Here is a 49781-nt window from a genome sequence, read left to right as displayed (position 1 = left end):
TTGGCGGAGCGGTTCCTCGACAGCTCCACTCCACAACCGGAGGCCTTCGTCATCTCACAGAATCAGGCCGTGTCGCCGCACAGATTCGACCAACCAGCCTGGGCAGTACACGTACAGGTGCCGTCGTCGTCGGTCCGAGGCAGCCGCACGCCCTTGCAGGGGTTGCGGTCCCGCAGCGGCGGGTCGGCCTCCACGGCCTCCTGGAGGATGCTCGACATCAGCCCGTGCAGATTCTTGATCGTCTTCGGCGACATCAGCTTCTTCTTGGAACCGCGCCGGACTTCCGTCATCTCCAGCTGGTTCACCCACGCCTGGATGGTCCGCTTCGAGAAGTGCTCCGAGGACCGGATGTCGCAGTTGCCGAACGTCGGGTTGATGTACCGCGCCAGCTCGCCATGGCAGGCATCGCGGTAGCGGTCCTCCACGCCGGTGCGGTGGTTGACCGACTCGGCCGCGTACTGGCTGAACCAGTACTCCGAGTCGTCGACGGCTTCGGGGACAATCATCCCCTTGCCTTTCACCCAGCCGGGGGGCCACTGCTGCTGGTGCTCGTTGACGGCCTCGCAGAACAGCTCGGCCGCCGCCAGTCCCTCCTCGGTGGGATCGAACCGCTCGGCCTGCGTGGCCCCTGTCCGGGAGCCCCACCTTTTCACCAGGTCAGGCGCCGTAGGCATTGAAGTGCCCGGAGCCGGACTTGAACCGGCACGCCCGCGAAGGGGCAGCGAGGTTTAAGCTCGCCGTGTCTGCATTCCACCATCCGGGCAGGCCATGGGCCCCGCATCGAGGTTCCGAGCCTATCGGGAGACATCCCGTCAACATCGGGCGCGCAACCCGATGTTGTCTTATTTTATTGATGTCTGAGGGTGCATCAGTACTCGAACGGGCCATCCACACTTGCCAGTAGCGCTACGCGCAACCCCTCGCGGCACATGCGGAATGACGGAATCTCACCGTCCGAACGAGGGGGCTCCACCTGTTCTTGACGTGCCTGCCCCAGCCTCCCTCAGGGACCGCCGTCATCCCCAGGTATGACACAGCGGCCTCCGGTCCGTCCCGAGTCTGCCGTCGGAACCGGAACAGCGACTGACTACACCGGCGTGATCGACGACCACGATGGGACACGTCCACTCGCTGTCGTCCCGTCAGGAGCACCTTCCCGTGACCACCACTCCCATCGCCGGCCGGACCACCACCGTGGCCGCGCGCGCCTCGGATCTGTCGAAGATCTACGGACAGGGCGAGACCCAGGTGGTCGCCCTGGACCGGGTCTCCGTCGAGTTCCGGCAGGCCGAGTTCACCGCGATCATGGGCCCCTCCGGCTCCGGCAAGTCCACGCTGATGCACTGCGTGGCCGGCCTGGACACCTTCTCCTCCGGCTCGGTGCGCATCGGCGACACGGAGCTCGGGTCCCTGAAGGACAAGCAGCTGACCAGGCTGCGCCGGGACAAGATCGGCTTCATCTTCCAGGCCTTCAACCTGCTGCCGACCCTCACGGCCCTGGAGAACGTCACCCTCCCGATGGACATCGCGGGCCGTAAACCGGACAAGCAGTGGCTGGACACCGTGATCGGGATGGTGGGTCTGGCCGACCGGCTCGGCCACCGGCCCTCGCAGCTCTCCGGCGGCCAGCAGCAGCGCGTCGCCGTGGCCCGCGCGCTGGCCTCCCGGCCCGACATCGTCTTCGGCGACGAGCCGACCGGAAACCTCGACTCGCGTGCCGGCGCCGAGGTCCTGGGCTTCCTGCGCAACTCGGTGCGGGAGCTCGGGCAGACGGTGGTGATGGTGACCCACGACCCGGTGGCGGCGGCGTACGCGGACCGGGTGGTCTTCCTCGCGGACGGCCGGATCGTCGACGAGATGCACCGCCCGTCAGCGGACCGGGTCCTCGACTTCATGAAGCAGTTCGACGCGAAGGGCCGGACCAGCTGATGTTCCGCACCGCCCTGCGCAACGTCCTCGCGCACAAGGCCAGGCTGCTCATGACCGTGCTCGCCGTGATGCTCGGCGTGGCCTTCGTGTCCGGGACGCTGGTCTTCACCAACACCATCTCCGATGCCTTCCAGAAGAGTTCGGCCAAGGGATTCGACCAGGTCGACGTCGCGGTGGACGCCAAGTTCCAGGAAAGCAAGGGGGATCGCCTGGGCAGGACGCCCGAGCTGACCCAGGCGCTGCTCGACGAGAGCGCGAAGGTCCCCGGTGCCGCGTCCGCCATCGGTGTCGTCAACGGTTTCACCGCCATCGCCGACAAGGACGGCAAGCTCATCGGCGGCGGTTTCCGGTCGGAGGGCAAGAACTACTGGGGCACCAAGGACGCCCGGTACCCACTGACCGACGGACACGCGCCCCGCGGGAAGAACGAGGTCCTGATCGACTCCGAGACCGCGAAGCGCGCCGGATACCAGGTCGGCGACACCGTACGGATCTCCGTCGACGGGCCGGTGCTGACCCCGACGATCGCCGGCGTCTTCACCACCGACGACGGCAATGTCGCCGCCGGCGGCAGCCTCGCCCTCTTCGACACGGCCACCGCCCAGCGGCTGTTCGGCAAGACGGGCACGTACGACGAGATCACCGTGAAGGCGAAGGCGGGCGTCAGCCAGTCGGCGCTCAAAGCGCAGCTGGACAAGGCGCTCCCGAAGGGCCTCGTCGAGACCACGACCGGCAAGGAACTGGCCGACGACCAGGCGAAGATGATCGCCTCGTCGATGTCCGGGCTGAAGCAGGGCCTGCTGGTGTTCGCGGGCATCGCGCTGTTCGTCGGTACGTTCATCATCGCCAACACCTTCACCATGCTGGTCGCCCAGCGCACCAAGGAGCTCGCGCTGCTGCGCGCGGTCGGCGCCTCCCGCCGCCAGGTCACCCGGTCGGTACTGGCGGAGGCCTTCGTGGTGGGCGCGGTCGCCGCGGTGACCGGCCTCGCCGCCGGGATCGGCATCGGGGCGGGGCTGCGGTCGCTGATGGGCTCGCTCGGCGCGACCGTCCCGGACGGGCCGCTGATCATCACGCCGGGTACGGTCGTCGCGGCCCTCGCCGTCGGCATCCTCATCACCATGCTCGCCGCATGGCTGCCCGGCCGCCGGGCCGCGAAGATCCCGCCGGTGGCGGCGATGAGCAGCCTCCACGCCCAGCCGACCACCAAGTCGCTGGTCCTGCGCAACACGCTCGGCTCGCTGTTCTCGGCCGCGGGTGTCGCGGTCGTCCTCGCGGCGACGACGATGTCCGGCTCGGACGGCCAGGCCCCCATGGGCATCGGCGCGGTCCTGCTCATCATCGGTGTCTTCATCCTCACGCCCCTGCTGTCCCGCCCGCTGATCGCGGCCGCGGCACCGGTGCTGCGGGTCTTCGGGGTCTCGGGCCGGCTGGCCCGCCAGAACTCGGTGCGCAACCCTCGTCGTACGGCCGCCACCGCGTCGGCCCTGATGATCGGCCTCACCCTCATCACCGGGATGACGGTGATGGCGGGCAGCCTGCAGAAGTCCATCGACAAGCTGGCCTCCTCGGCGATCCGCGCGGACTACGTCATCTCCATGGCCAACGGCAACGAGCTGTCCCCCGACGTCGCGCGGAAACTCCAGGGTCTCGACGGCGTCACCGCCACCAGCCCGCTGCGCAACGCGGCCGCCCGGATCGACGGCGAGACCGAGTACCTCACCGGTGTCACGGGCAGCACGATCGGCGAGCTGACCGATCTCAAGGTCGACAGCGGTTCCTTCAAGGTCGGCGGCGCGCAGGTCGTCGTGGACGACAAGACGGCGAAGTCCCGCGGCTGGCAGGCCGGTTCGGGCTTCACCGCCTCTTACGAGGACGGCAGGAAGCAGCGGCTGACCGTCGCCGGGGTCTACGAGGGCAACGAGATGATCAGCGGCGTCATCGTGGACAACGCGGCCCTCGCCCCGCACGAGTCCGAAGTGTCAGACATGCAGGTGATGGTCAAGACGTCCGACGGCGCGTCCGGCGCGACCAAGGACCGGCTGGAGAAGGCGCTCGGTTCCAACCCGGCCATCAGGGTCCAGGACAAGAAGGACCTCTCCAACGACGTCGCGAAGACCTTCACGCTCGTCCTGAACATGGTCTACGGCCTGCTCGCGATGGCGGTGATCGTCGCGGTCCTCGGGGTCATCAACACCCTGGCCATGTCGGTCTTCGAGCGCTCGCAGGAGATCGGCATGCTGCGCGCGATCGGCCTGGACCGCAAGGGCATCAAACGGATGGTCCGCCTGGAGTCCCTGGTCATCTCGCTCTTCGGCGGGGTGCTGGGCATCGGCCTCGGGGTGTTCTTCGGCTGGGCGGCCGGTGAACTGATGGGCACCAGCCTGCCGACGTACGAACTCGTCCTGCCGTGGGCGCGGATGGCCGTCTTCCTGCTGCTGGCGGCGGCGGTGGGCGTCCTGGCGGCCCTCTGGCCGGCCCGGCGGGCGGCCCGACTGAACATGCTGACGGCGATCAAGTCGGAGTAGCGGGGAGATAGCGGGACAGGTGGCCGCCGGGGCAGCGGTACGGGAGTGGGGCCTGTCGCCGAATGGCGGCAGGCCCCTTCTGCACTCCCCTTTCGCCGTTCCCCGTTCCCCGTTCCCCGTTCAGGTCCCGCGGTTACCGGTTCAGTTCCAGGTACGGGAACGCAACGGCAGCCCCGAACGGCCGGACTCGGGGGTCTTCACGGCGAGGACCTGGTTGACGCCGATGCTGTTGTGCTCGAAGGCGAGGGCGGAGGCGGCCATGTACAGCCGCCAGACACGGGCCCGGCCGGGGCTGGTGAGCCGCACGGCCCGGGGCCAATCGGCCTCCAGGTTGGCGACCCAGCGGCGCAGGGTGAGGGCGTAGTGCTCGCGGATCGACTCGACGTCCCGAACCTCGAACCCGGCGCGTTCGAGCTGGGTGACGGTGGTGCCGACCGGGGCGAGTTCGCCGTCCGGGAAGACGTAGGCGTCGATGAACTCGTCGATGTCGTACGTCGATTCGTCGCGCTGGGGGCGGCGGGCGATCTGGTGGTTCAGCAGCCGTCCGCCGGGCTTGAGCAGCTGGAAGAGATTCTCGGCGTACTCCAGGTACCGCTGCGAGCCGACGTGTTCGGCCATCCCGATCGACGAGATCGCGTCGTACGGTCCGTCGGTGACGTCCCGGTAGTCCTGTACGCGGATCTCCACCCGGTCGGTCAGTCCCTCGCCGGCGACGCGCTTACGGGCGTACGCCGCCTGCTCCTGGGAGAGGGTGATGCCGACGACGCTCACGCCGTGCTCGCGGGCGGCGTGGATGGCCATGGAACCCCAGCCGCAGCCCACGTCGAGCAGCCGCAACCCGGGCTTCAGGGCGAGCTTGCGGGAGACCAGTTCGAGCTTGTCGCGCTGGGCGGTCTCCAGGGTGCCGCCGTCGCTCTCCGGGGCCGGCCAGTAGGCGCAGGAGTACACCATGCTCGGCCCGAGGACGAGCTCGTAGAAGTCGTTGCCGACGTCGTAGTGATGGCTGATCGCGCGCTTGTCGCTGTGCTTGGTGTGCAGGCCGCGGCGCGGTCTGCGGACCTCCTCACGCGGCGGGGCGGGCGGGATCGGCGGTCCGGCGAGGGCGAAGAGTCCGCGTACGGCGGCCCGTACGTCGGGGTCGCGCAGGGCCTGGGCGAGAGTGCGGGCGTCCTCCCCGCGCTCCCAGACGAAGCCGGCCATCAGGTCGAGGGCGGCGTAGAGATCCCCCTCGATGTCCAGGTCACCCGCGACCCACGCACGGGCGAGGCCCAGCTCGCCCGGCTTCCAGAGCAGCCGGCGCACGGCCCGGCGGTTGCGGACGACGAGTGTCGGCGCGCCCGGCGGCCCCGCCTGGGAACCGTCCCAGGCACGCACACGCACCGGAAGAGGGGCTCCCAGCAACTGTTCGACGAGGCTCTTCAGCCGCGGCGCGGCGTCTGACATGGCGTACACCTCCGTGACGGGGGGGTCCGGAATGACCTACACCCACGTCACACATAAACACCTGCGGGGCCGGGCCGCAGTCCCCCATGCGCGTTACGGCTGAGCAAAATGCGTGTAGCTCGCATGCGTCCGATTCCTCCTTGCCCGGCCCGGCTCGCTCACTCGTGCTTGCCCGCCCTGGCCTGCGCGCCCCGGCGCGCCCCACCCGGCTCGACCGCCCACCCGCCCGACTCGCTCGGACAGGGGGCGACCGCGGCCCTGACGACGAGGCCCCTTCAGGGCCGAGACCGCGGTCTGGGCGGCAGCCCACAGGCGCCGCGCCCGGGCACCGGAGGCCGGCCGGGAACGCCGAAGGGGCCGCCCGCACCACGGATGGCGGGCGGCCCCTTCGGGGCGTTCGGTGACCGGAGGTCAGGAGGCCTTGGCCTGCTCGGCCTTCGGCTTCTCCTCGGCCCTGGACTTGTTCTCGGCCTTGCTCGCGGCAGCGACCGGCGCCGGCTTGGCGGCCTCGTAGAACTCCTCGCGGGGAGTCTCCAGGGCACCCAGCGCGACGACCTCACGCTTGAGGAACATGGCGAGCGTCCAGTCGGCGAAGACGCGGATCTTCCGGTTCCAGGTCGGCATGGCCAGACCGTGGTAGCCGCGGTGCATGTACCAGGCGAGACGGCCCTTGAGCTTGATCTTCATCTTGCCCATGACGATCATCGCGACGCCCTTGTGGAGGCCGAGGCCCGCCACCGCGCCCTTGTTGGCGTGCGAGTAGTCCTTCTGCGGGAAGCCCCGCATGCCGGAGATCACGTTGTCGCCGAGCACCCGCGCCTGACGGAGGGCGTGCTGCGCGTTCGGGGGGCACCAGGCGTTCTCGTTGCCCGCCTTGCGGCCGACGAGGTCCGGAACCTGGGCGTTGTCGCCCGCGGCCCAGATGTAGTCGGTTCCCTTGACCTGGAGCGTCGGCTCGCAGTCGACGTGACCGCGGGGGCCGAGCGGAAGGCCGTAACGGGAAAGGGCCGGGTTCGGCTTGACGCCCGCGGTCCAGACGATCGTGTTGGAGTCGACCTCGAGGCCGTTCTTCAGCACCACGTGGCCGTCGACGCAGGAGTCCATGGAGGTGGAGAGGTAGACCTCGACCCCACGGCCTTCCAGGTGCTCCTTGCCGTACTGGCCGAGCTTCGGGCCGACCTCGGGAAGGATCTTGTCGGCGGCGTCGACGAGGATGAACCGCATGTCCTCGCGGGAGACGTTGCTGTAGTACTTCGCCGCGTCGCGGGCCATGTCCTCGACCTCGCCGATGGTCTCCGCACCCGCGAAGCCACCGCCGACGAAGACGAAGGTGAGCGCCTTGCGGCGGATCTCCTCGTCGTTGGTCGAGTCGGCCTTGTCCAGCTGCTCGAGGACGTGGTTGCGCAGGCCGATGGCCTCCTCGATGCCCTTCATACCGATGCCCTGCTCGGCGAGCCCGGGGATCGGGAAGGTGCGGGAGACCGCGCCGAGCGCGACGACGAGGTAGTCGAAGGGCAGCTCGTACGCCTCGCCGACCAACGGGGCGATCGTGGCGACCTTGCGGTCCTGGTCGATGGTGGTGACCCGACCGGTGAGGACCTCCGCCTTGGGCAGCACGCGTCGCAGGGGTACGACGACGTGGCGCGGGGAGATGCTGCCGGCGGCGGTTTCGGGGAGGAAGGGCTGGTAGGTCATGTACGACCGGGGGTCGACGACCGTGACGGTCGCCTCGCCGTAGCGCATCTTCTTCATGATGCGCCGAGCTGCGTACAGGCCTACGTACCCACCGCCTACTACGAGGATCCTGGGACGCTCCGTGGTGCTCATGGCATCGAGTATCCACCTGCCCCAGGGGGGTCGCTCGTGCGCCCCTTCACAAGCTTGGTCCGGGTGTGTGCTATCCTCCGCCGCCCAGGTGATCCAGGTCATGGCGCGAACCGGGAACCTGTGTACCTGAGGACCCGTTGTCAATGCCGCGTGAGCTGCCCGTCCGGGTCGGCGGAGCCTGCCTGAGCCCCCTCGTCCGACCCCGGGCGGCGTCCTCCCGGACCACCCTCCCGCACCCCTTCTGAACATGTTCAAGGGGGTATCCGACACCCGGAAGGGTCAACCGGGCGACTTTCGTGCTCCGGTAGGGCCATATTCCTTGTGAAGAACTTCACGAACTTTCCCGACGACACGTCATCGAGAGGCCCAGAAGGACCCCTCGGACGCGCTCATACGTTGTCCCACCTGCTCAGCAGAGGCCAACCGAGGATCAGGAACGGGGGCCTACGCCACCGAGAACGCGATGCCGTCGAGGATGTCGTGTTCGCTCACCACGACCTCCTCCGCACCGATCCGTTCCATGATCGAGAGCAGGACGAGAGCCCCCGCGCCGATCACGTCGACGCGCCCCGGATGCATGGAGGGGACGGCAGCGCGCTCGGCGTGGGTGGAGCGCAGGAGCCGGTCGGTGATCTCGCGGACCTTGTCGTACGGGATCCGGGAGTGGTGGATCGCCGTCGAGTCGTACTCGGGGAGGTCCTGCGCGATCGCGGAGAGCGTCGTCACCGAACCGGCCAGACCCACCAGCGTGCGTGCCTCACGCAACGGGACCGTCTGCTCGGCGAGGTCGAGGGCCGCCTCGATGTCGGCCCGCATCGCCGCGATCTGCTCCGGCGTCGGCGGGTCGGTCACCTTGCCGTCCGCCACCAGGTGGCGCTCGGTCATCCGGACGCAGCCGACGTCCACGGACCGGGCCGCCCGCACGTGGTCCTCGCCCACGACGAACTCGGTCGAGCCGCCCCCGATGTCCACGACCAGGAACGGGCGGCGCAGGTCGTCCCGTCCCGCCAGTTCCCGCGTCGCGCCGGTGAAGGAGAACTCGGCCTCCTGGTCGCCGGTGATGACCTCGGGCTCGACCCCCAGGATGTCCAGCACCCCGCGGACGAACTCTTCCCGGTTCTCCGCGTCCCGGGAAGCGGACGTCGCCACGAAACGCAGGCGCTCGGCGCCGTGCTCCTTGATGGCCGCCGCGTACTGACGGCAGGCGGCGAAGGTCCGCTCCAGCGCCTCGGGGGCGAGACGGCCCGTCCGGTCGACGCCCTGGCCGAGCCGGACGATCGTCATACGGCGGTCCAGATCGACCAGTTCACCGGTCTCGGGGTCCGCGTCCGCGACGAGGAGGCGGATGGAGTTCGTACCGCAGTCGATGGCGGCGACTCGGGTCACTGGTCGTCCTCCTCGGCGGAGCCGTCCTGCGGGAGCGTCACGCACGCCCCCTTGCGCCACCACTCGGGCAGCATCTGAAGCGCCTCGTCGCCCAGCGGGTTCACGCCGGGACCGGCGGCCAGGGAGTGGGCGACCAGGACGTGCAGGCACTTCACCCGGTCCGGCATGCCGCCCGCGCTGGGGAAGCCCGTCAGCTCCTCGATCTGGTCCCGGCGCCGGATGTAGTCCTCGTGCGCGGCCCGGTAGGCGGCGGCCAGCTCCGGGTCGCTCTCCAGGCGGGCCGTCATCTCCTTCATCACGCCGTTCGCCTCCAGCGTGCCGATCGCCGAGGACGCCTTCGGGCACGTCAGGTAGTACAGCGTCGGGAAGGGCGTGCCGTCGGGCAGGCGCGGGGCCGTCTCCACGACGTCCGGCTGTCCGCACGGGCAGCGGTGCGCGATGGCGCGCAGGCCGCGCGGCGGGCGGCCCAGCTGCTGCTTGAAGGCCTCGACGTCCGCGTCGGTGGGCTCGGTGCGGGGAGTGGTCGGCGGGGGCGTGTGCATGCCTGTCTTTCTGGTCGTTCAGTTCACTGGCCGGAGGCGTCGGCCTTGTCGACGCCGTCCCAGAGGTTCGCGTACCAGGGGCGGTCGGCCGCGCCCAGGTCGGCGCGCGACTGCTTGGCAGCGTTCGGGTCGATGACGATGAAGCCCGTCTCGCCAGGCATCACGTAATGCAGCCGCTGCCGGATCTGCTGCTCCGCGTACGCGTCGTCCTGCCAGCGTGCCTTGAGGTCGCGCAGCTGCTCGACCCGCTGCCGGGCCTGCTCCTGCAGACGCTGCTGGTCGGCGATGTCGCCGCGCTGGGAGACGTACTGCCTTATGGGGTAGGCCAGCGCCACGACCAGCGTGCACAGCACGAGGGCGAGCAGCGCCGCGCGGCCGGTGAGCCGGGAGCGGCGGGCCTGCCGTTTGGTCTGGGAACGGTAGACACGGGCCGCCGTCTGCTCGCCGAGCAGTCTGATCCTGGTCGCGGTGGAGAACCGGTCCCGGTCCTTCACGGCCATGTCCCCGCCTCCCCATCACACGTGCCTACGTCCCCGCACACGGTACGGGACCGGGTACGGGGACGTACGTACGACTGGCTGAGGATCGACCTTGGCGAGGTCAGCCCTCGGAACGGTCAGCCCTTGAGCGGTCAGCCCTTGAAGCGCGGGAAGGCCGAGCGGCCGGCGTACACCGCGGCGTCGTCGAGGATCTCCTCGATGCGCAGCAGCTGGTTGTACTTGGCGACGCGCTCGGAACGGGCCGGGGCGCCGGTCTTGATCTGGCCGCAGTTGGTGGCGACGGCGAGGTCGGCGATGGTGACGTCCTCAGTCTCGCCGGAGCGGTGCGACATCATGCACTTGAAGCCGCTGCGCTGGGCCAGCTCGACGGCGTCCAGGGTCTCGGTCAGCGAGCCGATCTGGTTCACCTTGACGAGCAGCGCGTTCGCGGCGCCCTCCTCGATGCCGCGGGCCAGGCGCTCGGGGTTGGTGACGAACAGGTCGTCGCCGACGATCTGGACCTTGTCGCCGAGGCGGTCGGTGAGGACCTTCCAGCCCGCCCAGTCGTCCTCGAACAGCGGGTCCTCGACGGAGACGAGCGGGTAGGCCGCGACGAGCTCCTCGTAGTACTCCGTCATCTCGGCGGCGGAGCGCTCCTTGCCCTCGAAGAGGTACTTGCCGTCCTTGTAGAACTCGGAGGCGGCGACGTCCAGCGCGAGGGCGATCTGCTCGCCGGGGATGTAACCGGCCTGCTTGACGGCCTCGAGGATCAGGTCGAGGGCCTCGCGGTTGGAGCCGAGGTTCGGGGCGAAGCCGCCCTCGTCGCCGAGGCCGGTGGACAGGCCCTTGGTCTTCAGCACCTTCTTGAGGGTGTGGTAGACCTCGGTGCCCCAGCGCAGCGCCTCGGAGAAGGACTCCGCGCCGATCGGCGCGATCATGAACTCCTGGATGTCCACGTTGGAGTCGGCGTGCGAGCCGCCGTTCAGGATGTTCATCATCGGCACCGGCAGCAGGTGCGCGTTCGGGCCGCCCAGGTAGCGGAAGAGCGGGAGGTCGCTGGCCTCGGAGGCGGCGTGGGCGACGGCGAGCGAGACGCCGAGGATGGCGTTGGCGCCGAGCGAGCCCTTGTTGTCGGTGGCGTCCAGGTCGAACATCGCCTGGTCGATCAGGCGCTGCTCGGTGGCGTCGTAGCCGACCAGCTCCGGGCCGATCTGCTCGATGACGGCCAGCACGGCCTTCTCGACACCCTTGCCCTGGTAGCGGTTCGGGTCACCGTCGCGGAGCTCGATGGCCTCGAAGGCGCCCGTGGAGGCGCCGGACGGGACGGCGGCACGACCGGTGCTTCCGTCGTCGAGGCCGACCTCGACCTCGACCGTGGGGTTGCCTCGGGAGTCCAGGATTTCCCGGGCTACGACGACGTCGATGGACGGCACGAGCATCTCCTTCTGGGATGTGACGCGGGTACGCGGGCCGCAGGGCCCGTGGTGCACGGAGCCGCGGTCGGCTCCGCGAGATGAGCCTAACCGCCCAGGGCCGATCGGCCATGCGCTCGCCCACCTCTTGGGCAGAACCGAGAGTAAATTGTTTCCGAACGGAACAAAGCCGGAGCCCAAAAAAGCCCCGCCCCGGTGCGTACGGGGGAATACGCACCGGGACGGGGAGCCCGTGGGGACAGGGGGACCCTCCACGAGGCCTTCCGCGGAAGAACCACGGATGTGAGGCGGTGCAGCCGCCGACCCGATTACTTCAGGTGCAGCTGCTGACCCGGGTAGATGAGGTTGGCGTCCTGGACGATGTCCTTGTTCAGCTCGAACAGCTTCGCCCAGCCGCCCTTGACGTCGTGCGCCTCGGCGATGGAGCTGAGGGTGTCGCCCTTGACGACCTTGTACTCGCCGTCGCCCTTCTTGACCTTCTTGCCGGTCGGTGTGGTGACGGTCTTCTTCGCGGCCGGACGCTCGGCGGAGCGGGAGGCCTGCTGCTCGGTCGTGGAGCGGGTGGTGCTCTTCGAGGAGCTGCTGGAGCCGCTGCCGGAGCCGTTCGACGAGGAGCCGGCGCTGCTGCCGCTGTAGGAGGCGCCGGACAGGCCCTTGCCGCAGACCGGCCAGGCACCCTTGCCCTGCGAGGCGAGGACCTTCTCGGCGACGGCTATCTGCTGCGCCTTGGAGGCCTGGTTGGCCTGCGGGGCGTAGGCGGTGCCCCCGTACGCGGCCCAGGTGGAGGCGGAGAACTGCACGCCGCCGTAGTAGCCGTTGCCGGTGTTGATGGACCAGTTGCCGCCTGACTCGCACTGGGCGACGGCGTCCCACTCGGAGGCGGTGGCGGCGGAGGCGTTGCCGGCCGCCATCAGCGGGGCGGCGACGGCGGCGCCGGTGACACCGGCGATGGCGATGGCCCGAGTGGCCTTGGACGGACGACGGTGCTTGCCCTTGCCGGAAAACAGCATGGAAGGATCCCCTCACCGACGCCTGCGAGGTGAGCTGTCGGGTTCGGGCCGGTTGAGTTGCCCGGCCGCACACCTTTCGGTGCGCGGCTTCACCCCGAGCCGGTGCCGGCCGCGAGTCCCCGGAGGGCCTCAACTGCCGGACCCGGCGCTTACCTTGGGTCCCCCGCTCCTGCCTACGGCGCTTGACGCGACGACTGTTCCCGGGCAACCGCTGGCAGGATTCGGCGTTGCGGCAGCCGGGGCTCGTGGTGACGAGCGGTCCTGACCGTAGACACGCGATCCGGGGAATTTCAAAGACGATCAAGGCTTCTGAGACTCATCCCACACTTTCACCAACCCGGACATTCGGTGCGAAGTATGCGTGAACTCCCGTTGCTTTTCGCCCTATTCGACACCAAGTCCAAGGGTCTGACCGGGAGTGATGCGACTCGGGTCGGCGCCGATGGCCTGCTTGTTCTCCTCATAGAGCGCGCGCCATCCGCCTTGGAGGTCAAGGGAGTCGGCGATGGACGCGAGCGTGTCCCCGACGCGAACCGTGTACGAGTCACCGCGGGCCGCGTGACGGCCGCCGGAGGAGCCGGCGTCACCGGTGCCGGCGAGCGTGCCCTCCGGGGCGCTGCCGCCGCGGTGCTTGCCGCCGGCCGCGGCGTCGGTGTCGAGGGCTCCAGCGTCAAGGGCTCCGGTGTCGACGAGGCTCGAAGAGCCGCCCACCCGCCAGGAGTTGTCCGAGTCGTCCTGCTCGGTCGCACCCGCGGACGTGCCGCCGGGATTCCGCGAGCCACCGGCGCCCGGACCAGAACCGGCGGAACCGGAGGAACCGGAGGAACCCGATGAATCAGGGGAATTGGAAGGATCAGAGGAGGAGCCGGACTTGACTGAATTGTCCGCCGAGTCCGAGGAATTCGACGCACCCGAGGAGGCGTCCGACGACGGTGTGGAGGCGGACGGCGAAGGTGCGCCCGAGGCGGCACCCGAGGACGCGCTTCCGGACGAACCGGACAACAGGCCACCGGAGTCAGACAGGCCGGACGAGTCCGAGCCGCTCGACGCGTCCGATCCGCCGCTTCCCAGACCCGTGTCGACGTCGGCCGATTTGGAGTCCTTGCTCAGCCCGTTGAGCAGTCCACAGGTGGACCAGTAGCCGACACCCTTGTCCGCGAGGATCTTCTCGGCGACCGCGATCTGCTGGTTACGGCTGGCCTGGTCGGGGCGCGAGGCGTAGTCGAGACCGCCGTGCTTCTCCCAGTCCGCCTGGGCGATGTGGAGTCCGCCGAAGTATCCGTCGCCGCTGTTCTCGCTCCAGGAGCCGCCGGTCTCGCAGTTGGCGACCTGGTCCCAGGTGGTGCCGCTGGCCGCGCTGGCGCCGGTGGCGGCGAGCAACGGGATCGCGATGGCGGTGCCGGTCACTCCGGCCGCGACGAGGAGAGCCGGGGCCTGGCGGGGGCGACGATGACGGCCGTTCCCGGAGAGCATGCGGAGACCTTTCGCGAGACAACGGTGACCAGCGCGACACTCGACACTCGGCGCCGCGCTGATCCGTGAACGTATAGGCAGACGATCACTTGTCACAAGTTAATGCCGCGCAGATCACGTGAAGATCACAGACTTGAGTGCGTGTCACCTTTACGCAGGTGAGACGAGTCGGCCACGTGGCGTGAACTCGACGGGCAGCGTACGCAGTCCACGCATGATGAGCCCGCCGCGCCAGCGCAACTCCGCCGGATGGACGGCGAGTCGCAGGTCCGGCAGGCGCATCAGCAGGCCGGCGAGGGCGGTCTGGCCCTCCAGACGGGCCAGGGGCGCGCCGAGGCAGTAGTGGATGCCGTGGCCGTACCCGAGGTGTTGATTGTCACGCCGGGACAGGTCGAGGGTGTCCGGTTCGGCGAACCGCTCCGGATCCCGGTCGGCGGCGGCGAGTACGACGAGGACGGGGTCGCCGGCCGCAATGTCCTGCCCGCCGAGGCTGACCGGCCGGGTGGCGAAGCGCCAGGTGGCGAGCTCCACGGGGCCGTCATAGCGGAGGAGTTCCTCGATGCCCGTCTCCAGGAGCCCGCGTTCGCCGGCGGCGAGGGACTGCTGGAGTCGGATGCGCTGGTCGGGGTGGGTGAGAAGGGCGTAGGTGCCGTTGCCGATGAGGTTGACAGTGGTCTCGAACCCGGCGAAGAGCAGGATGAAGGCCATCGCCGCGGCCTCGTTCTCGGTGAGGTGCTCACCGTGGTCGGAGGCACGGATCAGGCCGGAGATGAGGTCCTCGCCGGGGGTGGCCACGTCCGCGAGGGCCTCGCGTTTGCGGTGGATGAGCTCGGCGAGATAGCCGCGCATCTTCTTCACCGACCGGGCGACGCCCCCTCGCGGCCCGCCGCCGTGCCGGATCATCATGCCCGCCCAGTCGCGGAAGTCTTCCTGGTCGTCGCGGGGAACGCCGAGCAGGTCGCAGATCGCGTAGATGGGGAGAGGGAAGGCGAAGTCGTGGATGAGATCGGCGCTCCCTTCCCGGGCGAACTGATCGATGAGGTGATCGGTGAGTTCCTGCACGCGGGGGGCGAACTCGGCGACGCGTCTCGGCGTGAACGCCTTGGACACGAGCCGCCGCAACCGCGTGTGGTCCGGCGGATCGATATTGAGCAGATGGGTCATCAACTCGGCTTTGCGCTCACCCGGGATGCCGGTCTTGCCCTTGGCGTGCGTGGGTTCGTCGTGATGCGCCGGGTTCTTGGACAGCCGGGGGTCGGCGAGCGCCTGCTTGGCATCGACGTAACGGGTGACCAGCCAGGCCTCCACCCCACTGGGGAGTTTCGTGCGGTGCACGGGGGCGTGTTCGCGCAGCCAGGCGTAGGCGGGGTAGGGGTCGGTGGCGAACTCCCAGGTGAAGAGCTCGGGGGGATCGAGGGACGGGCTCGGGGGGAGGGGCTGGCCGGTCGGGAGATGGTCGGTCACTGCTCGACCCCGCGGATCGCATCGCGATAAGCCCGCGCCGCCGCTCGCAGGGCCGCCTCAGGGTCGACGCCCTCCGCCTCGGCCCGAACCGCCAGTGCGAGGAGGTCGTAGCCGATGCCCTCGGTCGGAGGCAGCGGCACGTCGAGCCCTGCCGTCCGTACCCGCGACGCCAGCTTCGCCGCCAGGGCGAGGCCCGGCTGGCCGAGGGGGATGCCCTCCGTCACCGAGGTGCGCTGCTTCTCTATGGCCTTGGTGCGCAGCCAGTGTTCCTTGACCTCCTCGGGGGTGGTGGCCGTCTCGTCGCCGAAGACATGGGGGTGGCGGTGGATGAGCTTGGTGACGATGCCGCCGGCCACGTCGTCGATGGAGAACGGGGCGTCCGGGTCCTCTTCCGCGATACGGGAATGGAAGACGACCTGGAGGAGGACGTCGCCGAGTTCCTCGCGCAGTTCGTCGCGGTCGCCCTCCTCGATCGCCTCGACGAGCTCGTACGCCTCCTCGATGCCGTACTTCGCCAGGCCCTGGTGGGTCTGCCGGGAGGACCACGGGCACTCGGCGCGGATGCGGTCCATCACCTGGACGAGGTCGAGGAGGCGGGCGCCCGGCAGGTCGTAGGAGGCGGGCAGCAGCTCCAGCTCGGGCATCGAGACACGGCCCGAGCCGGCGAGGCGGGCGAGGCCGTCCGCGAGGGTGGGCTCGCCCTCACCGGTCGCGACCACGACCACCGTCTTCCCTCCGGCGCACGCGTCGACCAGGTCCTCGGCGCTCGGCGACGCCTCCTCGACCGCTGTTCCCGCCTCACGCAGGTATGGCAGCTGCGGGTGCGCGCCGTCCGAGCACAGCACGCGGTCGGCAGCGTGCAGCGCCTGCCAGGCGGGCCAGGACAGCAGGCCTGGGGCGACACGGTGGCTGGTGGTGAGCAGGATGATCCTGCCGGGGGCAGGGACGGGGGCGGCTTCGGGGCTGGTTGCGTTCACGATTCGAAGCTAACGCACCGCGCCGACGAGGCGATGAGGTTATCCACAGGTCAGGGGTCGCGGTGCGATCGTATGACCATCCGGGCAGGTCAGACACTGCCGGGTCGCCCCACGGCTGCCGGCCGGACCGTCGTACCGGGACGCCTCCGCCCTTCGCCCTCCGCACCCGGCCCGCGGCTCACGTCGTCTGCTGGGTCCCCGCTGCCGTGACCTCCCGCACCCAGGGAGTCTTCGCATCGACGCGAGTGCTCTTCTGGACGTCCCAGGTGCCGTAGCGCGGGTTGAGGTCGATGCCGAGTTTCTTGGAGGCGTCGGTCAGGGCGCTCCAGAAGGCGGGGTTGCGGGTGTCGGTGCCGAGCTTGGCGGCGAGCTTCTGGGCTTCCAGCTGGAGGCGGAGGTTGTCGTCGAGTCGCTCGGGGGCGATGCCGTACTGCTGCAGCCAGGCCGTCTCCAGCGCCTTGGAGCCGCCGGTCTGCTGCTCCAGGCCGGAGCGCATCTGCTGGATCTCCTTGCGGCTGACGGTCACGCCCGCGTCCTGGGCGGCGCGGTGCAGCACCCGGTCGAGCACCATGTTGTGCAGGGTGTCCCGGGTGAGGGTGCCCGTCTTGGCGATGACCTGCTGGTACTGCGCCTCGTCCGGCACCGCCGCCCGCTGTGCCTCTCGCACCTCGGTCACGCGGCTCTCCAGCTGGGCGACGGTGATCCGCTGGCCGCCGACGACGGCCGCCGCGCCCGGATGCGCTTCGTTTCCGCAGGCGGTGAGCAGGGGGGCCGCGGCGATCGCGGCGGCTAGGAGGAGCGCGGTGCGACGAGGGCGGTGCAAGGAAGCCTCCCGAGGAGATTGTGCGACGGTGCACAAGGTCTTGCGGTGATCGATGGTAGGCAGTGGGCAAGCTCTGGCCAACCCATTCGACCAACGATTCACCAGGACTTCGGGCACCGCCGCGTCCCACGCTGGGCCTGGGGCCCTCTCGGTCAGCCGGTGATGGCCACCGGGGCGTCCCACGCGTCACGGTCCACGGTGATCGTGTAGCCGCCCCGCGTCTCCTTGCTGTTGACCATGTACTGGTGGCCACGGCTGTGGTTCGTGAACTGGGTCGGGCCGAACGGCCAGTCCCCCGTCGTCGTGTTCTGCTTGTCCCACAGCGCGTACCACAGGTTGCCCGGAAGGTCCGTCTTGTCGGTGGCGTTCGCGATCGCCTTCGCGCTGGAGCTGGTGAAGCCGTAGTAGCCGGTGCGGTACGTCTTCGCGCGCAGTGCCTTGTCGAAGGCGCGCACGTAGGTGAGGACGGCGTTGTTGCACGCCTTGTTCGTGATGTCGTAGGGCTCCATGTCGAGGTAGACCGGGCTGCCGGCCTTCATGCCGAGCGCAGAGGCCTTGGCCACGGCGTCGGCGGCGTCGCGCGCGCCGAGGGAGGCGGCGGTGGTCGCGGTGAGCTTCTCGGGGCTGGAGCCCGTCTGGCAGGGCGGCTGGGCGCCGACGTAGAGGGGGATGAGCTTCCAGCCGACGGTGCTGACCGACTTCACCCAGGAGGCGGTGAGGTTGGGCTGGGAGCAGCCGCGGTTCTTGCCCCCGATGTAGACGGCGGCGGCCCCGTAGAGGCCGCCGTGCCAGGCCTTCATCGCGGAGAGGGAAGGCGCGGCGCAGGTGTCGAAGGCACGGCCGGTGTAGGTGCGCTGGGCGGGCCAGGTCGTGGCGGCCATGGAGCTCTGCGCGGCGATACCGGCTCCGGCGACGACCGCGGTGCCGGCGACGGCCCAGGTGATGTATCTGCGCTTCTTGGACTGACGATGCCCGGACATGTGTGGCCCCACCCCTGTTGTGCGTCGTACGGAACTATTGTGCGTTACATGGAAATGCGGACCGCAACTTTACGACTTCGGTCCGTCGCTCAGAAACTCCGCCCCTGGAAGATCACGAGTCTCCCCCAGGAAACGGCGGAATCCAGTCGGCACCCAGCTGTGCGTCCAGCCCGCGCATCCAGCCGGGCATCCACCCGCGTCTCTGTCGGCGTCTCTGTCCGCGTCTCAATCGGCGTCCCTATCCGCGCACCTGCCCCAGCCACTGCAGCGTCCGGCGGACCTCCAGCGCGAGCGGGTTCCCGGGGCCGTGCAGCAGTTCCACGTCGTGCAGGAGCCGGCCCAGCGTGTCGTGGGCGGCGGCGCGGTCGCCCAGGGCGAGCAGGAGGTGGCCGATGCGGCGGCGGACGTCGTGGGCGAGTTCCGGGTCGCCGGAGACGTACTGGTTCTCGTAGTACGGCAGCAGCGCGCGGTACTCGGCGAGCGCCGCCGCGGGTTCGCCGAGTTGCTCCAGGCACTGGGCGGCCTCGTAGCGGAAGCGCAGCGACTGGGGGTCGGACTGGCCGGCCTCGGCGGCGCGTTCGTCGGCGAGGCGGCGCAGTTCGGGCAGCGCGCGCCGGTACTGGCCATCGTCCATGAGGGTGGCGGCGTACTGCTTGCGCAGGGTGCGTACGACCGGGGAGCGCTCGCCGTGCTGCTCGGCCGCGGCGGGCAGGATCGCGCCGAGGATGTCGACGGCCTGGGTGATGCGGCCCTCGCCGAGGAGACGCTTGACCTCGTCCACCGCGCGCGCGACGTCGGGCTTCTCGGCGGCGGGCGCGACGGGACCGGCGGGGGCGGGCTGGGGCGCGGGCGTGCGCGCGCGGTCCGGCCAGGGGGCGTGCGGGCGCAGGAACGGGCGCGTGGGGTCGAGAGACGCCCCGGTGGGCATCCCGCGCGCGGGCAGGAGCAGCGCCAGGTCCTCGTACACGTCCTGTGCGGAGGCCGGGCGGTGCTGCGGGTCCTTGGCGAGCAGCCGCAGGACGAGCGCTTCGAGGGGCTCCGGGACTTCGGCGCGGATCTGACGCACGGGCAGCGGCGCCTCGTACAGGTGCCGGTGCAGGACACCGAGCGCCGTGGAACCCGCGAACGGCACGTCTCCGCTGAGCAGTTCGTGGAGCACCACGCCGAGTGCGTACAGGTCCGTGTACGGGCCGACCGCGCCGCCCATCGCCTGTTCGGGCGCCATGTAGGCGGGTGAGCCGATGGGGGAACCGGTGTGCGTGAGGCGGGTGGTGTCGGTGTCCATCACGGACGCGACACCGAGGTCGAGGACGGTGACGGTGCCGTCCTGCTTCACCATCACGTTGCGTGGCTTGAGGTCGCGGTGGACGATCGGCACGGCGTGCACGGCGCTCAGCACGGCGCACAGTTGCGCGGCCACCGCGACCGCCCACTGCCAGGGGTACGGGTCGTGTTCGGCGAGGTGGTCGGACAGGTCCGCGCCGTCGATGTACTGCATGACGAGGAACAGCTCCTCGCCCTCGCTGCCCGCGTCGTGCACGGTGACCAGGCCCGGATGGTCGACCTGCGCGGTCACCCGGCACTCGCGCACGAACCGGCGGCGCAGTTCGTCCGCCTCCTGGCCGGCCACCTTGTCGGGCCGCAGCAGCTTCACCGCCACGCGCCGGTCGAGGCGTTGGTCGTACGCCGTCCAGACCTGGCCCATGCCGCCCTGCCCGATCAGCGTGGACAGCTCGTAACGCCCGGCGACCACACGCCCCGTCGTGACGCTCACCTGCCGCCCTCATGGTTGCCGTCGTGCCGGCGCAGGTAGTCACTGAGCTCGTCGAGTTCGGCGCGCACCTGGTCGATCCGGGCGGGCGCGGGCCGCTGCGGCGGGGGCGGCGGTACGGGGCTGTGGAGGACGGCGTCGCTCGGCCCCGGCGGCTGCGGTACCGGTGTCCGGAGCCCCGGTCCGGGCAGCGGGTTGTGCGGTGTCGAGGACTGGGGCACGGTCTGGGCGTTGTACGGCGGCTGCGGCTGAAGCCCGCTCTGCGGATAGCCGTACGCCGGTGACGGGGGCTGCCGCGGGTCGTAGCCGGAGTGACGGAGCTGCTGGAAGTGCCGTATGTCGGCCGCGAGGTAGTACGCGACCGACGCCACCAGGGTGCCCAGGAGCAGAAGCAGGCCCGCCCAGCCGCCCGGGGTGTGGATCTCGTCGCCGGACTCCGATCCGAGCAGCCAGACAACGAGGACCTCCACCACGAAAACCCCCGCGAAGAGCCACCAGTCGAGCGTCTTGCGGGTGACGAGGGCCAGGCGCAGCATCATCGCCCACATCAGGAAACCGATGCTCATGACGGAGATCGCCACGAAGAGCACACGCAGGAAGACCAGCAGCCCGGTCGGCGGTGCCTGCCTCACCGGCTGCGTGTAGCCGTGGCCTTGCATGGCTGCTCCTGATCCCTGAAGTGGGCGTACGGGGTCGGCCGGCACGATCCGGTGCGGAACGGACAGACAACACCGGTCGTGTGATGGTCGCTTCGAGCGTATAGGCCGACACCGACAAGCGGTCCTGGGTTGTACCGAACCGTTGTCATGCCGATCACATCGGCCAGGCCCTGCCCGTACGCGTGGGCCTGGACACGCCGCGCCGGTCAGAGGCGGTGGCGCATCCACACGTTGGGCTCGACGTACACCGCGTATCCGCGCTCCGGCTCGCAGCGCACCGGCACCAGTGCGCCGGGTACCTCGACGTCGCCCGCCGTGTCGAACGGCAGCCCGGTCCAGCGGCGCCACTGCTCCAGCGAGCCGGACACGGTCATGGAGGCCGGTGCCACGGATTCGATGCTCGCGCCGGCCCGGGCGTGGACGCGCAGCCAGGGGTCGTACGGGAGCCCGTCGGAGCGTACGCGGTGGGCGTACTCCTCGATGGGTGTGCGGGGTTCCAGATGCTTGGCGCTGGGGCGGACCGGGGCGACGACCTCCTGGAAACCCTGGGCGCCGGCGCTGTCACGCATCGCCGACAGCATGCGGGCGGACAGGCCGTGGCCCTGAACGCCGGGGGTGACAGCGATGGAGACGGCGCTGACCGTGTCGGGGCGTATGCCGCGGCGCAGGTCGGCGAAGGCCCACAGCAGGACCTGGTCCCAGCCCCGGGCGGGCAGTTCGCCGCGGTCCTCGATGTCGAGGGCGAACGGCACGCTGTGGGCCTGGGCGACGACCTCGCCCCGCTCGTTCTCGGCGAACAGCACATACTGCGGGAGTTCCGTGGCGATCCGTCCGAAGTGGGAGTCGCCCACGGCGTCCTGGACCACGAACTCCGGCCAACTGCTCTCCATCCCGACGACGCGCTCGTACATCTCGGGGCGCTCGGCGAGGCTCGACACCTTCAATTCCATGCGGTCACCGTAGGGCGGGAGCGGGACGGGGCAACATCGTTTTTCCGCCCCCTCACCGAGATGCCCGTGCCGCTCGTCAACCGCCGCACTGACGCAGCATCATCTGCTTGTCCGGTGCCGTCACCGGCAGTTCGTACTTGTCGGCGACCTGGGCGAAGCGGACCGCATAGGCGCAGCGGATCCGCTTGTCCGGGGGGAGCCACGACGCGGGCCCCGAGTCGCTCTTGGCCGAGTTCGCGCGCCCCTCGGCCGGTATGAGGTTGAGCGGGTCGTTGGCGAGCTGCTCGCGTTTGTCCTCGGGCCAGCGCGAGGAGCCCATCTGCCAGCTGTAGGACAGCGGCACCACGTGGTCGATCTGCACCTCGGTGGCCTTCTGTTTGCGCCACTCGATGGTCGTTCCGGTGTACGGGTCGTGCAGGGTCATGGCGATGACCACGCAGTCGGAACCGGAGCGGTATCGCAGGCTCTGACCGTCGCGTTTGAGGAGGTCGTTGCGGGTGTCACAGCCGTTCCGCGCCAGCGGCACGCCGTCGGCCGTGTCCATCCAGGCGTAGCCGAACTCGTCGCGGTCGTAGCCCGTCCTGGGGCCGCGGCCCTTTGTGCGCAGGCTCTCGATGAGTTCGCGGGCCGTGGCCTCGTCGGTGGCGCCGGTGACGGGCGCGAGACCGGGTTTCGTACCGTCCGGATTCTTCAGCGGGCTGACGGAGCGTCCGTCCGTTGCCGGTGCCGCCGCACCGCTCTCCGGTGCGGTGCCGCTCGAGTCGAGGCCTTCGCAGCCCGCGACCAGAGTGATCGCGGCGCAGGCCGCCACTGTGGTCATGACGGCGGAGCTCGTCCCGCCCCTCAGACGCGTCACGATGCGCCCCTCCCCTTCGCCTGCCCGGTTCCGCCCCGGCACGGGCGGTTCTCTCCGGTTTTCACGGTAGCGGCCGAGAGGCCCAGACCATATGGGCGACAAACGGGCGCACTTCTCCTATCAGTCTTATCGTCGGCGGCTACCCCGGCGAGGCGGGGTCGATCCCGAGATCCCCCGAGATCCTCCGAGATCCCCCGGCAGTCAGGCCTACGACCCCAGGATCGACGCCAGGAACTCCCCGGCCCATCCCAGCAGTTCCCGTCCGATCAGTGGCTTCCCGCCGATCTTCGCCGTCTTCGGGCGCGGGACCAGCACCTGGTGCGCGGCCGGCTTGATGACCGTCCCCGGGTACAGCCGCTTGAGCCGCAGTTCCTGGGACTCCCGCAGCTCCACCGGGGCAAGGCGGATGTTGTTGCCCTGGAGGACGATCTCGCCGACGCCGCACGCACGCGCGAGCATCCGCAGCCCGGCCACCAGCAGCAGGTTCTCCACCGGCTCAGGCAACTTGCCGTAGCGGTCGACGAGTTCCTCCCGTACCGCCTTGATGTCCTCCTCCGTGTTGGCGGAGGCGATGGAACGGTAGGCCTGCAGGCGGAGGCGCTCGCCGGGGGCGTAGTCGTGCGGGACGTGCGCGTCGACCGGGAGCTCGATCTTGACCTCGAGAGGCGGTTCCTCCTCCACGCCGCCCTCCAGGGAGGCGCGGTAGTCCGCGACGGCCTCGCCGACCATGCGGACGTACAGGTCGAAGCCGACGCCCGCGATGTGGCCGGACTGTTCGCCGCCCAGGAGGTTTCCGGCGCCGCGGATCTCCAGGTCCTTCATCGCCACGTACATGCCCGCGCCCATCTCCGTGTGCTGGGCGATGGTCGCCAGGCGCTCGTGAGCCGTTTCCGTCAGCGGCTTCTCCGGCGGGTACAGGAAGTACGCGTAGCCCCGCTCGCGGCCTCGGCCCACCCGGCCGCGCAGCTGGTGCAGCTGGGAGAGTCCGAAGTTGTCGCCGCGCTCCACGATCAGGGTGTTCGCGTTGGAGATGTCGATGCCGGACTCGACGATCGTGGTCGAGACGAGCACGTCGAACTTCTTCTCCCAGAAGTCGACCACCACCTGCTCCAGGGCCTGCTCCGTCATCTGGCCGTGGGCGATGGCGATCCGCGCCTCGGGGACGATCTCCCGCAGCCGGGCCGCCGCGCGGTCGATCGACTCCACCCGGTTGTGGATGTAGAAGACCTGCCCCTCGCGCAGGAGTTCACGGCGGATGGCCGCGCCGATCTGCTTCTCCTCGTACGGGCCGACGAAGGTCAGCACCGGGTGGCGCTCCTCGGGGGGCGTGGTGATCGTCGACATCTCCCGGATGCCGGTGACCGCCATCTCCAGGGTGCGCGGGATGGGGGTCGCGGACATGGTCAGTACGTCCACGTTCGCGCGCAGCTTCTTCAGCTGCTCCTTGTGCTCGACGCCGAAGCGCTGCTCCTCGTCGACGATGACCAGGCCCAGGTCCTTGAACTTGGTCTCCGAGGAGAACAGCCGGTGGGTGCCGATGACGACGTCCACCGAGCCCTCCCTGAGGCCTTCCAGGACCGCCTTCGCCTCGGTGTCGGTCTGGAAGCGGGAGAGCGCCTTCACGTTCACCGGGAACTGCGAATAGCGCTCCGAGAACGTCCCGAAGTGCTGCTGCACCAGCAGCGTCGTCGGGACCAGGACGGCGACCTGCTTGCCGTCCTGGACGGCCTTGAAGGCGGCCCGGACCGCGATCTCCGTCTTGCCGTAGCCGACGTCGCCGCAGATCAGGCGGTCCATCGGGACCGTCTTCTCCATGTCGTCCTTGACCTCGGCGATCGTGGTCAGCTGGTCGGGCGTCTCCACGTACGGGAAGGCGTCCTCCAGCTCGCGCTGCCAGGGCGTGTCGGAGCCGAAGGCGTGCCCGGGGGCCGCCATCCGCGCGCTGTACAGCTTGATCAGGTCGGCCGCGATCTCCTTGACGGCCTTCTTCGCGCGGGCCTTCGTCTTCGTCCAGTCGGCGCCACCCAGACGGTGCAGCGTGGGCGACTCGCCGCCGACGTACTTGGTGATCTGTTCCAGCTGGTCGGTGGGGATGTAGAGGCGGTCGCCGGGCTGGCCGCGCTTGGCGGGGGCGTACTCGACGACCAGGTACTCGCGGGTGGCGCCCTGCACCGTGCGCTGCACCATCTCGATGTAGCGGCCCACGCCGTGCTGCTCGTGGACGATGTAGTCGCCCGCCTCCAGGGTCAGCGGGTCGATGGTCTTGCGGCGGCGCGCGGGCATGCGTGCGCCGTCCTTGCCGGCCGCCTTCTGGCCGGTCAGGTCGGTCTCCGTCAGGACGGCGAGGCGCAGCTTCGGGTCCACGAAGCCGTACTCGATCGAGCCGCACGCCACATGCACCACGGAGGGCGCGATCTGGCCGAGCTCCGCGTCCAGACGGGCCGCGATGCCCTCGCCGCCGAGCACCTCGACCGTGCGGGCCGCCGGTCCGTGGCCCTCGGTCACGAACACCGTGCGCCAGCCGTCGGCCAGCCAGCCCTTGGTGTCGGCGAGGGCCTTGGCGGTGTCCCCGCGGTAGGTCTCGGGGGCGTGCATGCCCAGCTTCAGGGTGTCCGCGTCAAGGTCCTCGTCCGCCGCGAACGGCGACACCGACCACCACATCATGTCCAGCTCACGGGCCCGGTCCCGGACGTCCGCGATGGACCACAGGGAGGCCGCGCCGACGTCGATCGGTGCCTCGCCGCCGCCGGCGGTGGCCGCCCACGAAGCCTGCAGGAACTCCTGGCTGGTCGTCACGAGGTCCGCCGCGCGTGTGCGGACCCGCTCGGGATCGCAGACGACGGCCATGGCGCCCTTGGGCAGGACGTCCAGCAGGAGCTCCATGTCGTCCACGAGGACGGGCGCCAGGGACTCCATGCCTTCCACGGCGATCCCCTCGGCGATCTTGCCGAGCAGTTCGCCGAGTTCGGGGTGCTGCTCGGCGAGGGCACGCGCACGCGTGCGGACGTCTTCCGTCAACAGGAGTTCACGGCAGGGCGGGGCCCACAGGCCGTGTTCGGCGACCTCCAGGGAGCGCTGGTCGGCGACCTTGAAATAGCGGATCTCCTCGACGTCGTCGCCCCAGAACTCGACGCGCAGGGGGTGTTCCTCGGTGGGCGGGAAGACGTCGAGGATGCCACCGCGTACGGCGAACTCGCCGCGCTTCTCGACGAGCTCCACGCGCGCGTACGCGGCGGCGGCGAGGGCGTCGACGACCTCGTTGAGGTCCGCGGTCCGGCCCGTCCTCAGCGCCACCGGTTCCAGGTCGCCGAGGCCTTTGACCTGCGGCTGGAGTACAGAGCGTACGGGGGCCACGACGACGGAGACCGGGCCGGTCTCGGGGTCGTCCGGGCGGGGGTGGGCCAGGCGGCGCAGGACGGCGAGGCGGCGGCCGACGGTGTCGCTGCGGGGGCTGAGCCGCTCGTGCGGGAGGGTTTCCCAGGACGGGTACTCGACGACGCCTTCCGGGGGCAGCAGCGAGCGCAGGGCCGCGGCAAGGTCCTCCGCCTCGCGGCCGGTCGCGGTCACCGCGAGGACCGGGCGGCCACAGTCGCGGGCCAGGGCGGCGACCGCGAAGGGACGGGCCGCGGGGGGGCCGACCAGGTCGACGTGCATACGGTTGCCGTCTGCGGCTGCCGTGATCGCTTCCGCGAGGGCGGTGTCCTTGACGACGGCGTCGAGCAGACCGTGCAGGCTCATTCTGGGGCGGCTTTCGTCCGAGGGTGGGCAACGCGAATCGCCCGACGCGGGTGAGGGGCCGGGGGTCTCCAGCGTACGACGACCCTGTCGCGGACGCCGGAGCCTGTGGACAACCTCCGCCGCCGAGGAGTGCGGCGGGGCCGACGTCCGGACGGGCCGTGCGGGAATCATCGGCGCGATGAGCGCCCGTGCTCGGACGCCGGGCGGGCCGAGGCCGGCCGGCCCGGCCGTCCGCGCGGCTTCACCGGACTCGCCGGTGCCGCGGATCGGCGTCACCGCCACTCCGGTCGCCCCGGCTTCCCGCGCGCCCAGTAATCTGCGCACGCCCAGTAATCTGCGGCCGTCCCCTTGTGACCGTTGCCGTCGGCTCCGAGACCCCGCCGCGAGGCGGGCGCACCACACAGCCCGTCATCCGCCCCGCTCCCGTCCCGACCCATGAGGCCCGCCATGCCCGCTGCCGCGCTTGCGTCGACGTCCCCACAGCCCCTCATACCGGGGCCGGTCACGGGGCCGCCGCGTGACCGGCGTTTCCCGCCCGGGCGGTGGGATCCCTGGGTGCTGGCCGGGGTGCTTCTTCTCGCCTATGCGGGTGTGTCCCTCGTGCGGTACCGGCACATGGCCAACAGGTCCTGGGACCTGGGGATCTTCGAGCAGGCGGTGCGGGCGTACGCGCATCTGCGGGTGCCGGTCGCGGATCTGAAGGGGCCGGGGTTCAACATCCTCGGGGACCACTTCAGCCCGGTGACGGCGCTGCTCGCGCCGGTGTACCGGGTCTTCCCCTCTCCCCTGACCCTTCTCGTGGCGCAGGCCGCGTTGTTCGCGGTGTCCGCGGTGCCGGTGACGCGGGCCGCCGCCGCACTGCTCGGACGGCGGCGGGGGCTCGCGCTCGGGCTGGCGTACGGGCTGTCCTGGGGTATCCAGAAGGCCGTCGACTTCGACTTCCACGAGATCTGCTTCGCGGTCCCGATGATCGCCTACGCCCTCGAAGCGGCGCTCGCCCAGCGCTGGCGTCGCGCCCTGTGCTGGGCCCTTCCGCTCGTCCTGGTGAAGGAGGACATGGGGCTGACGCTGGCCGCGATCGCGGTGGTGATCGCGCTCCGCGCGCGGCCCTCCTCGCCGCGGACCGCGGCCGGCGCGCTCGCCGTCGCGGCCTTCGGCGTGGCCGCCACGATCGTCACGCTGACCCTGGTCATCCCGGCCTTCAACACCACGGGCGGCTACGACTACTGGGACAAGGTCGGTGGCTCGGGCGGCAGCCCCTTCGACGGGTTGGACACGAAACTCCGTACCCTCGCCTGGCTGCTGATCCCCACCAGCGGACTGCTCGCCCTGCGGTCCCCGCTCCTCCTGGTCGCCCTGCCGACGCTCGGCTGGCGGTTCGTCTCCTCCGACTCGCACTACTGGGGCACGGACTGGCACTACAGCGCGGTCCTCATGCCGGTCGTCACGCTCGCGCTCGCCGACGGCCTGACCGCCGTACGGATGAGCCCGCGGCCGCGGCTTCGGTCGTACGCCCGCCATCTGCCCACCGCCGTCGTCTCGGCCTCCCTGGCGCTGACGACCTCACTGCCGCTGGCCGGGCTGACCGAGGCGGACGCCTATCGCACGCCGGCCGACGTGCGGGCCGTCGAGCGGATGCTGGCGGGGATTCCGGACGGGGCGAGCGTGGAGGCCAACATCGCTCCGATCAGCCGGCTCACCGCACGCTGCCGGGTGTTCTGGCTCGGCAACACCCACGGGCTGTCCCCGGACTTCATCGCCGTGGACAACCGCCGGAAGTGGCTGGAAAACGTCGGGGCGTACGCCCGGCAGCTGCACCCGCGCGCCACGTACACCATCGAGGACGCGACCTCCGGCTTCATCCTGATGAGGCGGGAGATCCCACGGCAGACCGTCCGACCGTGAGCGTCCCCGGGTGACGACCACGTCGTCGGGCCCGGTGCCGGGAAGCTGTTGCCTCCGGCGCCGGGCCCGACGTTCCCCGTTCCCCCGTTCCCCTTCCCCCGTTCCCCCGTTCCCCCGTCCGGGATGGCTGAGCGGTCCGCCCGCCCTGTGCGGGCGGCTATTCGGTCGCGATGGCGTTGAGTACGTTCATACGGCCCGCCCGGAACGCCGGGACCAGCGCGGCGAACAGGCCCACGAACGCGGAGCCGATGAACACGCCGATGATGGTCGGCCAGGGGATCTCCAGGACGTTCAGGCCTTCGAGGGCGAGGAGCTTCTGGGCCGTCGCGCCCCAGCCCATGCCCAGTCCGAGGCCCAGCAGGGCGCCGAAGAGGGCGATCACCACCGACTCCATACGGATCATGCGGCGCAGTTGGCGGCGGGAGAGGCCGATGGCCCGCATCAGGCCGATCTCCCTCGTCCGCTCGACCACCGACAGCGCCAGGGTGTTCACCACACCAAGGACCGCCACGATGATCGCCAGGGCGAGCAGGCCGTACACCATGTTCAGGAGCTGGCCTATCTGATCCTTCAGTTCCTGCTTGTAGTCGGTCTGGTCGCGGACCTGGTACTGCGGGTAGCCGTGCAGCGTCTTCTTCAGGGCCGCGTACGCCTGTTCCTCCTGGCCCTTCTTGGCCTCGGCGAACATGACCGAGTTGGGCGGGATCTGGTCGGCCGGGAGGTACTTGCTCATCGTCTCGATGCTGAGGTAGCGCGCGCCCTGGTCGATGACGACGTCGTCGTCCGTGATGGCCGCGACCTTGAGCTTCGCCGTCCTGCCGGCCTTGAAGGCGACGGTGAGGGTGTCGCCGACGCGCACGCCGTGCTCCTTGGCGTAGTCGGAGCCGACCGACATCGCGTTCGTGCCGTACGCGGCGGAGAGGTCGCCGGCCGTGGTGGGGCGGCGCAGGTCCTGGGCGTAGGTCGGGTCGGCGGCCGTCACCTGGGAGGCGTCGGTGGTGCCGTCGGGCGCGGTGAGTGTGGCCTCGACTTCCTTGTAGCGGGTGACGTGGGCCAGGCCCGGGCTGTTCTGCATGGCCTTCTCGGCCTGCGGGACGATCCGCTGGTTGCCCTGCACGATGAAGTCCGCGCCGACCGACTTGTCCAGCTCGCTGGTGGCGGAGGCGACCATCGAGGAACCGACCACCGACAGACAGGCCACCAGGGCCAGGCCGATCATCAGGGCCGCGCCGGTGGCGCCGGTGCGGCGCGGGTTGCGCAGGGCGTTGCGCTCGGCCATGCGGCCCACCGAACCGAAGGGCCGCAGCAGCACGGCGCTGATCACCCGCACGACCCCGCCGGTCAGCAGCGGGCCGATGACGACGAAGCCGATCAGGGACAGCACCACACCGCCGCCCAGCACGAGCGCGCCGTCACTCGCCTTGTCGGCGTCGGCGGCCAGGAACAGGGCGAATCCGCCCGCTCCGGTCAGTACGAGTCCGATCAGGGCGCGCACCATGCCCGCCCTGCCGTCGGCCGGTGTGCCGGCGTCGCGCAGCGCTGCCATCGGGGAGATCTTGCCGGCGCGGCGGGCCGGCAGGTAGGCGGCGAGGACGGTGACCACGATGCCCAGGACCACACCGGCGATCGGAGTGGTCGCCTTCACGGTCAGATCGGCGGTGGTGAGGTTCATACCGGCCGCCGACATCAGCTTCATCAGGCCGATCGCGATGCCCACGCCGGCGGCCACACCCAGGATCGAGCCGACGACGCCGAGCAGCAGGGCCTCGACCAGCACCGAGCGGTTGACCTGCTTGCGGGAGGAGCCGATGGCCCGCATCAGGCCGATCTCCCGGGTGCGCTGGGCGACCAGCATGGAGAACGTGTTGATGATCAGGAAGATGCCGACCAGGAACGCGATCCCGGCGAAGCCGAGCATGGCGTACTTGATGACGTCCATGAACTCACCGACGTTCTTGCGGTTCTCGTCGGCGTTCTCCTTGGCCGTCTGAAGCTTGTACGTGCCGTCCAGGGCCTGGGAGACGTTCTGCTTGAGCTGGGTGTCGCTGACACCGGAGGCGGCGTCGACGTAGATCTGGCTGAAACGGCCCGTGGCGCCGAGGAGTTCGCGCTGGGCGGTGGCGGTGTCGAAGAAGACGATCGCGGCGCCGGGGTTGGTCACCTTGAAGGTGGCGATGCCGACGATCCGTGCCGTGAAGTCGCCGGCGACGGAGATCGTGCGCAGTTCGTCACCGAGCTTGAGGTGGTGCTTGTCGGCGGTGTCGGCGTCGACCATCAGCTCGGTCGGTCCGCGCGGGGCGTGTCCCGAGGTGATCTCCATCGAACGGGCGTCGTTCTTCGTCCAGTTGCCCGCGATGGTGGGGGCGCCGTTGCTGGAGCCCATGTTCTCGTTGTCGCTGTCGACGACGGTCACCGCGGACGAAGCGACCGCGCCCTCGGCGGACTTGACGCCCTGGGCCTTGGCCACCCGCGCCAGCGTGGCCGCCGGCAGCGACTCGGGCCTGCCGTTCTGCGGGGTGTCGTCGCTCTTGGCCTCCTTCGGGGAGACCGTGACGTCGGACGCGGTGGTGGCGAAGAGCTTGTCGAACGTCGTGTTCATCGTGTCGGTGAAGACGAGCGTGCCGCAGACGAAGGCCACCGACAGCAGGACCGCCACGGCCGACAGGGCCATGCGTCCCTTGTGCGCGAAGAAGTTGCGCATCGAGGTCTTCAGGACGGTCATGACGTACGCCCCCGGGCGTCGAAGTCCTTCATGCGGTCCAGGACGGCGTCCGCGGTCGGCTTGTACATCTCGTCGACGATCCGGCCGTCCGCGAGATACAGCACCCGGTCCGCGTACGACGCGGCCACCGGGTCGTGGGTGACCATCACGATGGTCTGGCCGAGCTCGTCGACCGAGCGGCGCAGGAAGCCCAACACCTCCGCGCCGGCACGCGAGTCGAGGTTTCCGGTCGGCTCGTCACCGAAGATGATCTCGGGCCGGGCGGCCAGGGCCCGCGCCACCGCGACCCGCTGCTGCTGGCCTCCGGAGAGCTGGGTGGGCCGGTGCTTGAGGCGGTCGGAGAGGCCGACGGTGTCGACGACCCGTCCGAGCCACGCCTTGTCGGGCTTGCGGCCCGCGATGTCCATGGGCAGGGTGATGTTCTCCAGCGCGTTCAGCGTCGGCAGCAGGTTGAACGCCTGGAAGATGAACCCGATCCGGTCCCGGCGCAGCTGCGTGAGCTTCTTGTCCTTGAGGCCGGTGATCTCGGTGTCGTCCAGGTAGATCTGTCCGGACGTCACCGTGTCGAGACCGGCGAGGCAGTGCATCAGCGTGGACTTGCCCGACCCCGAGGGGCCCATGATCGCGGTGAACTGGCCGCGGGCGATGTCCACGTCGACGTGGTCGAGGGCGACGACGCGGGTCTCGCCGGACCCGTACGCCTTGACGACCTGCCGCGCCCGCGCGGCAACGGCCGTACGCCCTCCAGTGCCCCCGTGCCTGGGAATGGTTACAGCCGATGTCACGGTATGTCTCCTAAGTCGGTCATGGATGAAGCGTGCGAAGTGCGGATGAAGCGTGGGACGCAGTGGTTACGTCGATGAGTCTGGTGCCCGGAGGGGGTGCGGCGCGCTGGTGCTCAGCGCAGTCTTTTGCTGAGGAAAACCCCACCCCCGTCAGTGCGGTCAACCGCCCCCGGCCCCTCCCGAGCCGTCCCCCCGCCCCTTCCCGAGCCGCTCCCCAGCGGCGTAAAGCCAGGTTAAGGACGACCCCGGGCCCTTCTCGTCCTCCGGCGGTACGAACCCTCCCCCAGCCGTAGTACGGAGGTACCCCTAGGGGTCGTCCACCGCCGGGTGGAGCGGTTCTCGGGGTCCGCTCCACCCTCCGGCCCACCCAGGCTCCACCCTGCCGCGGCGTGAGGGTCAAGCACTTCCGCTCCACGGACTCGCACTCCCGCTACGTGGACAGGCACTCCCGCGATCGACGGGCGGGTGGGAAGCTGTCCCGCGGCAGATAGATGCATGGGGAAGGAATCCGCGTGGACGACACCAGACCGGCGATCCGCCAGGCCGCGCAGGGCACCGCGGCCGACCGGCGCGGTGCCGTCGTCGCGGCCCTGATGCTCGCGATGGCGCTGTCCGCCATCGACTCCACCATCGTCTCCACGGCCGTCCCGCAGATCGTCGGCGACCTCGGCGGCTTCTCCGTCTTCTCCTGGCTGTTCTCCGGCTATCTGCTCGCGGTGACGGTCACCCTGCCCGTCTACGGCAAGCTGTCCGACACCTTCGGCCGCAAGCCGGTGCTGGTCGCGGGCGCGGCCCTCTTCCTGCTCGGCTCCCTGCTGTGCGCGCTGGCCTGGAACATGGGCGCGCTGATCGCGTTCCGGATCGTGCAGGGCCTGGGCGGCGGCGCCCTCCAGGGCACCGTGCAGACCCTCGCCGCCGACCTGTACCCCCTCAAGGACCGCCCGAAGATCCAGTCCAAGCTCTCCACGGTGTGGGCGGTGTCCGCGGTCGCCGGACCCGGCGTGGGCGGGGTCCTGGCGACGTACGCGGACTGGCGCTGGATCTTCCTCGTCAACCTGCCGATCGGGGCGCTCGCGCTGTGGCTGATCGTGCGGTACCTGCACGAGCCGGAACGGGAGGCGCCCACCCGCGCGCGGGTCGACTGGGCCGGCGCTCTGACCGTGTTCGCGTGCGGCGGGGTCCTGCTGACGGCCCTGGTGCAGGGCGGGGTCGCGTGGCCCTGGCTGTCCGGACCCTCGCTCGCCCTGTTCGCCACGGGACTCGCACTGGCCGGACTCGTCGTCGTCGTCGAACGCCGGGCCGCCGAGCCGATCATCCCCGGATGGGTGTGGCGACGGCGGCCGATCGCCGCCGTCAACCTCGCCCTCGGCGCGCTCGGCCTGCTGATGGTGGCGCCGAGCGTGTTCCTGCCGACGTACGCGCAGTCCGTGCTGGGCCTGGCACCGGTGGCCGCCGGATTCGTGCTGTCCGTGTGGACGCTGAGCTGGCCGGTCTCGGCCGCCCTCAGCCAGCACGTGTACCGGCGCATCGGCTTCCGCAACACGGCCATGCTGGGCATCGGCACGGCGACGCTGATCCTGTTCGCGTTCCCCTTCCTGCCGTATCCCGGCGAGGCCTGGCAGCCGACCCTGCTGATGCTGCTGCTCGGCGCCGCACTCGGCCTCTTCCAGCTCCCGCTGCTCGTCGGCGTCCAGTCGACCGTCGACTGGGCGGAACGCGGTACCACCACCGCGTCCGTGCTGTTCTGCCGGCAGACCGGGCAGACGATCGGCGCGGCGGTCTTCGGCGCGATCGCCAACGGTGTGCTGGCCTCACGGCTCGGCGGCGCGAGCGACCTGGACTCGGTGACGCGCGCTCTGGACGCGGGCACCGCGCCCGAGGCGACCCGCCGGGCCATCGCGGACGCGGTGCACGCCGTCTACCTGGGCGCGGCCTGCGCGGCGGCGGTGGCGTTTCTGGTGCTGCTGTTCCTGGCGCCGCGCAGATTTCCGGTGCTCAAGGAGTCAACTTGACCCGGCCCTGAAGGACCGGGCTTGGAGGTAGTGCCCAACTGGCTGCTGGGGTGGACTCCTCCGTCCAGCCACCCCGTTATGGGGCGGCAGGGACGCGTGACTCACGCCCCGCATTCCACACTCTCTCGCCACGGGTGGCGATGTTGTGGGAAGCGTTCCGGTCGGCGTGGGCAACGACCCCGCACCCCCGGCAGATGAAAAGCCCCTGGTCGACACGGTTTCGCTTGTCGACATGCCCGCATTCGGCACACGTCTGCGACGTGTACGCGGGATCAACGAAGACCAGCGGCACACCGGCCCGCTTGGCCTTGTAGACGATGAAGTCTCCGAGCTGGGCGAACGCCCAGGAGTGGAGTGCGACCCGTTGGGGCTTGCGGAGCCGGACCCGGGTGCGGATGCCCTTGAGTTCTTCGAGGGACAGGCCGCGCCCGGTGCGTTCAGCCTCGGTCACGATCGTCTTGGAGATGATGTGGTTCTGGTTGGCGGCGTGCCGCGCCTCTTTGCGGGCACGGGCCTTGAGCCGCCGCTTGGCGCTCTTGGTGCGCTTCTTCTGGAGCTTGGCACGCAGGGCAAGCTGTCGTTTGCGGTACCGGTTGAGCCCCCGCCCGGCGGCGAGGTAGCCGGTGGAGGCGGTGGCGATGTTCTCGATTCCGAGGTCTACGCCGATGAAGCCGTCCGGCTCGTACGTCTCCGCCTCGGGCACGTCGCAAGTGGCGACGAGGTAGAACACGCCGTCGCGCTCGATCAGGTCGGATTCACCCTGGCGGTGTGCCTGGAGCATCTTGAGCGCGTCCGGGGAGCACACGAACGGCACGTTCTTGACCCGGCCGTCCACGGTCCAGATGGACACGGTCCGCTGGTCGTACTGCCAGCTCAGGCACCGGTCGTCATACGGCTGCGCGGCCTGGGGCCGGAACGTGATCGGCTTGGACTCAGCCTTGCGGCGTCGCTTGGAGCCTTCCTTGCCGAGATTCCCGGCACGGATGTTGGCCTTGAGCGTGGTGTACGAGTCGCGCACCTTCTTGATGACGTGTTGCGCGGCCTGCGCTCCCAGCCCACGGGCTTTCAGTTCGGCGTAGGTGTGCTTGCGCAGCTCGTACTCACGCGGCACGCCGTGCTCGAACGCGGCCTGTGAAACCCAGTTGGCGGCGTCGTTGACCATGCGCAGGGTGCGCTCAAGCGCGGGTGCCTGCACGGCGTCCGGCACGAGCTTGACCTGCGTCACGATCTTCACAGGCGTGATCGTAGCATTGCTCTATGTCACCACGCTGGGAGCCAAACCCCGATATCCGCAGGGGTCGTAGCGTTGTTTACACCCTGCACGCGCACTTGGTCTTCACCCCCAAGTACCGGCGCGGACCGTTCACCGACGAGATCCTCCAGCGCTGCGAAGAGGTCATGCGCGAGGTGTGCGCCGACTTCGGCACAGAGCTGCGGGAGTTCAACGGCGAACGCGATCACGTCCACCTGCTCGTGCATTACCCGCCCAAGGTCGCCATCTCCCGGCTCGTAGGCTCCCTCAAGGGCGTATCCGCCCGCAGGCTCCGCCAGGAGTTCCCCGGCCACATCCGCAAGTACCTGTGGGGCGAACACTTCTGGTCCCCGTCCTACTTCGCCGCCTCCTGCGGGGGCGCCCCGCTCACCGTCATCAAGGAGTACATCGAGAACCAGAAACGACCCAGCTGAGGTCAACAGTGCAGACCATGCACCCGTCCGGGTCAGAACAGTGCTAAGAAGCGCTTCCTCCCGGGCGTAAACGCCCGGGGTTCCGCGCTAGATCATGCTGAAGCCCGCAAGGGGCCTCCGGGTGCTCGCTCAAGGGAGCCTCCTCAAGGTGCTCGCTCAAGGTGCCCGCTCAAGGCGCTCGCTCAAGGAGCCAACCCCTGGAGTGCCGCCATGGAGTGCCGCCCTCAGGGCAGCCGTACGGAGACCTCGGGGGTGGCCGGTGACGGGCCGTCCAGCTGCGGCCGGGCGAGCCCCTTCAGGTGCTGGTCGAAGAAAGCGGCGACGTACGCGCGCGTGAGAGCCTCTCCGCGCTCGAAGGGGAGCGGTGCGGAGTCGGGAATGCCGGCCAGCTCCGCGAGCAGGGGTACGTCGGTGAAGGAGCCGTGGTCCGCTCCGGCGACCGTCAGCCAGCGCTTCCAGCCGTCCAGTCGGGCCCAGGTCCGGTCCCAGGTCGCGTCGCCGGTCCGCTCCGTGGCACCGAGCATCAGGAAGGGGCGACCGCCCAGTCCGCTGTCGGGGACGGGGGCGAAGAAGGTGCCGTCCATGTTCATCCCGGCCCTCACGCGCGCGTCGGCGGCCATGGTCGCGGCGGTGGCGGCACCTCCGATGGAGTGCCCGCCCATGCCGATCCGCCGGGGGTCGATCATCCGGGCGTACCGCCAGGCCGGATGACGTCCCGTCAGCCGGTCGAGCACGAAGGAGAGGTCCACGGCCCGGCTCGCGGCGACGGTCGCGGGGCCGCCCTCAGGGAGCTCGTCACAGATGGCGCACGGCAGGGTCGTGCCGTCGGGGAGGGTCGTTCCCGCGTTCTCGTACGGGTGGTCGACCAGCGCGACGACGTACCCCCGGCCGGCCAGGTCTTCGGCGAGGCCGGTGAGCGTGGCGCGCGGGAAGGTGAACCCGGGCGAGAGCACCAGGAGCGGGTAACGGCCGTGCAGTGGACGCGCGCCGGTGTGCGACCAGGTGCGGACCCCGCTGATCACCTCGGGCTCGACGGTGGCCTCAGGGGCCCGCAGCCGCAGCAGCAGACGGGCCTCCTCGGTGGTCATGTACGGGGCCCTCGCGGCGCCCGTTCCCGGGCGGGCCGGGTAGTACATCGACACCATCAGCTGCCGCGGGCCGGCGGAGGGAACCCAGGGATCCCGGCGGCCGGTGTCGACGAGGTGGAGCGTGTCACGGCCGACGGCGTGCGGGCCGGTGGGGCGCGGGAGTGCGGCGGACGCGGAGACCGGGGCGGGCCCGGAGGCCGGCGCCGCCCCGGAGGCCACCGGCGACGCGGACAAAGGCACGGCGGAGGCGGCGGCGACGGACGTGCTCGCGATCGGCAGGGTCAAGGTGCACGCGAGGACGGCGGACGCGGCCATGGCTAAGCGGCGTGATCTCTTCATGCCGAGGACGGTAGGCCGCGAGACGGCGGCCTGACGTCCACCCGGAGTCGCACAACTGGGGGGTCCCGTAGGACTAGGGGACCCTTACCAAAGGCACTTTGAGGCGCAGCTCCACTGCGCTCGGGTGCGTACCGTACGTACCCTGACCCCATGCCGATCCTCGAGCGCCTGCGGGCCGATCACGCGGACGCGCTGCTCGCCTTCGAACAGGCCAACCGCGTCTATTTCGCACGCTCCATCCCGGACCGCGGGGACGCGTACTTCGCCGAGTTCGCCGTCCGCCACCAGGCACTCCTCGCCGAACAGGACGCAGGTGTGTGCCACTTCCACGTCATCCTCAATGAGGAGGGCGAGCTGATCGGCCGCATCAACCTGGTGGACGTCGCGCAGGGCTCCGCCGAACTCGGGTACCGCATCGGCGAGTCCGCGGCCGGACGGGGCCTGGCGACGGCGGCGGTACGGCAGATGTGCCGGCTGGCCGGGACGACGTACGGCCTGGTCGCGCTGGCCGCGAAGACCACCCTCGACAACCGGGCGTCCAGGACCGTCCTGGACCGCAACGGCTTCACCACGACCGGGACCCTCACCCTCGACGGCCGCCCGGGCGTCCGCTACCGGCGCGCGGGGCTCGGAGAGCTCGGGACGCCCGGAGAACCCGGGGACTGACCGGCCAACATCCGGAGGGACGAGCTGGTGGTGTCGAGGGGTCTGGCCTCAGCCGGCTCGGTGCGCTGGTGCGCTGCTGTGCTGGTGCGCTGCTTACGCTCCATCGCGCCCCTCGGCCCAGCCCGCCCCTCACTCCATCGCGGCCCTCCCCGTAAGGGCCGTCAGGCTGCTGCGTACCTGGTCCAGCTGGGCCCGTACGTCGTCCCACCGTTCCCCGTGCTCGCGCAGCACCCGCTCCGTCTCCCGGGCGATCCGCTCCTCCTCGACCCGGGCCTGCGCGATCACCTCGGTCGCCCGTGTTCGCGCCTCCTCCTGCAACCGCCGCGACCCGGCCTCCGCGTCGACGAACGCCTGCTTCGCCTCGGACAGCGCGGCCTCGGCCCGGGCCACCCGCTCCGCGTGGTGCGCGTCCAGCGCGGCCGCCTTCTCCTCCGCCTCCTGCTCCGCCCGGGCCCACCGTTCGGCGTGCTCCTCAGCCTGGTCGGCGAGCATCCCGGTGGTGCGCTGACGTACCTCGCGCAACGGGGTGAGCGCCTCCCCGCGCCCCTCCTTCACCTCGCGCCGGGCGCCGATGCGGATCTCGTCGGCCTCGGCGCGCGCCGCGAGCAGTCGCTGCCGGGCGCTTTCCTCGGCCTCGGCGCGTACGGCGTCGGCGTCCGCCTGTGCGGCCTCGCGCACGCCGTCCGCGTGCGCCCGCGCCTCCTCCAGAAGGCGCTGCGCCTCCTGCCGCGCGCCTTCCCGCACAGCCCGCGCCTCCTCCTGCCCGAGTTCGAACAGCCGCCGCGCCCCCTCCCCGAGGGCCTCGTAGGTCTGCGGGGCGAGCGCCGCCACGGCCTCCCGCATCCGGGCCGCCTCCGCCTCCATCTCCTTGGCCAGCACGGTCAGCCGGGCGGCACGCTCCCAGGCCGCGTCCCGGTCCCGGGAGAGGGCACGGGCGTACGCGTCGACCTGTTCTGGACGGTAGCCGCGCCCTCGTACGGCCACGAACCCATGTGGCGACACCGATGCGCTGCTCATCCTCGAGTCCCTCTCCGCCGAACGGATGCGACATGATGATTTCGCGCACATCTTGATGTATCGGGCGTAAGTGCTCATAACCCGACACTCCGGGTGTGGGTTACGGCCGCGTCCCGCAAGCGAAGAGGGCAGAGCGCAAGCACACGCAAAGCGCCGAACCTGTACGGAAACGGCCTGTCCGCATACGGAAAGGGCCGGATGGCACAGGGAAAGGGCCGGACCCGATCGTGCGACCGGGTCCGGCCCTTTCGTACGCGCAGCGCGTCACGGACGGGGCGAGCGGGGCGTAAGGGGTGTGGCGTCAGGGGCGGCGCATCAGGGGCGGGGCGTCACAACAAGCCGTCCCACATCTGCTCCAGCAGCACCGACCACCAGCTCTCCGGCGAACCGAGCGCCGCCGCATCGAGGGAGGCCAACTGGGCCTGGAAGTCCACAGTCCACCGGCCCGCCTGCTCCTGGTTCAGCCCGAACCGGAGCCGCCACATCCGGCCCAGCAGCGCCAGGCACCGCTGGAACTCCGGCAGCCCCGTGTTCACGAACTGCGGCGGTACGGACGCACCGCCCGGCCCCGCCTCCACCGGCACCGCCACGATGTTCGCGGTGCCGTACTGCACACAGACCGCCTTGCCGAAGTCGCTGCCCATGACGAGGTACGAGCCCGCGTCCGGCGCCGGCCGCACCCCGCGCTCGGCAGCCAGCTCCGCCAGCGTCGGCACGGGCCGCCCCGGCTGGGCCTGCGCCCAGAAGAACGGGCCCATGTCCATCGGCAGCCCCGCCACCACCAGCGAGTGCGCGACCACCGGCGGCACGCCCTGCCGGTCCACCGCGATCTGCTCGAACCGGAAGATCCCCGGCCCGAACGCCCCCGCCAGCTCGTGCGCCACGCCCTCCGGCGGGATCGGCGGCGCGGGCTGCACCTGCGGGAGCGGTGCCCGTACCGGAGCGGGCCGGGCGGGACCGTCCGCCACCTGGTGCAACTCGCCCTGATGAGCGAGCAGTTGGTGCATGCCCTGCTGTCGGCTCGCGTGATCCGTGCCGTACGGGGCGATGCTCGCGATGCGGGCCTGCGGCCACTGCTCCCGGATCATCCGCGCGCAGTACGCACCCGGCAGCTCACACGACTCCAACTCCGTATGCAGCTCCAGGACCTGGTCCGGCGGCACGTTCATCGCCCGCAGCTCGTGGAAGATCTGCCACTCCGGGTGCGGCGTCCCGGGCGCCGAACGCCGGATCAGCTGCTGCTCGGACCCGTCCTGCGCGCGGTAGCGCAACACGGCCTGATACCCGGGGCCGACGGTCGGCTGCCCCTGCTGCGGATAGCCGTACGAGGGCTGCCCTGCGCCGGGCGGCGGTGGCATGGCACCCGGCGCAGGCATGGCGCCGGGCGGAGCCATGGCACCCGGAGGCATGGCTCCGGGCGGCGGAGGCGGGGGCATGGTGCCCGGGGGCGGCATCGCCGGGCCGGGGGGCATGCCGCCCGGAGGTGGGCCGGGGGGCATGGCTCCAGGCGGGGGCATCGTGCCCGGGTGCACGGCGCCAGGGGGCATCGACTGCGGCGGGGCCGGGGGCGCGGCGGCGCCCCGGGGCATGCCGGGGGCGGCTGGAGCGCCGGGGCGTGGTGGTGGCGGGGGCGTGCCGGGGGCGCCCCCGGCGGGGGGCGCGGAGAGCACGGTCTCGGCGTGGTGCGCGGCCCCGCGCGCGCCGCCGGACGGGCCCTGGGCGCCGGGTGCGCCGGGGGCACCCGGCATCCCCGGAGACGCAGGAGGCTGAGGCGTACCCGGCGTACCCGGCGCACCGGGAGAACCCACAGCGCCAGCGGTCCCAGCAGGAGCACCGGGAGCACCAGGGGTCCCAGGAGGACCCGGCGGATGCGGCGTACCGGGTGCGCCGGCGGCGCCCGGAGGCTGCGGCGCACCCGCCCCGGGGCCCATCCGCCCCGGGCCGGCAAGCACCGTGGCGGCATGGTGGACACCGCCCGGAGGCGTACCACCGGGCGCCCCCGGAACACCGGGCGGATTGGGCGCACCGGGCGGACCCGGCGGGCCAGGCGGGTTCGGCGGGTTCGGCGGGTTCGGCGGGCCAGGCTGGTTCGGCGCACCGGCATGCGGTCCGCCCGGAGCGGAGGGAGCCCCCGGCCCGGCGTCGGGCCCTTGCGGTCCGTCGGGTCCGGGCGCCGACACGAACTGCGTCGGCACGTACCCGCCTGCCGCCGGCCCCGACGGCCCACCCGGACCCGACGTGCCGGCCGGTCGCGCTCCCGGTGTACCCGGGGCACCCGGCGGAGGCGGCGGATTCGCACCCGCGCCCCGGGCACGACGTGACGGTGGCTCCGCCTTGCTCGTCGCGGCGTCGGCGATGTCCTCGGCGTTCGGCGCAGGCGACCGCCTCGGACCACCGGTCCCGGCGGCAGGAGCCCCGGCGGCAGGAGGCTGCGGCACCCCGCCCTCGGCCCCCTGCGGATAGCCGTACGAAGGCGGCGCAGGCGGTGTCCCGGGCGCGCCGGAACCACCGGAACCCTGCGGATAGCCGTACGACGGCCCGCTGGGCGCACCCCCCTGGGGGCCCGGCGTGTTCTGTTCGTCCGCCGTCGGTGCGACCGGGGTCCGCGGGAGTTGGCTCCCGCCCGGCATCAGTGCCGTCTTGGCGTCCGGCGGTGCCGTGGGCGGCCGGGCCGCGTCGTCGGCACCGTTCAGCGGCGGTGCGAACACCGTCGCCGGCAGCGGTACCGAACGGTCCTCACCGGCGTCCGCGTTCGTGTCCGTCCCGGCCCACGGCGTCGCGCCCGGCGGCACACCGGGCGCACCGGGCGCCCCCTCCAACGACCCGCCGGAAACGTCGGAAGCGGCAGCAGCCGCACCCACCCCCACACCCCCGGGCCCGGCCTGCGTCTGGGCAAGCGCCCCCACCCCGTCAGCCGAAGCGGACCCCGGACCCGAGGCCGAACCCGAACCCGAGGCAGCCGAAGCCGAAGCCGAAGACCCTCTTCCAGCGTCCGCGTCCGCGCCCGCGCCCGTCCCTGCCCCCACCCCCCGCCGATCCGGAATCCCCAACTTGTCCGCCGCCTCCTGCAACCACTCCGGCGGACTCAACAAGAACGACGTCTGATTCAGGTCCACCCGAGCCGCAGGCGCCGGCGCCACGTCGGCGACGGCGTCCGCACGGCCGTACTCCTCCTCGTACCGGCGGACCACCTCCCCCACCGGCAGCGCGGGCCACAACGTGGCCTCCCCGCTGTCCCGGGCGATCACCAGGCGCTGCGCGCCCCCGTCCGAACGCGGCCCGTCGGCCCGGTCCTCCGCCCACACCACGAACCCGAGTCCGAACTCCCGCACCCGCACCTCACGATGCTGATACGACGGCACATCCCCGTTGATCCACTCCTCCGCGCGCTCCTGCGCCTGCGCGAACGTCACCATCGCCGAATCACTCCCCCACGCAAGACACGGGAACGGACCGCGCGAACCCGCCGTCCACCATCAGGTTCGCCACGGTCTCCAACTCCGGCGGGTTGCCCGCGAGCCGCGACAGGAAGACGTCGAAGTCCTCACCGCACGGCAACAGCAACCGCTCCACCCGCTCCGCCGGCGACCACGACGGATCCACGTCCCGCGCGTCGTCGTACGCGCAGAACCACACCGAACCGATCCGCTCGCCCTTCACCTTCACGGCCAGCAGACCGCCCTGCACGAACCCGACCCCCAGATAGTCCTTGGTCAGATGATCACGCAGACACTTGTTCACGTACACCAGATCGTTGACCGCCGCCTCGTCCCGCACCGTGAAGAACGGCTGGTCCACCAGCAGCCCCAACTCCGCGTCCAGAGCCGCGCCCACCGGCGCACACCCGCCCGCCGCCTTCAGGAACGACCGGTACGCACCCGGCAACCGGTACCCGAGATCCTCCTCGACCCCCTGCACCTGCGCCTCCGTCACCGCCACACCCGACTTCGGCAGCCCCACATGCACCGGACGCGTCTCCTGCAACGGCCGCGTGCCCCGCTTGCCCTGGTCCACCGCCGACGTCGCGATCCCACCGTGATGCCGCAACAACGCCTTCACCTCGACCGGAACCAACTCCAGCCGCCGGCCGCCGAACACGTGATGCCACGTCCAGCCGTGCGGCGTCGCCACCGCCGGCACCGTGTCCCACAACTCGTGCCCCGTCGCCGACAACGCCGCGTTCGCCGACACGTAGTCCGTCAGCCGCAACTCATCGACCCCGAAACCCTCCGGCGGCTCCGCGATCTCCACCGCCGCCCGCGCATACGCGGAGAAGTCGGGGTAACCACGCTCGTCCACCCGTACCCCTCTCGGGTGACGGGCCGCCCGGACCGGATCCGGGAAATGCACGACCTGCCCGGCATACGCCGCGTTCGGCGGCACGGCTTGTCCCCCGGCCTGACGGCCGGGAGGCGCCCCCAGCCCGAGCCGACCTGTCGTCATGGCGGTTGCCCCCTGCGGCACTCTGTACGACCCGTAGTGACCGACTCCGCGCCACTACGCCCCGTATCGACTGTCTCGTCCATCACGACGACCGTCTCGACCACGTCTCGACGCCCGCCCCGACTTCTGCCCACTTCACTCCACGCACCGACCGCGTGGAACGCGGTGCCGACAGCCTATGCGGTACGACGAACCCGGTCACCGGGCACCGGTCAGCACCCCTCCGCTTCCGTGACCAGCCGTCACCCCACCGTGACAGCCTGCCCGAACACGGGCGTGTCGCACCGCCCCAGCTTCCGCACCAGCCACGCCATTTGGCAGTCTGTGTCCGCCGGGGGGATGCTCGCGAGGGGATGACGATCATGAACGCCACGCAGACGGGACCACACCCAGGACCGCGACCGGGCACGTCCGGCGACCCCCGCATCGGCTGGAGCAGCACCGACACCCCGCACGCCCCCACCCTGCGCCACCGCCGCGACGGCATACTCCCCACCATCGCCGCCGCCCTCTCCGTCCGCGGCACCACCCTCACCGGCACCGCCGCCCGCGGCGACCAGCCCCCCGCCCTGCACCCCCTCGTCCAGGACTTCCTCGACACCCTCCCCAGCGGACAACGCGACCGCTTCACCGGCCGCTGCGCCGAAGCCCTGCTGATATCCCGCCACATCGCCGCGGTGGACGCCGCCCGCAGCAAACGCGCCGCCCGCAAACCCCTGACCAACGGCGAAGCCCGAAGATCCCTCAAGCAGGCCAAACTCACCGCCCGCCGCATCCGCGAGGACGGCGACCCCCTCCACGGCACCTTCGCCGCCCCCTGCCGGGCCTGCACAGCGCTCAGCGCCCACTTCGGCGTCCGCATCGTCGACTCCACGACAACAGACAGCTGAACGCCCCACACCCTCCCCCCACGTCCCCCAGAAAGATCACGCAACCCAGAACGATCAGGCACCACCGAACGATCACGCGCCACCGAACGATCTCCACGAACGAAGGGCAGATGCACCCCGACCGCACCACCACCCGTTTCGCCGTACCCGTCGACGCCGCCCTGCGCGCCGCCGGCTGGCAACCCGGACGCTGGGACATAAAACAAGCCGAGATCTGGGCCGACACCCTGCGCGACCACACCTCACCGGCCGGACACCGGCACGCCGTCTTCCCCGCCGCCGTCGAAGCCTGGGCCGAATTCGGCGGACTGCACATCACCCCCACCGGCCCCGGCCGCCAGGTCGCCCCCGCCACCCTCCACCTCGACCCCCTGCACGGCCTCCACCTGGCCCGCACCCTCGGCGACCTCGGCCGCGCCCTCGACACCGAGGTCTGCCCGCTCGGCGCCGAAACCGACACCCAGGCCCTCCTCGCCATCGACACCGAAGGCCGGGTCTACGCCCTCGACCACACCGGCGACTGGTACCTCGGCCCCGACCTCGACCGCGCCCTCACCACCCTCGTCGCCGGCACCGAACCCACCCGCCTCACCACCGGATAAAGCCGACCGGAGCCGGACGGAGCCGGATTCCGTCCCTACGACGCCGGATTCCGTCCCTACGACGCCGGAATCACCGCCGACACCCGAAAACCCCCCGCCTCCGTCGGCCCCGACACGAACACCCCGCCCAGCGCCAGGACCCGCTCCTTCATCCCCACCAAGCCATTGCCCCCCGACGGCAACCGCGCAGACGCCGCCGACACCTCACCCGGAGGCTCGTTCTCCACCTGCATCGCGACCTCCGCCCCCCGATGCGCCAACCGCACATGCGTCTTGGCCCCCGCCGCATGCTTGTGGACGTTCGTCAACGCCTCCTGCACCACCCGGAACGCCGTCTGCTCGATCTCCGCCGCGTACTCCCGCGACTCCCCCTCCACCGACAGCTCCACCACCATCCCCGCCGCCGCCGACTGGCCCACCAGCACATCCAGATCCGACAGACACGGCCCGTCCGCCGCACCCCCGTCATCCACCGCCCGCGAAGCCGCCGCCGCGGCCGCCACCCCCACCGCCGCGAGCGGCACACTCTCCCGCCGCGCCGGCCCCGGCTCGCCACTGCGCAGCACCCCGAGCATCTCCCGCAACTCGGTCAGCGCCTGCCGCCCCATATCCCCCACCAGCGCGGCGTTCTTCACCGCCTTCTCGGGATCCTTCCGCGCCACCGCCTGCAACGCCGCCGCATGCACCACCATCAAACTCACCCGATGCGCGACAACGTCATGCATCTCCCGCGCGATCCGCGTCCGCTCCTCATTACGCGCCCACTCGGCCCGCTCCTCGGCCCGCTCCGCCAGCAACTGAAGCTCCCGCTCCAGACTGTCCGCCCGCTCCCGCAAACTCTCCATCAGCCGCCGCCGCGCCCCCACATACAGACCCAGCAGCAACGGCGGCGCGGTCAGCCCCAGCGACGTCGTGATCGACGCGAACGGGACGAACCAGTCCCCCAGCGTCAGATCCCCCCGCGCCATGTCCTGCCGCACCCGCACCAACGTCACGATCAACGTCCCCACCAGCGACATCCCCGCCAGCGAACCGATGATCCGACGCGGCAACTCCGAGGCGGCCAGCGTGTACAGGCCGACGATGCCCATCAGAAAGCCCATCTGGGCGGGCGTGATCGCGATGGACACGAGCACCACGGCGATCGGCCACCGCCGCCGCAACACCAGCACCGAACCGGCCGACAAACCGAACACGATCCCCGCACCGAGCGGAATCCCCGCGTCCCGCGCGAACGGAACCCCCTCCACGGCACACTCCACCGCGGACACCAGCGCCAGACCCACATCCAGCACCGCACTGCGCCTGCGCTCCCACCACCACGGCCCTTCCGCGGCCGTCGCGTGGTGTTCCCCCGTCGTGGTCATGCCCTCCAGACTACGGTCGCCGGGCGCCCCTTTTCCGGTGAGTTTCCGTGACTGGCCTACACCACATTCAGTGACCGAACGACGACGATACGGCCCGAAATCCCTCGAACTGCTGAACCAGCTCCTGTTCGACCCCGGAAGATCGCATTCCGCCCGGACGGTATGCCTATGGCACATCCACACGGCAAGTACGCGGACTTCGAGGGGCTGCGGGAGCGGGCGGTGGCGCTGCGACGCGGCGGCTACAGCCTTCGGCAGATCCGCGACGAGCTGAAGATCTTCAACAACGACATCCTCAACCAACTGGTCAAGGGGGAACCGCCGCCCGAGTGGACCAAGCGGCCGAATGCGAAGGATGACCTGCGGGAGCGGGCACGCGAGCTACGGCTCCAGGGCTGGACGTACGACCAGATCGAGGTGGAACTGGGCTGCTCGAGGAGTTCGGTGTCGCTGTGGGTGCGGGACCTGCCGAGGCCCGAACCGCGCTACACCCCGGGAGAACAGCAAGCACTCATGAGGGAAGGGCTGGTGAGGCTACGCGAGACCCAGAACGAGGAGCGCAAGAAAACCAGGCTGGCAGCAAACCAGGAGGTCGGCAGCCTGACGGATCGGGAACTGTTCGTGGCCGGCGTCGCGCTGTATTGGGCTGAGGGCTCAAAGAGCAAACCGTACGACCGACGCGAACGCGCTGTCTTCGTCAACAGTGATCCGGGCGTGATCCAGACCTACCTCGCATGGCTCGATCTGCTCGGCGTAGATCGAAACCGCCTACGCTTCCGCGTCCTGATCCACGAATCGGCGGATATCGACGCCGCGCATCGGCACTGGGCAGACCTCGCCAGCATTGATGTTTCGACCTTCGCACGGCCGACGATCAAGAAGCACAACCCCAAGACCGTCCGCAAGAACACCGGTGACGACTACCACGGCTGCCTCGTCATCACCGTCGCGAGAAGCGCAGACCTGTACATCCGCATCGAAGGCTGATGGGAGGGAATCGTGTCCCAGGCGCAGGGACGTCTCAGGTAAGGTCTGAAGCGCCGTCCCCCGTGGTGTAACTGGCAGCACACTGGTTTTTGGTACCAGCAGGACAAGGTTCGAATCCTTGCGGGGGAGCCACAGCGCACAAGACCTCGGTTCGGGTCCTGACTGCACAGTCAGGGCCCACTCTCATATCCCCCACGAAACACCCCGGTATCCTGCGGATGTCCACCCCCTCCCAGAAGCCGAAGGGCAACCCCGTGAGCGCCATTCGCCCGGCAGCCGTCGTCGTTCTCGCAGCGGGTGAGGGCACCCGTATGAAGTCGGCCACACCCAAGGTCCTGCATGAGATCTGTGGCCGTTCCCTCGTGGGCCATGTGCTGGCCGCCGCCCGTGAGTTGCAGCCGGAGAACCTGGTCGTGGTCGTGGGTCACGCCCGCGAGAAGGTGACCGCGCACCTGGCCGAGACCGACGCCGAGGTGCGTACGGCGGTGCAGGCGCAGCAGAACGGTACGGGGCATGCCGTGCGGATGGCTCTTGAGGAGCTGGGCGGGTCGGTCGACGGGACCGTGGTGGTCGTGTGCGGGGATACTCCGCTGCTGACCGCGGGGACGCTGCAGGCCCTCGCCGCGACGCATTCCGGCGACGGCAACGCGGTCACCGTGCTCACGGCTGAGGTGCCGGATGCGACCGGGTACGGGCGGATCGTGCGGGACGGGGCGTCGGGGGCTGTCACCGGGATCGTCGAGCACAAGGACGCGTCCGAGTCGCAGCGGGCGATCCGGGAGATCAACTCGGGGGTGTTCGCGTTCGACGGGCAGCTTCTCGCCGACGCTCTGGGCAAGGTGCGTACGGACAACTCGCAGGGTGAGGAGTACCTCACGGACGTTCTCGGCATTCTGCGGGAGGCCGGGCATCGGGTCGGGGCGTGTGTCGCCGGCGATCATCGTGAGATCGCCGGGATCAACAACCGGGTGCAGTTGTCGCAGGCGCGGCGGATCCTCAACGACCGGTTGCTGACCGAGGCGATGCTGGGCGGGGTGACCGTGGTCGACCCGGCCACCACGTGGGTCGATGTGAGCGTCACCTTCGAGCAGGACGCGACCGTGCTGCCGGGGACGCAGTTGCACGGGGCGACGCATCTCGGTGAGGGTGCGGTGGTGGGGCCGAACAGCCGGCTGACGGACACCGTGGTCGGTGCCGGGGCGCGGGTGGACAACACGGTGGCGGACGGTGCGGAGGTCGGGCCGGAGGCGACTGTGGGGCCGTATGCCTATCTGCGGCCGGGGACGCGGCTCGGGCTGAAGTCGAAGGTCGGTACGTACGTCGAGACGAAGAACGCGTCGATCGGGGAGGGGACGAAGGTCCCGCATCTGTCCTACGTGGGTGACGCGACGATCGGTGAGTACACCAACATCGGTGCGGCGAGCGTGTTCGTGAACTACGACGGGCAGGACAAGCACCACACCACGGTCGGCTCTCACTGCCGTACGGGTTCGGACAACATGTTTGTGGCTCCTGTCACGGTCGGGGACGGTGCGTACACCGCCGCGGGGTCCGTGATCACGAAGGATGTGCCGCCCGGTTCGTTGGCTGTGGCCCGCGGTCAGCAGCGGAATATCGAGGGTTGGGTGGCTCGTAAGCGTCCGGGGAGCGCGGCGGCGAAGGCGGCCGAGGCGGCGTCGCGTGGGGAGGACGGCGAGGGCTGACCGGAAACGTGTGCGCCTGACACGGCGTACCGTGATAAGTGCGCACTCGCACCCCACCAGCCGAGGCGGCCTCTCGCAGCCAGTTGAGACGGTCGTTCGGTACCCGCTGAGAAACCTCTGAGGAGACAGTGCTGTGACCGGGATCAAGACGACCGGCGAGAAGAAGATGATGTTCTTCTCCGGCCGCGCCCACCCCGAGCTTGCCAAGGAGGTCGCCGAGCAGTTGGGTGTCGGGGTTGTTCCGACGAAGGCCTTCGACTTCGCGAACGGGGAGATCTATGTCCGTTATCAGGAGTCGGCGCGTGGTGCGGACTGCTTTGTGATTCAGAGCCACACGGCTCCGATCAATCAGTGGATCATGGAGCAGTTGATCATGATCGACGCGTTGAAGCGTGCGTCGGCTCGCTCCATCACTGTCATTGTGCCGTTCTACGGTTACGCGCGGCAGGACAAGAAGCACCGTGGGCGTGAACCGATCTCGGCGCGTCTGATCGCGGACCTGATGAAGACGGCGGGTGCGCACCGCATCCTGACCGTGGATCTGCACACGGATCAGATCCAGGGTTTCTTCGACGGTCCGGTGGACCACCTCTTCGCCCTTCCTCTCCTCGCGGACTACGTGGGCAAGAAGGTGGACAAGGACAAGCTGACGGTCGTGTCCCCGGACGCGGGCCGGGTGCGGGTCGCCGACCGCTGGTGTGACCGGCTGGGCGCGCCGCTGGCCATCGTGCACAAGCGGCGTGACAAGGACGTGGCGAACCAGGTGACCGTCCACGAGGTCGTGGGTGAGGTCAAGGGCCGGGTGTGTGTGCTGGTCGACGACATGATCGACACCGGTGGCACGATCTGTGCCGCCGCGGACGCGCTGTTCGCGCACGGTGCGGAGGACGTCATCGTGACGGCGACGCACGGTGTGCTGTCGGGTCCGGCGGCGGACCGGCTGAAGAACTCGCGGGTGAGCGAGTTCATCTTCACGGACACGCTGCCGACGCCGGGTGAGCTGGGTGCGGACCTGGACAAGATAAAGGTGTTGTCGATCGCGCCGACGATCGCCAGTGCGGTGCGTGAGGTGTTCGAGGACGGCTCGGTGACGAGCCTGTTCGACGAGCAGTAGTCGACGAGCAGTAGTCGACGAGCGGTAGTCGACGAGCGGTAGTCGAGAAGCGGCGAAGATCCTTTTTGGTACGGCCTCCTGCTCCGAGTAGACTGGTGAAGTTGCTCGGCGAGGGAGGCCGTACCTGTGCGGTACGGCTGTCCGTTATCGACGCGCTCTTCGTAGCAGGCCGTTCGTGGCCGGGTGA

At 70.3% G+C, this 49781-nt stretch carries 37 protein-coding genes, 2 tRNA genes and 1 riboswitch; of the genes, 12 read left to right on the top strand and 27 right to left on the bottom strand.

Translation table 11 applies throughout. From position 1 onward, the window contains the following. Positions 1-62 precede the first annotated feature (62 nt). Positions 63-674 carry a hypothetical protein gene (locus ACIBK3_RS36550; RefSeq protein ID WP_399372010.1) on the bottom strand — a complete coding sequence of 204 codons (612 nt, stop codon included), beginning with the start codon at positions 672-674 and terminating at the stop codon, positions 63-65. Positions 675-679: 5 nt separating this feature from the next. After that, positions 680-763 (bottom strand) — tRNA-Leu (locus ACIBK3_RS36545). A 395-nt stretch (positions 764-1158) separates the two neighbouring features. Between ACIBK3_RS36545 and ACIBK3_RS36540 the strand changes: the two genes are divergently transcribed. After that, a complete protein-coding gene (locus ACIBK3_RS36540) occupies positions 1159-1929 on the top strand; it encodes an ABC transporter ATP-binding protein (protein ID WP_399372009.1) in 771 nt (256 codons plus the stop codon). Next, positions 1929-4457 (top strand): ABC transporter permease, encoded by a 2529-nt coding sequence (locus tag ACIBK3_RS36535; RefSeq protein ID WP_399372007.1) that lies wholly within the window; start codon positions 1929-1931, stop codon positions 4455-4457. The genes ACIBK3_RS36540 and ACIBK3_RS36535 overlap by 1 nt, the downstream gene beginning before the upstream one ends. Positions 4458-4598: 141 nt before the next feature. Here the strand turns inward: ACIBK3_RS36535 and ACIBK3_RS36530 are convergent, their stop codons facing one another. From ACIBK3_RS36530 to mfd, 17 genes are all read right to left on the bottom strand, one after another. Beyond that, positions 4599-5900 carry a class I SAM-dependent methyltransferase gene (locus ACIBK3_RS36530; protein ID WP_399372005.1) on the bottom strand — a complete coding sequence of 434 codons (1302 nt, stop codon included), beginning with the start codon at positions 5898-5900 and terminating at the stop codon, positions 4599-4601. A gap of 411 nt (positions 5901-6311) precedes the next feature. Next, positions 6312-7727 (bottom strand): NAD(P)/FAD-dependent oxidoreductase, encoded by a 1416-nt coding sequence (locus ACIBK3_RS36525; protein WP_399372003.1) that lies wholly within the window; start codon positions 7725-7727, stop codon positions 6312-6314. 444 nt (positions 7728-8171) lie between these two features. Then, positions 8172-9113, bottom strand: coding sequence for an exopolyphosphatase (locus ACIBK3_RS36520; RefSeq protein ID WP_399372002.1), 942 nt, complete (start codon positions 9111-9113; stop codon positions 8172-8174). Then, positions 9110-9655 (bottom strand): DUF501 domain-containing protein, encoded by a 546-nt coding sequence (locus ACIBK3_RS36515; protein ID WP_399372000.1) that lies wholly within the window; start codon positions 9653-9655, stop codon positions 9110-9112. The genes ACIBK3_RS36520 and ACIBK3_RS36515 overlap by 4 nt, the downstream gene beginning before the upstream one ends. Before the next feature lie 23 nt (positions 9656-9678). Further along, complete coding sequence (locus tag ACIBK3_RS36510) at positions 9679-10155, bottom strand: septum formation initiator family protein (RefSeq protein ID WP_399371998.1); 477 nt, start codon at positions 10153-10155, stop codon at positions 9679-9681. A 131-nt stretch (positions 10156-10286) separates the two neighbouring features. Next, the gene (gene eno, locus ACIBK3_RS36505) at positions 10287-11573 is read right to left on the bottom strand and encodes a phosphopyruvate hydratase (protein WP_030683512.1); all 1287 of its coding nucleotides are present in this window, start codon (positions 11571-11573) and stop codon (positions 10287-10289) included. 302 nt (positions 11574-11875) lie between these two features. Then, positions 11876-12577: a transglycosylase family protein gene (locus tag ACIBK3_RS36500; RefSeq protein WP_399371996.1), complete on the bottom strand. Its 702-nt coding sequence runs from the start codon at positions 12575-12577 to the stop codon at positions 11876-11878. Positions 12578-12581: 4 nt separating this feature from the next. Beyond that, positions 12582-12768: riboswitch (cyclic di-AMP (ydaO/yuaA leader) on the bottom strand. Positions 12769-12961: 193 nt separating this feature from the next. After that, positions 12962-14050, bottom strand: a complete 1089-nt coding sequence (locus ACIBK3_RS36495; protein ID WP_399371995.1) for a transglycosylase family protein — start codon at positions 14048-14050, stop codon at positions 12962-12964. Between the two features lie 150 nt (positions 14051-14200). Beyond that, the gene (locus tag ACIBK3_RS36490; protein ID WP_399371994.1) at positions 14201-15514 is read right to left on the bottom strand and encodes a cytochrome P450; all 1314 of its coding nucleotides are present in this window, start codon (positions 15512-15514) and stop codon (positions 14201-14203) included. Then, on the bottom strand, positions 15511-16491 hold the full coding sequence (locus tag ACIBK3_RS36485) for a nucleoside triphosphate pyrophosphohydrolase (protein ID WP_399371993.1): 981 nt from the start codon (positions 16489-16491) through the stop codon (positions 15511-15513). Before ACIBK3_RS36485 ends, ACIBK3_RS36490 begins: the two co-directional genes overlap by 4 nt. A gap of 178 nt (positions 16492-16669) precedes the next feature. Further along, positions 16670-17314 carry a SurA N-terminal domain-containing protein gene (locus ACIBK3_RS36480; protein ID WP_399371992.1) on the bottom strand — a complete coding sequence of 215 codons (645 nt, stop codon included), beginning with the start codon at positions 17312-17314 and terminating at the stop codon, positions 16670-16672. A gap of 152 nt (positions 17315-17466) precedes the next feature. Next, a complete protein-coding gene (locus ACIBK3_RS36475; RefSeq protein WP_399371991.1) occupies positions 17467-18294 on the bottom strand; it encodes a glycoside hydrolase domain-containing protein in 828 nt (275 codons plus the stop codon). A gap of 238 nt (positions 18295-18532) precedes the next feature. Continuing rightward, entirely contained in the window at positions 18533-20047 is a 1515-nt protein-coding gene (locus ACIBK3_RS36470) for a protein kinase (RefSeq protein ID WP_399372031.1), read from the bottom strand. A 17-nt stretch (positions 20048-20064) separates the two neighbouring features. Then, positions 20065-20724, bottom strand: a complete 660-nt coding sequence (locus ACIBK3_RS36465) for a hypothetical protein (RefSeq protein ID WP_399371990.1) — start codon at positions 20722-20724, stop codon at positions 20065-20067. Between the two features lie 206 nt (positions 20725-20930). Next, positions 20931-21674, bottom strand: coding sequence for an N-acetyltransferase (locus ACIBK3_RS36460; RefSeq protein WP_399371988.1), 744 nt, complete (start codon positions 21672-21674; stop codon positions 20931-20933). Between the two features lie 76 nt (positions 21675-21750). Further along, positions 21751-22494, bottom strand: coding sequence for an HNH endonuclease family protein (locus ACIBK3_RS36455; RefSeq protein WP_399371986.1), 744 nt, complete (start codon positions 22492-22494; stop codon positions 21751-21753). 243 nt (positions 22495-22737) lie between these two features. Beyond that, positions 22738-26268: a transcription-repair coupling factor gene (gene mfd, locus ACIBK3_RS36450; protein WP_399371984.1), complete on the bottom strand. Its 3531-nt coding sequence runs from the start codon at positions 26266-26268 to the stop codon at positions 22738-22740. A gap of 435 nt (positions 26269-26703) precedes the next feature. Between mfd and ACIBK3_RS36445 the strand changes: the two genes are divergently transcribed. Further along, positions 26704-28173, top strand: a complete 1470-nt coding sequence (locus ACIBK3_RS36445; RefSeq protein ID WP_399371983.1) for a DUF2079 domain-containing protein — start codon at positions 26704-26706, stop codon at positions 28171-28173. Positions 28174-28330: 157 nt separating this feature from the next. Here the strand turns inward: ACIBK3_RS36445 and ACIBK3_RS36440 are convergent, their stop codons facing one another. Then, on the bottom strand, positions 28331-30895 hold the full coding sequence (locus ACIBK3_RS36440; RefSeq protein ID WP_399371981.1) for an ABC transporter permease: 2565 nt from the start codon (positions 30893-30895) through the stop codon (positions 28331-28333). Beyond that, the gene (locus ACIBK3_RS36435; protein WP_399371980.1) at positions 30892-31680 is read right to left on the bottom strand and encodes an ABC transporter ATP-binding protein; all 789 of its coding nucleotides are present in this window, start codon (positions 31678-31680) and stop codon (positions 30892-30894) included. The genes ACIBK3_RS36440 and ACIBK3_RS36435 overlap by 4 nt, the downstream gene beginning before the upstream one ends. Before the next feature lie 512 nt (positions 31681-32192). Here ACIBK3_RS36435 and ACIBK3_RS36430 point away from each other — a divergent pair. Continuing rightward, on the top strand, positions 32193-33692 hold the full coding sequence (locus ACIBK3_RS36430; protein WP_399371979.1) for an MFS transporter: 1500 nt from the start codon (positions 32193-32195) through the stop codon (positions 33690-33692). Between the two features lie 76 nt (positions 33693-33768). Here ACIBK3_RS36430 and ACIBK3_RS36425 read toward each other — a convergent pair whose 3' ends face one another. Then, entirely contained in the window at positions 33769-34926 is a 1158-nt protein-coding gene (locus tag ACIBK3_RS36425) for an RNA-guided endonuclease InsQ/TnpB family protein (protein ID WP_399371977.1), read from the bottom strand. Between the two features lie 23 nt (positions 34927-34949). On the opposite strand from ACIBK3_RS36425, the gene tnpA reads away from it, so the two are divergent. Beyond that, positions 34950-35378 (top strand): IS200/IS605 family transposase, encoded by a 429-nt coding sequence (gene tnpA, locus ACIBK3_RS36420; protein ID WP_399371975.1) that lies wholly within the window; start codon positions 34950-34952, stop codon positions 35376-35378. A 224-nt stretch (positions 35379-35602) separates the two neighbouring features. Here tnpA and ACIBK3_RS36415 read toward each other — a convergent pair whose 3' ends face one another. Next, a complete protein-coding gene (locus ACIBK3_RS36415; RefSeq protein WP_399371974.1) occupies positions 35603-36781 on the bottom strand; it encodes an alpha/beta hydrolase family protein in 1179 nt (392 codons plus the stop codon). Positions 36782-36955: 174 nt separating this feature from the next. On the opposite strand from ACIBK3_RS36415, the gene ACIBK3_RS36410 reads away from it, so the two are divergent. Continuing rightward, positions 36956-37471, top strand: coding sequence for a GNAT family N-acetyltransferase (locus ACIBK3_RS36410; RefSeq protein WP_399371973.1), 516 nt, complete (start codon positions 36956-36958; stop codon positions 37469-37471). Positions 37472-37600: 129 nt separating this feature from the next. Here ACIBK3_RS36410 and ACIBK3_RS36405 read toward each other — a convergent pair whose 3' ends face one another. The 3 genes from ACIBK3_RS36405 to ACIBK3_RS36395 form a co-directional block, all read right to left on the bottom strand. Continuing rightward, a complete protein-coding gene (locus ACIBK3_RS36405; protein WP_399371972.1) occupies positions 37601-38488 on the bottom strand; it encodes a cellulose-binding protein in 888 nt (295 codons plus the stop codon). Between the two features lie 329 nt (positions 38489-38817). Next, positions 38818-41904 (bottom strand): SUKH-4 family immunity protein, encoded by a 3087-nt coding sequence (locus tag ACIBK3_RS36400; protein WP_399371971.1) that lies wholly within the window; start codon positions 41902-41904, stop codon positions 38818-38820. A 7-nt stretch (positions 41905-41911) separates the two neighbouring features. Further along, positions 41912-42931, bottom strand: coding sequence for an SMI1/KNR4 family protein (locus ACIBK3_RS36395; RefSeq protein ID WP_399371970.1), 1020 nt, complete (start codon positions 42929-42931; stop codon positions 41912-41914). 353 nt (positions 42932-43284) lie between these two features. Between ACIBK3_RS36395 and ACIBK3_RS36390 the strand changes: the two genes are divergently transcribed. After that, the gene (locus tag ACIBK3_RS36390; RefSeq protein ID WP_399371969.1) at positions 43285-43821 is read left to right on the top strand and encodes a YwqJ-related putative deaminase; all 537 of its coding nucleotides are present in this window, start codon (positions 43285-43287) and stop codon (positions 43819-43821) included. A 110-nt stretch (positions 43822-43931) separates the two neighbouring features. Next, a complete protein-coding gene (locus tag ACIBK3_RS36385) occupies positions 43932-44423 on the top strand; it encodes an SUKH-3 domain-containing protein (RefSeq protein WP_399371968.1) in 492 nt (163 codons plus the stop codon). A gap of 56 nt (positions 44424-44479) precedes the next feature. Here the strand turns inward: ACIBK3_RS36385 and ACIBK3_RS36380 are convergent, their stop codons facing one another. Beyond that, positions 44480-45790 (bottom strand): sensor histidine kinase, encoded by a 1311-nt coding sequence (locus ACIBK3_RS36380; protein WP_399371967.1) that lies wholly within the window; start codon positions 45788-45790, stop codon positions 44480-44482. Between the two features lie 168 nt (positions 45791-45958). Here ACIBK3_RS36380 and ACIBK3_RS36375 point away from each other — a divergent pair, with 168 nt between their 5' ends. The 4 genes from ACIBK3_RS36375 to ACIBK3_RS36360 all read left to right on the top strand — a co-directional run bounded on the left by ACIBK3_RS36375 (position 45959) and on the right by ACIBK3_RS36360 (position 49594). Next, positions 45959-46777, top strand: coding sequence for a hypothetical protein (locus ACIBK3_RS36375; protein WP_399371966.1), 819 nt, complete (start codon positions 45959-45961; stop codon positions 46775-46777). Positions 46778-46833: 56 nt separating this feature from the next. Further along, positions 46834-46909, top strand: a tRNA-Gln gene (locus tag ACIBK3_RS36370). A 122-nt stretch (positions 46910-47031) separates the two neighbouring features. Continuing rightward, the gene (glmU, locus tag ACIBK3_RS36365; RefSeq protein ID WP_399371965.1) at positions 47032-48480 is read left to right on the top strand and encodes a bifunctional UDP-N-acetylglucosamine diphosphorylase/glucosamine-1-phosphate N-acetyltransferase GlmU; all 1449 of its coding nucleotides are present in this window, start codon (positions 47032-47034) and stop codon (positions 48478-48480) included. Between the two features lie 133 nt (positions 48481-48613). Then, complete coding sequence (locus tag ACIBK3_RS36360) at positions 48614-49594, top strand: ribose-phosphate diphosphokinase (RefSeq protein ID WP_399371964.1); 981 nt, start codon at positions 48614-48616, stop codon at positions 49592-49594. The last annotated feature ends 187 nt before the right edge of the window (positions 49595-49781 follow it).

This window comes from Streptomyces sp. NPDC050287 (genome assembly GCF_044459385.1).
Taxonomy (GTDB): Bacteria; Actinomycetota; Actinomycetes; order Streptomycetales; family Streptomycetaceae; genus Streptomyces.
This window is presented reverse-complemented; position numbering and strand designations above follow the sequence as displayed.

Bases quoted from the DNA above. Each gene is read 5' to 3' on its own strand.
- ACIBK3_RS36550 (WP_399372010.1), bottom strand. From the start codon at position 674: ATGCCTACGGCGCCTGACCTGGTGAAAAGGTGGGGCTCCCGGACAGGG.
- ACIBK3_RS36535 (WP_399372007.1), top strand. From the start codon at position 1,929: ATGTTCCGCACCGCCCTGCGCAACGTCCTCGCGCACAAGGCCAGGCTG.
- ACIBK3_RS36530 (WP_399372005.1), bottom strand. From the start codon at position 5,900: ATGTCAGACGCCGCGCCGCGGCTGAAGAGCCTCGTCGAACAGTTGCTG.
- ACIBK3_RS36525 (WP_399372003.1), bottom strand. From the start codon at position 7,727: ATGAGCACCACGGAGCGTCCCAGGATCCTCGTAGTAGGCGGTGGGTAC.
- ACIBK3_RS36515 (WP_399372000.1), bottom strand. From the start codon at position 9,655: ATGCACACGCCCCCGCCGACCACTCCCCGCACCGAGCCCACCGACGCG.
- ACIBK3_RS36510 (WP_399371998.1), bottom strand. From the start codon at position 10,155: ATGGCCGTGAAGGACCGGGACCGGTTCTCCACCGCGACCAGGATCAGA.
- eno (WP_030683512.1), bottom strand. From the start codon at position 11,573: ATGCTCGTGCCGTCCATCGACGTCGTCGTAGCCCGGGAAATCCTGGAC.
- ACIBK3_RS36500 (WP_399371996.1), bottom strand. From the start codon at position 12,577: ATGCTGTTTTCCGGCAAGGGCAAGCACCGTCGTCCGTCCAAGGCCACT.
- ACIBK3_RS36495 (WP_399371995.1), bottom strand. From the start codon at position 14,050: ATGCTCTCCGGGAACGGCCGTCATCGTCGCCCCCGCCAGGCCCCGGCT.
- ACIBK3_RS36475 (WP_399371991.1), bottom strand. From the start codon at position 18,294: ATGTCCGGGCATCGTCAGTCCAAGAAGCGCAGATACATCACCTGGGCC.
- ACIBK3_RS36465 (WP_399371990.1), bottom strand. From the start codon at position 20,724: ATGCAAGGCCACGGCTACACGCAGCCGGTGAGGCAGGCACCGCCGACC.
- ACIBK3_RS36460 (WP_399371988.1), bottom strand. From the start codon at position 21,674: ATGGAATTGAAGGTGTCGAGCCTCGCCGAGCGCCCCGAGATGTACGAG.
- ACIBK3_RS36455 (WP_399371986.1), bottom strand. From the start codon at position 22,494: ATGACCACAGTGGCGGCCTGCGCCGCGATCACTCTGGTCGCGGGCTGC.
- mfd (WP_399371984.1), bottom strand. From the start codon at position 26,268: ATGAGCCTGCACGGTCTGCTCGACGCCGTCGTCAAGGACACCGCCCTC.
- ACIBK3_RS36445 (WP_399371983.1), top strand. From the start codon at position 26,704: ATGAGGCCCGCCATGCCCGCTGCCGCGCTTGCGTCGACGTCCCCACAG.
- ACIBK3_RS36440 (WP_399371981.1), bottom strand. From the start codon at position 30,895: ATGACCGTCCTGAAGACCTCGATGCGCAACTTCTTCGCGCACAAGGGA.
- tnpA (WP_399371975.1), top strand. From the start codon at position 34,950: ATGTCACCACGCTGGGAGCCAAACCCCGATATCCGCAGGGGTCGTAGC.
- ACIBK3_RS36415 (WP_399371974.1), bottom strand. From the start codon at position 36,781: ATGGCCGCGTCCGCCGTCCTCGCGTGCACCTTGACCCTGCCGATCGCG.
- ACIBK3_RS36410 (WP_399371973.1), top strand. From the start codon at position 36,956: ATGCCGATCCTCGAGCGCCTGCGGGCCGATCACGCGGACGCGCTGCTC.
- ACIBK3_RS36405 (WP_399371972.1), bottom strand. From the start codon at position 38,488: ATGAGCAGCGCATCGGTGTCGCCACATGGGTTCGTGGCCGTACGAGGG.
- ACIBK3_RS36400 (WP_399371971.1), bottom strand. From the start codon at position 41,904: ATGGTGACGTTCGCGCAGGCGCAGGAGCGCGCGGAGGAGTGGATCAAC.
- ACIBK3_RS36395 (WP_399371970.1), bottom strand. From the start codon at position 42,931: ATGACGACAGGTCGGCTCGGGCTGGGGGCGCCTCCCGGCCGTCAGGCC.
- ACIBK3_RS36390 (WP_399371969.1), top strand. From the start codon at position 43,285: ATGACGATCATGAACGCCACGCAGACGGGACCACACCCAGGACCGCGA.
- ACIBK3_RS36385 (WP_399371968.1), top strand. From the start codon at position 43,932: ATGCACCCCGACCGCACCACCACCCGTTTCGCCGTACCCGTCGACGCC.
- ACIBK3_RS36380 (WP_399371967.1), bottom strand. From the start codon at position 45,790: ATGACCACGACGGGGGAACACCACGCGACGGCCGCGGAAGGGCCGTGG.
- ACIBK3_RS36375 (WP_399371966.1), top strand. From the start codon at position 45,959: ATGGCACATCCACACGGCAAGTACGCGGACTTCGAGGGGCTGCGGGAG.